At 70.2% G+C, this 54,834-nt stretch carries 57 protein-coding genes, 1 other RNA gene and 2 pseudogenes; 30 read left to right on the top strand and 30 right to left on the bottom strand.

The window, feature by feature from the left end; all coding sequences use genetic code 11:
- Positions 1 to 17: 17 nt before the first annotated feature.
- On the top strand, positions 18 to 665 hold the full coding sequence (locus tag ABZ194_RS23295; protein WP_355599112.1) for an HAD family hydrolase: 648 nt from the start codon (positions 18 to 20) through the stop codon (positions 663 to 665).
- Positions 666 to 874: 209 nt separating this feature from the next.
- On the opposite strand, the gene ABZ194_RS23290 is transcribed toward ABZ194_RS23295, so the two are convergent.
- Both ABZ194_RS23290 and ABZ194_RS23285 read right to left on the bottom strand, forming a co-directional pair.
- Entirely contained in the window at positions 875 to 1,228 is a 354-nt protein-coding gene (locus ABZ194_RS23290) for a helix-turn-helix domain-containing protein (RefSeq protein ID WP_355599111.1), read from the bottom strand.
- A 328-nt stretch (positions 1,229 to 1,556) separates the two neighbouring features.
- Positions 1,557 to 2,120 carry a hypothetical protein gene (locus ABZ194_RS23285; RefSeq protein WP_355599110.1) on the bottom strand — a complete coding sequence of 188 codons (564 nt, stop codon included), beginning with the start codon at positions 2,118 to 2,120 and terminating at the stop codon, positions 1,557 to 1,559.
- 808 nt (positions 2,121 to 2,928) lie between these two features.
- Between ABZ194_RS23285 and ABZ194_RS23280 the strand changes: the two genes are divergently transcribed.
- The gene (locus ABZ194_RS23280) at positions 2,929 to 3,132 is read left to right on the top strand and encodes a hypothetical protein (RefSeq protein ID WP_355599109.1); all 204 of its coding nucleotides are present in this window, start codon (positions 2,929 to 2,931) and stop codon (positions 3,130 to 3,132) included.
- Between the two features lie 35 nt (positions 3,133 to 3,167).
- Here ABZ194_RS23280 and ABZ194_RS23275 read toward each other — a convergent pair whose 3' ends face one another.
- Positions 3,168 to 3,473 (bottom strand): DUF5709 domain-containing protein, encoded by a 306-nt coding sequence (locus ABZ194_RS23275; protein ID WP_355599108.1) that lies wholly within the window; start codon positions 3,471 to 3,473, stop codon positions 3,168 to 3,170.
- 80 nt (positions 3,474 to 3,553) lie between these two features.
- Here ABZ194_RS23275 and ABZ194_RS23270 point away from each other — a divergent pair.
- Positions 3,554 to 3,670 (top strand): annotated as a pseudogene (locus tag ABZ194_RS23270) (IS5/IS1182 family transposase); the annotation flags it as partial.
- Positions 3,671 to 3,728: 58 nt separating this feature from the next.
- Here the strand turns inward: ABZ194_RS23270 and ABZ194_RS23265 are convergent.
- Complete coding sequence (locus ABZ194_RS23265) at positions 3,729 to 4,247, bottom strand: pyridoxamine 5'-phosphate oxidase family protein (protein WP_355599107.1); 519 nt, start codon at positions 4,245 to 4,247, stop codon at positions 3,729 to 3,731.
- Between the two features lie 109 nt (positions 4,248 to 4,356).
- On the opposite strand from ABZ194_RS23265, the gene ABZ194_RS23260 reads away from it, so the two are divergent.
- Positions 4,357 to 5,799 carry a DUF6025 family protein gene (locus ABZ194_RS23260; protein ID WP_355599106.1) on the top strand — a complete coding sequence of 481 codons (1,443 nt, stop codon included), beginning with the start codon at positions 4,357 to 4,359 and terminating at the stop codon, positions 5,797 to 5,799.
- Positions 5,800 to 5,860: 61 nt separating this feature from the next.
- Here the strand turns inward: ABZ194_RS23260 and ABZ194_RS23255 are convergent, their stop codons facing one another.
- Both ABZ194_RS23255 and ABZ194_RS23250 read right to left on the bottom strand, forming a co-directional pair.
- On the bottom strand, positions 5,861 to 6,343 hold the full coding sequence (locus ABZ194_RS23255; protein WP_355599105.1) for an NUDIX hydrolase: 483 nt from the start codon (positions 6,341 to 6,343) through the stop codon (positions 5,861 to 5,863).
- 162 nt (positions 6,344 to 6,505) lie between these two features.
- Entirely contained in the window at positions 6,506 to 6,862 is a 357-nt protein-coding gene (locus ABZ194_RS23250) for a hypothetical protein (RefSeq protein WP_355599104.1), read from the bottom strand.
- A gap of 247 nt (positions 6,863 to 7,109) precedes the next feature.
- On the opposite strand from ABZ194_RS23250, the gene ABZ194_RS23245 reads away from it, so the two are divergent.
- Together ABZ194_RS23245 and ABZ194_RS23240 are read left to right on the top strand one after the other, a co-directional pair.
- Positions 7,110 to 7,964 (top strand): helix-turn-helix transcriptional regulator, encoded by an 855-nt coding sequence (locus ABZ194_RS23245; RefSeq protein ID WP_355599103.1) that lies wholly within the window; start codon positions 7,110 to 7,112, stop codon positions 7,962 to 7,964.
- A 5-nt stretch (positions 7,965 to 7,969) separates the two neighbouring features.
- Positions 7,970 to 8,209: a DUF397 domain-containing protein gene (locus tag ABZ194_RS23240; protein ID WP_355599102.1), complete on the top strand. Its 240-nt coding sequence runs from the start codon at positions 7,970 to 7,972 to the stop codon at positions 8,207 to 8,209.
- Positions 8,210 to 8,302: 93 nt separating this feature from the next.
- On the opposite strand, the gene ABZ194_RS23235 is transcribed toward ABZ194_RS23240, so the two are convergent.
- From ABZ194_RS23235 to ABZ194_RS23225, 3 genes are all read right to left on the bottom strand, one after another.
- Positions 8,303 to 8,656 carry a PRC-barrel domain-containing protein gene (locus tag ABZ194_RS23235; RefSeq protein WP_355599101.1) on the bottom strand — a complete coding sequence of 118 codons (354 nt, stop codon included), beginning with the start codon at positions 8,654 to 8,656 and terminating at the stop codon, positions 8,303 to 8,305.
- A gap of 144 nt (positions 8,657 to 8,800) precedes the next feature.
- Positions 8,801 to 10,159, bottom strand: a complete 1,359-nt coding sequence (locus ABZ194_RS23230; protein ID WP_355599100.1) for a hypothetical protein — start codon at positions 10,157 to 10,159, stop codon at positions 8,801 to 8,803.
- Between the two features lie 713 nt (positions 10,160 to 10,872).
- The gene (locus ABZ194_RS23225) at positions 10,873 to 11,229 is read right to left on the bottom strand and encodes a metalloregulator ArsR/SmtB family transcription factor (RefSeq protein WP_355599099.1); all 357 of its coding nucleotides are present in this window, start codon (positions 11,227 to 11,229) and stop codon (positions 10,873 to 10,875) included.
- A gap of 48 nt (positions 11,230 to 11,277) precedes the next feature.
- On the opposite strand from ABZ194_RS23225, the gene ABZ194_RS23220 reads away from it, so the two are divergent.
- A complete protein-coding gene (locus ABZ194_RS23220; protein WP_355599098.1) occupies positions 11,278 to 12,420 on the top strand; it encodes a cation diffusion facilitator family transporter in 1,143 nt (380 codons plus the stop codon).
- A 23-nt stretch (positions 12,421 to 12,443) separates the two neighbouring features.
- Here ABZ194_RS23220 and ABZ194_RS23215 read toward each other — a convergent pair whose 3' ends face one another.
- Positions 12,444 to 13,526 carry a hypothetical protein gene (locus ABZ194_RS23215; protein WP_355599097.1) on the bottom strand — a complete coding sequence of 361 codons (1,083 nt, stop codon included), beginning with the start codon at positions 13,524 to 13,526 and terminating at the stop codon, positions 12,444 to 12,446.
- 164 nt (positions 13,527 to 13,690) lie between these two features.
- Here ABZ194_RS23215 and ABZ194_RS23210 point away from each other — a divergent pair, with 164 nt between their 5' ends.
- Complete coding sequence (locus ABZ194_RS23210) at positions 13,691 to 15,787, top strand: M6 family metalloprotease domain-containing protein (RefSeq protein WP_355599096.1); 2,097 nt, start codon at positions 13,691 to 13,693, stop codon at positions 15,785 to 15,787.
- A 141-nt stretch (positions 15,788 to 15,928) separates the two neighbouring features.
- Positions 15,929 to 16,726: a tyrosine-protein phosphatase gene (locus ABZ194_RS23205; RefSeq protein WP_355599095.1), complete on the top strand. Its 798-nt coding sequence runs from the start codon at positions 15,929 to 15,931 to the stop codon at positions 16,724 to 16,726.
- 40 nt (positions 16,727 to 16,766) lie between these two features.
- On the opposite strand, the gene ABZ194_RS23200 is transcribed toward ABZ194_RS23205, so the two are convergent.
- The gene (locus ABZ194_RS23200) at positions 16,767 to 17,675 is read right to left on the bottom strand and encodes a PAC2 family protein (protein WP_355599094.1); all 909 of its coding nucleotides are present in this window, start codon (positions 17,673 to 17,675) and stop codon (positions 16,767 to 16,769) included.
- Positions 17,676 to 17,780: 105 nt separating this feature from the next.
- On the opposite strand from ABZ194_RS23200, the gene ABZ194_RS23195 reads away from it, so the two are divergent.
- The gene (locus ABZ194_RS23195; protein WP_355599093.1) at positions 17,781 to 18,173 is read left to right on the top strand and encodes an ankyrin repeat domain-containing protein; all 393 of its coding nucleotides are present in this window, start codon (positions 17,781 to 17,783) and stop codon (positions 18,171 to 18,173) included.
- A 144-nt stretch (positions 18,174 to 18,317) separates the two neighbouring features.
- The gene (locus ABZ194_RS23190; protein ID WP_355599092.1) at positions 18,318 to 19,235 is read left to right on the top strand and encodes a 4-epi-cubebol synthase; all 918 of its coding nucleotides are present in this window, start codon (positions 18,318 to 18,320) and stop codon (positions 19,233 to 19,235) included.
- Here ABZ194_RS23190 and ABZ194_RS23185 read toward each other — a convergent pair whose 3' ends face one another.
- Positions 19,236 to 21,353 (bottom strand): ATPase, encoded by a 2,118-nt coding sequence (locus ABZ194_RS23185; protein ID WP_355599091.1) that lies wholly within the window; start codon positions 21,351 to 21,353, stop codon positions 19,236 to 19,238.
- A 142-nt stretch (positions 21,354 to 21,495) separates the two neighbouring features.
- On the opposite strand from ABZ194_RS23185, the gene ABZ194_RS23180 reads away from it, so the two are divergent.
- On the top strand, positions 21,496 to 21,666 hold the full coding sequence (locus tag ABZ194_RS23180; protein WP_355599090.1) for a hypothetical protein: 171 nt from the start codon (positions 21,496 to 21,498) through the stop codon (positions 21,664 to 21,666).
- A 10-nt stretch (positions 21,667 to 21,676) separates the two neighbouring features.
- On the opposite strand, the gene ABZ194_RS23175 is transcribed toward ABZ194_RS23180, so the two are convergent.
- Positions 21,677 to 22,657, bottom strand: a complete 981-nt coding sequence (locus tag ABZ194_RS23175) for an ABC transporter permease subunit (protein ID WP_355599089.1) — start codon at positions 22,655 to 22,657, stop codon at positions 21,677 to 21,679.
- 49 nt (positions 22,658 to 22,706) lie between these two features.
- Positions 22,707 to 25,343 (bottom strand): CocE/NonD family hydrolase, encoded by a 2,637-nt coding sequence (locus ABZ194_RS23170; RefSeq protein WP_355599088.1) that lies wholly within the window; start codon positions 25,341 to 25,343, stop codon positions 22,707 to 22,709.
- Positions 25,344 to 25,539: 196 nt separating this feature from the next.
- Between ABZ194_RS23170 and ABZ194_RS23165 the strand changes: the two genes are divergently transcribed.
- Complete coding sequence (locus ABZ194_RS23165; RefSeq protein WP_355599087.1) at positions 25,540 to 26,697, top strand: hypothetical protein; 1,158 nt, start codon at positions 25,540 to 25,542, stop codon at positions 26,695 to 26,697.
- Here ABZ194_RS23165 and ABZ194_RS23160 read toward each other — a convergent pair.
- Complete coding sequence (locus ABZ194_RS23160) at positions 26,655 to 27,686, bottom strand: CopD family protein (protein ID WP_355599086.1); 1,032 nt, start codon at positions 27,684 to 27,686, stop codon at positions 26,655 to 26,657. The two genes, ABZ194_RS23165 and ABZ194_RS23160, sit on opposite strands and share 43 nt — an antisense overlap.
- Positions 27,683 to 28,258, bottom strand: a complete 576-nt coding sequence (locus ABZ194_RS23155) for a copper resistance CopC family protein (RefSeq protein ID WP_355599085.1) — start codon at positions 28,256 to 28,258, stop codon at positions 27,683 to 27,685. The genes ABZ194_RS23160 and ABZ194_RS23155 overlap by 4 nt, the downstream gene beginning before the upstream one ends.
- A gap of 242 nt (positions 28,259 to 28,500) precedes the next feature.
- Here ABZ194_RS23155 and ABZ194_RS23150 point away from each other — a divergent pair, with 242 nt between their 5' ends.
- The gene (locus tag ABZ194_RS23150) at positions 28,501 to 29,772 is read left to right on the top strand and encodes an MFS transporter (protein ID WP_355599084.1); all 1,272 of its coding nucleotides are present in this window, start codon (positions 28,501 to 28,503) and stop codon (positions 29,770 to 29,772) included.
- Positions 29,773 to 29,976: 204 nt separating this feature from the next.
- On the top strand, positions 29,977 to 30,861 hold the full coding sequence (locus tag ABZ194_RS23145) for a DMT family transporter (RefSeq protein WP_355599083.1): 885 nt from the start codon (positions 29,977 to 29,979) through the stop codon (positions 30,859 to 30,861).
- On the opposite strand, the gene ABZ194_RS23140 is transcribed toward ABZ194_RS23145, so the two are convergent.
- Entirely contained in the window at positions 30,818 to 31,420 is a 603-nt protein-coding gene (locus ABZ194_RS23140) for a TetR/AcrR family transcriptional regulator (RefSeq protein WP_355599082.1), read from the bottom strand. The genes ABZ194_RS23145 and ABZ194_RS23140 overlap by 44 nt on opposite strands.
- A 9-nt stretch (positions 31,421 to 31,429) precedes the next feature.
- Positions 31,430 to 32,773, bottom strand: coding sequence for a HAMP domain-containing sensor histidine kinase (locus ABZ194_RS23135; protein WP_355599081.1), 1,344 nt, complete (start codon positions 32,771 to 32,773; stop codon positions 31,430 to 31,432).
- A gap of 242 nt (positions 32,774 to 33,015) precedes the next feature.
- Between ABZ194_RS23135 and ABZ194_RS23130 the strand changes: the two genes are divergently transcribed.
- Complete coding sequence (locus tag ABZ194_RS23130) at positions 33,016 to 34,563, top strand: AMP-binding protein (protein ID WP_355599080.1); 1,548 nt, start codon at positions 33,016 to 33,018, stop codon at positions 34,561 to 34,563.
- 23 nt (positions 34,564 to 34,586) lie between these two features.
- Here the strand turns inward: ABZ194_RS23130 and menC are convergent, their stop codons facing one another.
- The 4 genes from menC to ABZ194_RS23110 all read right to left on the bottom strand — a co-directional run bounded on the left by menC (position 34,587) and on the right by ABZ194_RS23110 (position 38,945).
- Positions 34,587 to 35,687 (bottom strand): o-succinylbenzoate synthase, encoded by a 1,101-nt coding sequence (gene menC, locus ABZ194_RS23125; protein ID WP_355599079.1) that lies wholly within the window; start codon positions 35,685 to 35,687, stop codon positions 34,587 to 34,589.
- Positions 35,688 to 35,806: 119 nt separating this feature from the next.
- Complete coding sequence (locus ABZ194_RS23120) at positions 35,807 to 36,712, bottom strand: GNAT family N-acetyltransferase (RefSeq protein ID WP_355599078.1); 906 nt, start codon at positions 36,710 to 36,712, stop codon at positions 35,807 to 35,809.
- Positions 36,709 to 37,911 carry a M20 family metallopeptidase gene (locus tag ABZ194_RS23115; RefSeq protein ID WP_355599077.1) on the bottom strand — a complete coding sequence of 401 codons (1,203 nt, stop codon included), beginning with the start codon at positions 37,909 to 37,911 and terminating at the stop codon, positions 36,709 to 36,711. Before ABZ194_RS23115 ends, ABZ194_RS23120 begins: the two co-directional genes overlap by 4 nt.
- Positions 37,908 to 38,945, bottom strand: coding sequence for a membrane dipeptidase (locus ABZ194_RS23110; protein ID WP_355599076.1), 1,038 nt, complete (start codon positions 38,943 to 38,945; stop codon positions 37,908 to 37,910). The genes ABZ194_RS23115 and ABZ194_RS23110 overlap by 4 nt, the downstream gene beginning before the upstream one ends.
- A 115-nt stretch (positions 38,946 to 39,060) precedes the next feature.
- Between ABZ194_RS23110 and ABZ194_RS23105 the strand changes: the two genes are divergently transcribed.
- From ABZ194_RS23105 to rnpB, 4 genes are all read left to right on the top strand, one after another.
- A complete protein-coding gene (locus ABZ194_RS23105) occupies positions 39,061 to 39,897 on the top strand; it encodes a Nif3-like dinuclear metal center hexameric protein (RefSeq protein WP_355599075.1) in 837 nt (278 codons plus the stop codon).
- Positions 39,894 to 40,634, top strand: coding sequence for a C4-type zinc ribbon domain-containing protein (locus tag ABZ194_RS23100; protein WP_355599074.1), 741 nt, complete (start codon positions 39,894 to 39,896; stop codon positions 40,632 to 40,634). The genes ABZ194_RS23105 and ABZ194_RS23100 overlap by 4 nt, the downstream gene beginning before the upstream one ends.
- A complete protein-coding gene (locus ABZ194_RS23095; protein ID WP_355599073.1) occupies positions 40,631 to 42,049 on the top strand; it encodes a histidine phosphatase family protein in 1,419 nt (472 codons plus the stop codon). The genes ABZ194_RS23100 and ABZ194_RS23095 overlap by 4 nt, the downstream gene beginning before the upstream one ends.
- A 258-nt stretch (positions 42,050 to 42,307) precedes the next feature.
- An RNA gene (rnpB, locus tag ABZ194_RS23090) (RNase P RNA component class A) lies at positions 42,308 to 42,700 on the top strand.
- Positions 42,701 to 42,730: 30 nt separating this feature from the next.
- Here rnpB and ABZ194_RS23085 read toward each other — a convergent pair.
- Positions 42,731 to 43,888, bottom strand: coding sequence for a tyrosine-type recombinase/integrase (locus ABZ194_RS23085; protein WP_355599072.1), 1,158 nt, complete (start codon positions 43,886 to 43,888; stop codon positions 42,731 to 42,733).
- On the bottom strand, positions 43,875 to 44,546 hold the full coding sequence (locus ABZ194_RS23080) for a helix-turn-helix transcriptional regulator (protein ID WP_355599123.1): 672 nt from the start codon (positions 44,544 to 44,546) through the stop codon (positions 43,875 to 43,877). Before ABZ194_RS23080 ends, ABZ194_RS23085 begins: the two co-directional genes overlap by 14 nt.
- Positions 44,547 to 44,694: 148 nt before the next feature.
- On the opposite strand from ABZ194_RS23080, the gene ABZ194_RS23075 reads away from it, so the two are divergent.
- From ABZ194_RS23075 to ABZ194_RS23040, 8 genes are all read left to right on the top strand, one after another.
- Positions 44,695 to 44,886, top strand: coding sequence for a helix-turn-helix domain-containing protein (locus tag ABZ194_RS23075; protein WP_355599071.1), 192 nt, complete (start codon positions 44,695 to 44,697; stop codon positions 44,884 to 44,886).
- The gene (locus ABZ194_RS23070; RefSeq protein ID WP_355599070.1) at positions 44,886 to 45,218 is read left to right on the top strand and encodes a hypothetical protein; all 333 of its coding nucleotides are present in this window, start codon (positions 44,886 to 44,888) and stop codon (positions 45,216 to 45,218) included. Before ABZ194_RS23075 ends, ABZ194_RS23070 begins: the two co-directional genes overlap by 1 nt.
- Entirely contained in the window at positions 45,215 to 46,378 is a 1,164-nt protein-coding gene (locus ABZ194_RS23065) for an AAA family ATPase (RefSeq protein ID WP_355599069.1), read from the top strand. Before ABZ194_RS23070 ends, ABZ194_RS23065 begins: the two co-directional genes overlap by 4 nt.
- A gap of 109 nt (positions 46,379 to 46,487) precedes the next feature.
- Positions 46,488 to 46,886 (top strand): hypothetical protein, encoded by a 399-nt coding sequence (locus tag ABZ194_RS23060; protein ID WP_355599068.1) that lies wholly within the window; start codon positions 46,488 to 46,490, stop codon positions 46,884 to 46,886.
- Between the two features lie 125 nt (positions 46,887 to 47,011).
- A complete protein-coding gene (locus ABZ194_RS23055) occupies positions 47,012 to 47,581 on the top strand; it encodes a hypothetical protein (RefSeq protein ID WP_355599067.1) in 570 nt (189 codons plus the stop codon).
- Positions 47,578 to 47,844: a hypothetical protein gene (locus ABZ194_RS23050; RefSeq protein ID WP_355599066.1), complete on the top strand. Its 267-nt coding sequence runs from the start codon at positions 47,578 to 47,580 to the stop codon at positions 47,842 to 47,844. The genes ABZ194_RS23055 and ABZ194_RS23050 overlap by 4 nt, the downstream gene beginning before the upstream one ends.
- Entirely contained in the window at positions 47,841 to 48,077 is a 237-nt protein-coding gene (locus ABZ194_RS23045; protein WP_355599065.1) for a hypothetical protein, read from the top strand. Before ABZ194_RS23050 ends, ABZ194_RS23045 begins: the two co-directional genes overlap by 4 nt.
- Entirely contained in the window at positions 48,074 to 48,919 is an 846-nt protein-coding gene (locus ABZ194_RS23040; RefSeq protein ID WP_355599064.1) for a hypothetical protein, read from the top strand. Before ABZ194_RS23045 ends, ABZ194_RS23040 begins: the two co-directional genes overlap by 4 nt.
- 435 nt (positions 48,920 to 49,354) lie before the next feature.
- Here the strand turns inward: ABZ194_RS23040 and ABZ194_RS23035 are convergent, their stop codons facing one another.
- Positions 49,355 to 49,552 (bottom strand): hypothetical protein, encoded by a 198-nt coding sequence (locus ABZ194_RS23035; protein ID WP_355599063.1) that lies wholly within the window; start codon positions 49,550 to 49,552, stop codon positions 49,355 to 49,357.
- A 94-nt stretch (positions 49,553 to 49,646) separates the two neighbouring features.
- On the opposite strand from ABZ194_RS23035, the gene ABZ194_RS23030 reads away from it, so the two are divergent.
- Positions 49,647 to 49,898, top strand: a complete 252-nt coding sequence (locus ABZ194_RS23030; protein ID WP_355599062.1) for a GntR family transcriptional regulator — start codon at positions 49,647 to 49,649, stop codon at positions 49,896 to 49,898.
- Between the two features lie 1,560 nt (positions 49,899 to 51,458).
- Here the strand turns inward: ABZ194_RS23030 and ABZ194_RS23025 are convergent.
- From ABZ194_RS23025 to ABZ194_RS23005, 5 genes are all read right to left on the bottom strand, one after another.
- Entirely contained in the window at positions 51,459 to 51,704 is a 246-nt protein-coding gene (locus tag ABZ194_RS23025; RefSeq protein ID WP_355599061.1) for a hypothetical protein, read from the bottom strand.
- A complete protein-coding gene (locus ABZ194_RS23020; protein WP_355599060.1) occupies positions 51,701 to 52,162 on the bottom strand; it encodes a hypothetical protein in 462 nt (153 codons plus the stop codon). Before ABZ194_RS23020 ends, ABZ194_RS23025 begins: the two co-directional genes overlap by 4 nt.
- Positions 52,159 to 53,073, bottom strand: coding sequence for a hypothetical protein (locus tag ABZ194_RS23015; RefSeq protein WP_355599059.1), 915 nt, complete (start codon positions 53,071 to 53,073; stop codon positions 52,159 to 52,161). The genes ABZ194_RS23020 and ABZ194_RS23015 overlap by 4 nt, the downstream gene beginning before the upstream one ends.
- 356 nt (positions 53,074 to 53,429) lie before the next feature.
- Positions 53,430 to 54,572, bottom strand: a complete 1,143-nt coding sequence (locus ABZ194_RS23010) for a site-specific integrase (protein WP_355599058.1) — start codon at positions 54,570 to 54,572, stop codon at positions 53,430 to 53,432.
- Positions 54,569 to 54,718 carry a helix-turn-helix domain-containing protein gene (locus tag ABZ194_RS23005; protein ID WP_355599057.1) on the bottom strand — a complete coding sequence of 50 codons (150 nt, stop codon included), beginning with the start codon at positions 54,716 to 54,718 and terminating at the stop codon, positions 54,569 to 54,571. Before ABZ194_RS23005 ends, ABZ194_RS23010 begins: the two co-directional genes overlap by 4 nt.
- A 22-nt stretch (positions 54,719 to 54,740) precedes the next feature.
- Between ABZ194_RS23005 and ABZ194_RS23000 the strand changes: the two are divergent.
- Positions 54,741 to 54,834 (top strand): annotated as a pseudogene (locus ABZ194_RS23000) (helix-turn-helix domain-containing protein); the annotation flags it as partial.

Below are 54,834 nucleotides of genomic sequence, written 5' to 3'. Positions count from 1 at the left end.
ATCGAAGGGGGAGCATCGTGGTCCGGGCGCTGGTGTTCGATGTCGGGGAGACACTGATCGACGAGACGCGGATCTGGTCCCGCTGGGCCGACCGGCTCGGGGTCACCCGGTTCACCATGCTCGGGGTGCTGGGCGGCATGGCGGCTCTCGGCCAGTCGTTCGAGGAGGCGTTCCAAGTCGTCAGGCCCGGGTTCGACGTCGAGGCCGAGCAGGAGTCGTGGCGCCGGGACGACCCCGGCGGGCTCCGGGTGAACTTCGACGCCGACGACCTCTACCCGGACGTACGGCCCGGCCTGGCCGCGCTGCGCGCCCTCGGATACGAGCTGATCATCGCCGGGAACCAGCCGCCGCAGGCGTACGACGCGCTGGCCACGATGGATCTTCCGGTCGACGCCATCCACACCTCCGACGGCTGGGGGGTGGCCAAGCCCGACCCCGGGTTCTTCGCCAAGGTCGTCGCGGTGTCGGGACGGGAGCCCGGTGAGATCCTCTACGTGGGGGACCGGCTCGACAACGACGTTCTACCGGCCCGTACGGCGGGCATGCGGACCGCCCTGATCCGCCGGGGCCCCTGGGGACACCTGCACGCGATCCGTCCCGAGGCGGGCGAGGCGGACTTCGTCGTCGACGACTTCCCCGCTCTCGTCGCGGCCCTCTCCTACTGAGGTTGAACTCGTGATGTCGTGTGCGGTTATGCCGATGTGAGGGTCAGACCCGTTCCCTCTAGGTAGCCGTCGCTGAGGTCGCTGTGGTATTGGATGGTGCGCAGCCCGTGCTCTGACGGTGTGAATCAGGTGCTCTGGGCCGGTGAAGGCGACGTTGGACAGGAAGCGGCGCCGCCGCAGATTCCGCTGTCCGGAATGATCTCGGCCCCTCAGTAGGTCAGATGGAATCGCCGGCCGATCACGGTCGTGATGCGAGACAGGGGCCAGCGCTGATCGGGCCAGCCGTGCCAGACGGGTCCCTTGAGGAGTTCTTGCTCCAGTTCGGCGAGTTGCCGCTCGCCGAGCCGGGGCAGCGAGGCCGGACCGTGCGAGTGCAACGCCGTGGCCCCGCCTGCCTGCCAGTCCTGCTTCCACCGCTGGATGGACCGGAGGCTGATCCGCAGGTCCCGAGCGATGACCGTGCTGGATTCATCGCGGGCGAACCGCTCGGCCGCCTGCAGCCGCAGCTCTTCGCGGAAGGCTCTTCGCTCGGCGGGCAGTCCTCCGCCTTGTGCATATCGCATGATGCTGATGTACCCGGCAATCAATGCAGGTTAGGCCCAATGACACCACGAGTTCAACCTCGATAAGCAGCAGAGAGATCGATGCGCTGTATCTGGCGGATGAGGAACTCGCAGCCTATGAGTTCTGTTCGATCGAGCAGGCCCGACAGCGCTTGCGGCCGTATATGTTCCGACATTGGCCAGTGCCCTTGAAGCGCTGGCCACTGGCCAACGTCGGTATCTGCAAGATGGCCACCCGCAGCAGGGCAAATGACCTTAACCGCTAGCCTCGATCTTTCGCGCCCATCCTGTGGCTGGGCGCGAAAGATCGAGGTCTAACCGTACAGAATCATTGCCAGGGATACCGAACCCGGCCACGGCCGGACGTGAATGCGTAATGCCCCTGCGAATTGCCGGAGACGTAGTAATAGAACTGGAGGTCTTTGTAGGTGGGAACACCCGACCAGCACCACGACCGGGTGATGCCGTCAGCGGGCACCAAGACTGACGCGCCCCTTAGTGAGACATTGAAACTATGGTATTTTTCGTGGTAGCCGGCGTCCCAGGTGGCATAAACGTCTTTACAGACTGTGCTGCTTTCGGTTATTTGGAATATGCGGCCATACAAGCTCTGGACTCTACTAAATTTGTAGTCGTACGGCACTTTTTCCGCCAGGGCGTTTACTTCGCCCGTAAAGGTTGAGCCGTTTTGAGAGTAATGGTCGGCCGGCCCATTGTATTTGGGGAGCTTCCCGATAACCGTCATGGTCACGTTCGGCGGCAGCGCCGCCCTTGCGGCGGCATTATTCGCCTCGATCTCGGCAGCGCTAGGCTGCGGGGTGTTCGGCTTGACGTCGGCTGCTTCTGCCGTAGGCGCCGCTTGAACCGGAGCAGCCAGTAGCAGCAGCCCCATGCTTGCAGCGCCAGTGGCGGCAGCGAGCTGCCTCATGACCGAGTGTGACATCTGTAACCCTCCCCGTTGCGGCAAGTGGTGACTTGATCCTGTCGGGACAGGGTCGACCTCCACAAGATTGACGTCGGGCTATAGTGTCGGGATATAAGGCGACTTGATTCTGTCGGGAAAGGTGACTTGATTCTGTCGGGAAAGGATTCGACCTCTCCGACCGAAATTTCCCCCGGCCTACAGGGATCCCTCGCCCCTGACCTCAACCCGGTCGAGGACATCTGGTCACTGCGGCGGCGCCGCTTCCTGTCCAACGTCGCCTTCACCGGCCCAGAGCACCTGATTCGCACCGTCAGAGCACGGGCTGCGCACCATCCAATACCGCAGCGACCTCAGCGACGGCTGCCTAGAGGGAACGGGTCTGACCCTCACATCGGCATAACCGCACACGACATCACGAGTTCAACCTCAGTAGTGCCTCGTTTCCCAAAGCAGGTAGGTAAAACGGCGTCGGCGCCGGCTGCTCAAAAAGGAACGGAGCACTAACTCGCGGAACCTCGCACGCCTGGTCAACGGCGAGATCCCCTGATCAGCCACCTGTCGCTCTCTGCTGGGCTTCCTATCCGTTCCGTAGGCGAATTTCGTCATTCGGCCCCCCGTGAATATCCACCGCCGGATACTTAGTGTGTACGACTCCTGGCAATGCGTTGGGTAGGGGGTGAGAAGTGAGTCCTCGGGCGACGCGGGCTTGGGCGGCGGCGGGCACGGTCGCCGTCGCCACCCTTGTGAACATCACGACGGGAGTGCTCACCGAAAAGTGGACGTCGGCTTGGTGCGCGTTCCTCGCCGTCCTGGTGGTCGTCGGCGGCGCTCTCCACGCTGGGACACGAAGACGTACAAGATCCTGGGCTCCCCCTTCACCGGGCACACCGGCGCCGTCACCTCCGTGGCGTTCAGCCTCGACAGTAAGGTGCTCGCGAGCGGGAGCGAGGATCACTCCGTGCGCCTCTGGACGGTCTGACGCGCCCGAGGCGGCCCACAGGGAGCGGGATCCGGTCAGACGTCCGGCTCGATGTGGATCGCGCGTTCCTCGGCTGACAGATCACCCCCGTCGGGGCCGACGTCCCTGGCGTACTCCTCGGAGGTCTCGTCGGGACCCAGCCCCTGGTCCGGTGCCACCAGCCGATCCTCCCGGCGCGGGGTCCGCTCGCGCTCCGGAGCCTCGCGCCAGAGGCGCTCGTCGAGGGTGTCCTGGTGCCCGGGGTCGTCCTCGACGATCTCGTGGGTGAAGCCGAGGTCGTCTGTCCATCCCTCGACTTCGACCGCTTGCTCATCGCTCAGACCTTCGCGGTCTGCCGGCATTTCACTCATACTGCCGCCCTACCCGTTCCATGCCCGAAAACCCTAGAAAACCAGCCCGTACCTGCCCGCGTCAGTTTCCTCGGCTGGGACCGGGCAGGCCGCGCACCCGGCCGACCCGGGTTCGCGCGGACAAGGCGTACGCCTCTCGCACCAACCGCGCCTATCTGCAGCGGCGAGGCATCCGCATCGCCACGATCAACGAGTGGCTGTGATCGCTCATGAAACAGGCCCAGGGGCTGTTTCATGAGCCTGCGGTCACGTGGCGGTGAGCTTCGCGACGTCGGGGGCGTAGACGGTCATCCAGTGCGGGCGCAGCCGGTAGAAGACCACGTCGTTGTCCCAGTCGAAGGCGTCATCGCCGTAGAAGTCCTGGAAGTAGGCGAGCAGGTCCGGCCAGTCCGCGGCCGACTCGCCGTCCTCGGGGTTGAGGATCTCCACCGTGCCATGCGTGAACACGCCCAAATCCTCGCCGCGCATGTGCGCGACGCTGGCGGCGGGGCGGGCGCCGAGGTGGCGGGCCTTGGCGGCGCTGCGCGCCGTGCCGAAGTACCACTTGCCGTGCAGGAAATGCCCATCCACGCCGCTGATCCGCGGCTCGCCCTTCGCCGTCACGGTGGACAGGGCGAGCGTGCACATGCCGGTCAGAATCCGGGTGAGCCGCTCCGCGGTCAGGGTGCGCTCGGCGATGATCGAGCGGAGATGGGTGGTGGAGCGAGATAGAGAGGCGTCGAGCAGGGCCTGGAGTTCGTTGAGTTCTTCGGGCGTTTCACGCATCGGGACATCGTAGCCAGGGCCGGCCATCCCCGGCATCGGGGGCGACGGCGGTTCTTTGCCCCGCCTACTCGACCGTCTGAACCCACTACATCGACACGGAGGTTCCCACGTGACCCCCACTGGCCTCGGCCGCGCGATCGCCGAGGCGATCGGAGACAGAGTCGGCGGTACCGAACTGCGGGCGGCGATCGGCAATCTGGAGTCGGGCAGGCGCGTGCTGGACTGGATCCACCTCGGCAAGTGCGACATCCTGCTTGAGGATCTGATCTCCATCATCCGCTCGACGGCCGGCCACGCCCCGCCGCGTACCGGCCACCTCGGCGACTGGACCGACATCAGCCTCAGCCGCTCCGGGCTACTCGACTACAACGCCACGATCTGCGCCGAGTTCGGCGTCGGCTCCCCGCTGCTGTTCGACACCACCGGCACGGAGACCGGGACCTTGGAGCAGGGCGACACCATCTACCTGCCGGGTTCGACCGTCCAGGACGGTACGGCGAGTCCGCTGCCGCTCCTGGTGCGGGACGCCGCGGGCCTGCGGACGGCGCCGCGCACGCGGAGCTGGTTCAGTCCCTTCGTGCTCACTGACGCCGACGGGCCGGTCGAGTTGCTCAGCGATCTCCATCGACGCCGCAACGCCACGCTGGACATGCCCCTGGACTACGTCTCCCGGCGGCTGTCGGCCGAGGGCGACCGACTTCGGGACCTGATGATGACCGCCTTGGAGGCCGCCCGCCGAGATCCCAGGCGACGCGAGACCCTCACCTCCTCGCTTTTCGCGGGTCTGGTGCGCACCGACGCCGCGCCCTGCGAGGGCGCCGTGCGGTGCACCGATTCCGGGTACTCGGTCGGTGGGATCGAGGTGAGCCTTGACAAGCTTGTGGACCTCGCCTTGCTACCGTTCCACACCCTTAACGACCCGCGGGCGCGGGCAGGCCACCTGTCCGGTGAAGGATTTCGCGAGCAGGTGGTTCCGATGCTTTCCAACATGTTCCTGACCATTCTCATGGTCCAGGCCAGGGTCCACGCGACTCGCGGTACGAGACCGACCGGCTTCGACGAGCATCTGCATTGGGGTGCGATCGGCATGGCCGGCTTTCCGCCGCGGAAGAAGGGCTACTTTGAGGGCAGCGAGTATCCACGGCGCTCCCGGCCCTTCTTCGACCACGCCCACGCCACCGGCCGGGCGTCCAGGGTTTTGTTCCTGGTCGCTCCCGCAGTGCTCTTCGCACTGCTGCCCCGCGTCTCGAACCCGGTCGATGTCGAGCTCATCGATGACCTGTGCCGTACGGTGCGCATCGCGGCCGATGCCGACAGCAATGCGTTCCGCCAAGTAGAGATCATCGAGCGGACGGTAAAGGAGTGGCACGAGACGCACGGTGCGCGGCTGTCCGCGTTCTACCGCGGCCAGTTCAACGGCAGGCGCAGTCTGACCGGCCGATCCGAGGCGCCGGCCGATTCGGGCGTCGTCGTCGGTGACGAGTTCCTGCGGCTCACCTGCCGGCAGGCATCCCTGATCGTCGGCGTCCTCAACCAGGTCAACCACGCCTGAAGGGGCATGGTCGGCCTCCGAAAGACCGGCGACCCGCAGGTGCGGGAGATCAGGGCATGCCCTAACCCGGCAGGTACACGGTCTGCCTCTCCTTCCGGGCGTGGCGGGCGGAGGGAAGCCGCGCCGCGGTGTGGCTCGGCAGCAGCGCGGTGGCCTCGTCCCAGGGCAGGAAGACCAGGTCGTCGAGCTCCTCCGTCTGGAGCCGGATGCCGGAAGGGTCGTCCACGGTGCCGCCGTCGAACAGGAAGTTGACCATCGGTCTGGGGCGCTCCTCCAGTGGAGGCGACCAGTGCACGACAAGAAGCTCACCCGCCGTCACCACCAGGCCGAGCTCCTCGGCGATCTCCCGCGCGGCGCAGTCGTGCGGCGTCTCACCCGCCTCCACCACTCCGCCGGGGATGGACCAGTACGGCCGGTAGTTCGGTTTGACCAGCAGCACTCGGTCTTCGGCGTCGGTGAGCAGCAGGCACGCCGAGGCGAACACACTGGGCAGGCTGGCATACCACTCGGCGGGCTCAAGGTAGGGCTTGCTCACCTTGATCACATTACCTCTCCTGGACACGGCGTCACCGGCCGAATCGGCCGCCGGGACTCTCCCCGGGACGCCACCGGGCGGGTGCCCGTCGCCGGCGCCCGATCTCAGGCTCCGGGGGCGCCGGTATCGCCGTACGGAGATGCCGGCGCCCCCTCATGTCCTCGTGTGCGGTTACGCGCTGTCCTCTTCCCGCTCTCCCAGCCAGACAAGATCGGAGTGGAGCCGCGACGCGGCGCTGTAGGCGCTCCTCCACCGGCCGAACCCCTGGGCCACGCCGACGGTGGCCGCCGCACCGCACGGCATCTCCAGCCCGTAGGCCACAACCTCGGCGGCGCCCTCCTCCTCGAACTCCTGGACGAGCGCGAACAGGCGAGGCAGGCCGCCGGTCAGCACCCTTACCCTCTCCATCTCCACCGCCGCGAACGCGACGTTCCGGAGCGCGTCCTTTTCGCCGTTCTCACTCGTGCTCCCCCGGGGAGCCGGGCCGTGGTAGACAGGCGGGTAGTCGGAACCAGTGAGGTGCTCCATAGCGGGTGCTTCCTTCCGGCGTCTGAGGCCGGGGCGGCCCTGCCCTTCAAGCGAAGCCCGCCCCGGCCTTTCCGATGTTCATGTGATCACGTGACCGTTCCGTGGTCACAGGCTGCCATTTACTGCACTCCTTGTGACCGGGTTGCTACCGTGGGTATAGTGACACGCGGTTACGAAGTTTCACAAGCTGTGAAATCAATGACTGTGAAGTCTTTGGCTGCACAGCGCAGTCTGGGAGGGATGGTGTATGGCTGCTCCGAAGTGGGTGACGCTCCGAGCGCAGTGGCTTGGTCAGCAACTCCGTGACCTACGGGAGGCCAACGGCCTGCTGCTCAGGGACGCGGCCGAGTATCTCCAGCGTGATCCGTCCACCGCGGGCCGTTTCGAGTCCGGGGAGTATCCGATCCGGCGCCCCGATCTGCTGGCACTGCTCGACCTGTACGGCGTCGCCGACAGCAGGCGGCGCGAGGACCTGATGAAGCTCAGCCAGGAGGTCTGGCAGAAGGGCTGGTGGGACGGATACGCCGGAGAGGTCGCCGGAGCGTTTGTCGACTACGTGTGGCTGGAGTCCCGAGCACGCGAGATCCGTGCCTTCGACAACATATTGCTCCTCGGGTTGTTCCAGATCGAGGAGTACGCGCGTGCGGCAATCACCGCAGCGGAGTTCGGAGCCGGGGACGAACAGATCGATCGTTGGGTCGAACTGCGTATGGCCCGTCAGGAAATTCTTCAAGGCGATAATCCGCCTCGACTCTCGGTCATTATCGATGAAGCGGTATTGCGCCGTAAGGTCGGAGGTCCGGCATGCCTGACGGAGCAACTCCGTCACCTGGCCGAACAAGCTGTTCAGCCGAATATCGAGATCCGGGTGTTGCCGTTCAGCGCAGGGGCGCATGCCAGTCCGACGGGTGCCTTCCGCGTCCTGATGATGGAGGCTCGTTTTCCCGAGGTTGCCTATGCGGAAACCGCGAAAGGAGCCATCTACGTGGAATCGCCCGATACAGAGCAGTTCATGCTGACGTACGATAATTTGCAGAAGCTCGCCCTCGGCCCCGAAGAGTCGGCCGAGTTCATCTCCGCAACGGCAGAAGAGGTGCGGTAAACGCGATGGAAGAGTACAGCTCTACCCCCGGAGAACTGGTCGGCGTCGCCTGGCGCATCAGTACGAGGAGTGAGAACGGCGGTGGGAGTTGTGTTGAGGCTGGGCCCTTCGCCGATGGTAGTGGGCGGGTGGCGGTGCGGCACAGTCGTCGGCCTGGTGGTGAGGTGATCGTCTATACCCGTGCCGAGTGGGAGGCGTTCATCGGTGGCGTCAAGGACGGCGAGTTCGACTTTCCCGCCGGGTAGCGGTGGTGTCGCGCGGGGGCGCGTGGAGCGATGAACATGTGAGCAGGGGGCCGTCCCGTGCCGGGACGGCCCCCTGCTCTCTCACTTTCCGGGTCAGATCATCGGAAGCCGGCCGTAGTAGCCGCCGATCTCCTCGCGGTAGCCGGAATCCCGGTAGGTCGTCTCGTCGAACTCCGGGGCCGCCTTGATCTCTTCCTTGGTACGGTTGACGTAGACCTTGCGTTCCTGCGGGTCAATCCGGTTGATGGTGGAGGCCGGCAGCACCACCTTCTTGCCGAAGATCCAGAAGCCGGTGTCGACGACGATGTAACTGTCGCCGACCACGTTGCTCTCCTCGTCCACCGAGCCGATCTTGCCGTCGGTGGCCTCCACGTCGAAGCCGATCACGCTCAGGCTCTCGTCGCCGAAGACGCCGGAGCGGTAGGTCCACACGTTCTCACTCGTCATCTTCACGCTCTCCTCATCGATCATGGGGTCGGGCAGAAGATGAGCTACCCGGGTCGGCCGGGCTAAACGGGTCCGGGGCAAGGTTTCCCTCGATCACCGGCGATGACCGGCTCGGCCGCCCCGGACTCCGTCAAGTGTGGTCGTTCAGTAGGCGATCCGCTCCAGGATCCAGTCGGCGAGCGTCTTGGTCACCTTGCTGTGCTCGGAATTCTCGGTGTCGCAGTGGAAGTCGTCCAGGTCGCTGCTTCCGGCGGGCATGGTCGACAGGTCGGTGTACAGGTCGACCGGCCAGTCGACCGGGTCGTATTTGAGGGCGACCGCGCTCACCGAGGGGACGAAGCACACGCTGCGATGCCGGTCCTCGATCTCGACGCCGAGCTTGTCGGCGATCATGCCGTAGGAGGCGAGGGTGCCCCCGGGGGCGCCGTCGAACGGCGGAACCTCGGTGGTGTAGGTCTTGCTCGCCCACAGGGGTACGGCGCGCATCCCGCCGACGTGCTGCCTTGTCCCGTAGGCGGGCTGGGCGTGGACCGTCGCCCCGACGAGGCCGCCCAGCTCGCTCCACTCGAAGACCGGCTCCCCGGGGGTCACCTCCCGGCCGGTCCCGGTGGCGGTGCCGTTGGCCACTCCGAGCTTGCGCGGCCGGGACGGGAACCAGTTCACCTCCTTCAGGTCGGCGAGGAACTCGCCGCGCAGGGGGCTGGCGGTGGCGACGGGGCCCGAGTAGCCCGTCTTCTCGACCCAGCCCCAGAGGAGCTGCTGTGCCGCCGGGCTCTTGATCAGGTCCGCCTGGCTGGGCCGGCCGGGCTCGGGCGGGGTCAGGTTGTCGGAGAAGTAGGCCAGCTGCTGGAGGATCAGCGGGATCCAGGCCCCGTTGTGCGGCGAGTCGTAGGACAGGTAGGTCTCGGTCTGGTGGTCTTCGCCCTGGCTCTCCATGGCGGCCAGCGCGTAGCGGGTGACCAGGCCGCCCATGCTCACGCCGCCGACGATCAGGGGGGTGTCTCCCTGCCGGCGATCGATGGCCTGGCGGATGCAGCTCACCGCCACACCGGCGTTGGCCTGGATGTGGGTGTGCCGCACGTCGAAGCCGAGCAGGACGATGTCCACCCCCGCGGCGAGCAGCTGGTCGAAGAGCCGCTCCTGGGAGGTCGAGTAGGGCTCGTTGAAGTGGTCCCACAGCCCAGCCAGGTCGCTCGGGCCGTAGTTGAACCCGTCCGCGAAGATCATCGGTCTCGTCAGGTGGCTGTGACCGGCGCCGTAGTAGACCGCGGCCGTCCCGCTCGCCGTCTGCCCCTGGTACGGCCAAGCCGAGGTGAGCGTCCACTCCTCGTCGGGCACCCGGGCCGGTTCGCCGGAACGGCTCGGCTGGGTCGCGAACATGACCCCCTTGGGGAGCAGCGCGGCGATCTCTTCCGCCCGCCCTGCGGGAGAGGTCTCCGCCTGTTGCTGGAGGAGTCGCTCGACGTCGACCCTGGCTTGCTGGTCCATCGGAGAATTAGTCATCTTTTTCCGATTTCCTCTCACTCGACATCTTTGTAAGAGATGTCAGGAATTGGGCGATAACTGCCATGAGGGAGTTCGCAAGACGCGTCCTACCCGGCGCCATTGAGCCGGCAACTCGATCGGGTCGGAAATCTTTCCCCCTGATCATGATTTTTTTCCTCTGGAATTTCACGAAAAGCCTTTAATGGGAGCTAATCGACATTTAGTGCATGTTCTCGGGGTGGGGTCTGTCGGCGCCGGAGCCGCGGCGACACCTGTGGGAAGGCCGCGGAGCTGCGGAAACGGCCAGGCTGGACGCGGTCGATGGCGTGATGGGACTCGCCGGGCCATGTCGGGGAGAAAAGGGGAGGGGGAGAAACTCCGTGCGGCCGGGTGTTTCAACGCCGATTCATATGAAAGCTATTTTGGGGCCTGTGGTCTGGGATAAAGAAGGCTCGACCGGGACGCGGCTCCGTCGATTGTCTGATTCATTCCTTGGCGTCTTGACCGAAACGCCGGGCGGGGAGAGTCATCCGGCGGTGTGCTCGCTGAGGCGCTCTCCACGGTGTCCTGCTAGAGCCGCCATGTCCTGCGAGAACCGCCGTGTTCCGAGGGGCGCCGTGTCCCGAGAGAGGCGCCATGTCCTGAAAGGGGCGCCGTGTTCTGAGAGGGCCGCCGACCCGGCGGGGGCGGACACCGCCGGGGCGGCGGGATCGGCCGGTCCCGGCGGCCGGTCAGTCGTGAGGAGGGATGCCGGAGACCTCGTGGTCGGCGTGGAAGAGGGCTTCGCCGATGAGCGCGCGGACATGGGCGTCGCGCGCCCGGTACAGCACGCGGCGACCCTCCCGGCGAGTGCGCACCAGCCCGGTGAGGCGGAGTTTGGCCAGGTGCTGGGAGACCGAGGGGCGCGCGACCCCGACGGCTTCGGCCAGCGAGCCCACGTCGTACTCGCCGGAGGACAGCAGCCACATCAGGCGGAGCCGCGTGGCGTCGCTGAGCATGCGGAAAGCGTCGACCGCCTTGTCCACCTGGGCGGGAGTCGGTTGTTCCTGCGACAGGCCGGTACTTGAGTCGTTGTCGCGTGCGTACATGAATACATATACTCCGGGATGAAGGCGTCATTCGCAAACGAGGTGGCTATGTCCGAGCAGCAGGACGCGGGTTCTCCGCTCCCCGACGCGCACCACGAACACGAACACGGACACGGGCACGGACACGGCCGTGGGCACGGACACCCCCGCGGGCGTGGAGCGCCGGCCGGAGGCGGCCGGCTCAGAGGGCTGATCTCGCGGGCCGGCCACGCCCTCACCCCGCACGGTCACGACGGCGCCGACAAGACCGACGCGGCGCTGGAGTCCAGCAGCCGGGGCATGCGCGTGCTGGGCGTCTCGTTCGCGGTACTGGTCGTCACCGGGGTGATCCAGGCGGTGATCGTGGTCCTCTCCGGCTCCGTGGCGCTGCTGGGCGACACGCTGCACAACTTCGCCGACGCGCTGACCGCGGTTCCGCTGGCGATCGCCTTCTCCCTCGGGCGGCGGACGGCCACCCGCCGGTTCACCTACGGCTACGGCAGGGCCGAGGACCTGGCCGGGATCGTCATCGTGGTCATCATCGCCGCCTCGGCCGTGTTCGCCGGATACGAGGCCGTGGAGCGCCTGATCAACCCTCAGGACATGCACGCGCTCGGCTGGGTCGCCGTCGCCGGAATGGCCGGCTTCCTGGGCAACGAGGGGGTGGCCCGCTACCGGATCAAGGTCGGCCGTCAGATCGGTTCGGCGGCGCTGGTCGCCGACGGACTGCACGCCCGTACCGACGGGTTCACCTCGCTGGCCGTACTGCTCGGCGCCGGGGGTGCCGCCCTGGGGTGGCCGCTCGCCGACCCGGTCGTCGGCCTGCTGATCACGGTGGTGATCTGCTCCGTGCTGCGTGACGCGGCCAGGGAGATCTACCACCGGCTGATGGACGCCGTCGATCCGGCCCTGATCGACCTGGCCGAGCGGATCCTCACCGCCACCCCCGGTGTGCGGCGGGTCGGATCGCTGCGGCTGCGCTGGATCGGCCACGCGCTCCGCGCCGAGGTGGACATCGTGGTCGACCACGACCTGTCGCTGCTGGAGGCGCACGCCGTGGCCGTGGAGGTCGAGCGTCGGCTGATCCACGGACTGCCCCGGCTGAGCGCCGTCACGGTGCACGCCGACCCCGACGGCCATGACGGCGAGGGTCATCATGTCGTGCCCGCCGCCCGGCGGGCCACGCACCTGCGCGACGTCTCTCCGCGGTAGGGCCGGGGCGGGAGCGTCACCGTTCAGGCCGGGCGTCTCGTCTCGGCCTCTCCGCCGGTGCCGGTGGCGCTCCCGTCAGCCTGGGCGTCGCCGAGGCGCCAGCGGGTACGGCCGCCGACGACCGTGGCCACGCACCGTCCCGGCCCCTCGTGGAGCAGGGTGGTGTAGGCGGTCCGGGCGTCGGACTCCACCGCGAAGACGGCGAAGTCGGCGCGGCTGCCCGGGCCGAGGCACCCCAGCCGGCGCCGTCCCTCGGCCACGCCCAGGGCCCGCGCGCCGCCCAGTGTCACCGCCTCGACCAGCAGCCGGTCGAGGCCGGGGGAGCGGTCGTGGGCGAGCATGCGGGCCGCGGCCAGCGGGTCGCCGCCCGTCCGGGTGCCGAACGCGATCAGGTTCCCGCCGTCCAGCAGTCCCTCGGCGGCGAACGGCGAGGAGATCGCCACCGTGGTGTTCCGGATCCGCAGGAGCTTGCGGTCGGCCTCGTCGAGCGGACCGAAGATCGCCACATGGCAGCCGCGGCCCAGGGCTCCCACCTCGTCGAGGAACCCGGCGGGGTGGCGGCCGAGCTCGGCGTGGAGCCGGAGTCCGAACGTCCGGGACAGGATGGCCAGGTCCTCCATGACCAGGGGGTCGGGGGAGTGCGGGGCGATGCCGACGGCCCCCGGATGGTCCACCTCGTGGATGGCGGTGATCAGCCGGTCGCGCTCCTCGCCCTCCCAGCGGGCCTCGTCCGCACAGCGTGTCTCCAGGTAGGTCACGCCGCCCAGCCCGGTCCCGCCGAAAGCGGAGGCGGACTCCGGGTCACCGGCCACGCCCGCGACCGAGGTGACACCGTGGACGAAGACGGGAGGAGGGTTCCGGTCAAGCCTGAGATGGGCGTCGATCAGTCCCGGTGCGACCGTGCCCGGCCAGCGGACGGGGGCGAGTTCGGGATAGGCGGCCTCGATCTCGTGGCGAGGCCCGACCCGGAGCACCCGGTCGTCCCTGACGGCGAGGGCGCCGTCCTCGACGGGCGGCCCGCAGATCGGAAGGATCAGCGGCGCGCTGTGCACGACGACCGCCGACGGCGTACGCGCGCCGATGGCATGGCGCACGTGCGTGGGCATTAGGCACTCCTGGCTGTTTTGTCCTTTTGGAGAGGTTAAGGGCATTACCCTGCTGATCTCAAATGTCGGACCGAAATGATCTGGAGTGGTCGTTTTCCCGCCGTCGGTGGATCTTCCTGGCAGACGATTGATCGTTGCTAAACCGATCTATAGCGTCATTTATCGTGACTCGTCCCCTCAGGTTCCTGAAAGTGCTGATCACGGCTCTCGTCATGATTCCGATCGGGTTCGGCTCCGTGCCCGCCTCCGCCGACCCTCCGCCCGCCCCCGAGTACCCCTGGCGCCTGGACCAGTGGCCCCGGGCCCAGCCGTGGCAGCGGGACGCGCCCGTGACGGCCACCCGGCGCGGCCGGCCGGGCGACCCGGCCCCCATCGACCCGCAGAACTGGAAGAACCCCGACCACATGACGTGGGCCGACTACACCAGGCCGCCGGGCACGAACTGGGCCGACCCCACGGCCAAGGGCTCCAGGCGGACCTTCAGCGGCGCGCTCGTCCTGCTCGACTATCCCGGCCAGCCGTTCGTGGTCACCCGGCCCCAGGGCTCCACGGTTTTCCGGAACCCCAGCGCCGAGGCCCACGACATCCCGCGCGAGCGGGTCGCCCGGTTCTACCGGGACTTCCTCAACACCCCGAACGAACTCAACCGGGGGCACACCATCCACGAATACTGGATGGAGGACTCGGGCGGTCGCTACGGCGTCGAACTGACCGCCTTCGGCCCCTACCGGATGCCGGGCAGGTCCCACGAGTACGGCATGGAGTTCCAGGGGGGCACCGGCTGCCCGGCAGGGGACCGCTGTGACAGGAACATCAGGACCGACGGGCGGGCGGCGTGGACCGCCGCCGCCGGTCAGAACGTTCCGGCGGGGTTCGACTTCGTCTTCTACCTGAGCGCGGGCCAGGACGAGTCGGCCACCTGGCAGGAGTTCGGGCCGATCAAGTTTCCCGTCAAGGAGGCGGTGACCGACGACTTCGGCCCGCCGGACCCGGCCCTGCCCAACTGGGCCGGGACCCGCTACGTGGAGTGGACCTCCTGGGCCTCGGCCGCCTCCGTCTGGCCCAACGCCGGGGGTGGCTCGTCCACCCAGGCGGAGAGTTCGGGGCAGGGCGTCTACGCCCACGAGTTCAGCCACATCCTCGGCGTCGGCGACAACTACAACAACCCGTTCGGGGTGCCGCCGCGCCGCGCGTACACCGGCATCTGGGAGATGCTCAGCCGGGGCAGCTTCAACGGTCCCGGCGGGCCGCACAGCCGGTGGCTGATCCCGCCCACCTCGGGCGGTTCGATGGGCGCCCAGCACATGCTCCGCAACAAGATCAAACTTGAGATGGTGGACGAGCGGAACGTGCTCCGCCTGTCTCGCGGGGCGCTGGCCGAGTCCGGGCTCGTCGTGGCCAGGGTGACCGCGCGGGCCGTACGGCCGGGCCCTGACGACCTTTCCGGGATCACCGTCGCCCTCGGCGGCGGAGACCGGAGCCCCGCCTGCGACATCGCCGCCGACCCGCTCTGCGACGGCGGTGGTTACGACGGCTACACCGTCGAGGTCGTCGACCGGATGGGAGCCGACTCCTTCACCCCGGACTCCGGCGTGCTGCTGGCCAAGACCAAGAACGCCGACCGCGCGCCCTTCGAGTGGGTCGTCGACGCCAACCCGCGGGACATCGGCATGACCGACTACGTCCTGCCCGACGGCACCGCCGTGCCCGTCACGATCGGCGACTACCGTCAGCTGTCGGACGCGCTGTTCCACGCGGGCACCGGCTCCGGCTCCGAGTACGAGTACGCCGACAGGGCCAACGGGCTCCACTTCTACGTGCTCGACGTACGGCGGGACCGCCGGGGCGTGCTGTCCTACACGGTGGCGGTCCGCTCCCTGGACGGCGCGGGGGCGCGGCGGCGCGGCCTGAGGCTGCTCCCGGCCGCCGGGATCCCCTCGGGCGGGGACCTGTCCACCTGCCGTTTCCCGCTCCTCAACACCGGCGGGCCGGCACCCGCCGGGGGACGGCACCCCGAGGATGTGAGCGCCTATCTCGGCGGTGACGTCTACCGGCTGTCGGCCACCGTGGAGGGGCGGGGCTGGACGGTCTCGCTGCCCAACGGTCTGGCCGCCGCGGACTCCGGCGGGTGGGTGTCCGTGACCGCCGGCGCCCGGCGGGCCTCCGGCGGCGGCCGCCTGGCCAAGGTCACGCTGACCGCCGTCTCCGAGAGCGATCCGTCCAGAATCGCCCGCGCCACCTGCCACGTGGTCGGCCCGTAACGCCCGTGCCCTCCAAAGGAGGGCACGCCGGACGGAGCGGTGAGCCGCAAACCAGGAGGTCATGGAAGGGAGTCGCCGTTTGCGGTAATGAGCCCGGACGTTAACTACATGGTCATTCCATGACGTATAAGCTCATTGGTGATGAATGATCTGACGCGATGGATTGATCTTGAAGGTGCCGTCAACGTGCGCGACCTCGGCGGGCTCGCGACGGTGGACGGCGGGACCACACGCTTCGGCCGGGTGTACCGGTCGGACAACCTGCAGGGCCTGACAGGGCGTGACATAGAGCTGCTCGTCGGAGGGCTCCAGCTCCGCCACGTCGTCGATCTGCGCTCCGGAGCCGAGGTGTCCCTGGAGGGCCCCGGCCCGCTCACCGCCGTTCCCGAGGTGAACATCCACCATCTCACCCTCTTCGCCGAGGGCGGCAGGAACACCGACGTCGGCGCCGACAGGATCGACGCCGACAGGGTGCTGCCCTGGCAGACACAGCTGGAGGAGGACCTCGCCGAGCTGCGGGTGACCGGCTACTACTACGGCTACCTCCGCGACCGCCCCGACTCGGTGCTGGCCGCCCTGCGCGCCATGGCCCACGACGACGGCGCCGCCATCGTCCACTGCGCGGCGGGCAAGGACCGCACCGGCGTGGTCAGCGCCCTGGCCCTGGAGGTCGCCGGGGTCACCAGGGAGGCGATCGTCGCCGACTACGTCGCCACCGGCGACCGCCTGGAGGGCATCATGGCGCGGCTGCGGTCCAGCGCCACCTACCGCGACGACCTCGACTCACGCCCGACCGACGACCATCTGCCCCGCGCGGAGTACATCGAGCAGTTCCTGAGCGTCCTCGACGACCGCTTCGGCGGTCCGCTGCCCTGGCTCGCCTCCCAGGGCTGGACCGGATCCGACCTGCGGGCACTGCGCTCCCGGCTACGGGACTGACCGTCCAGGCCGTGCCTACCCGACGAGGCCGGGGCGGCGGTCAGTCACCGTGCCGCTCGTCGCGTTCGGCGAGGAACGCCTCGAACTGGGCGGCGAGCTCCTCGCCCGTGGGCATCTCGCCGGACTCGGCCATCAGGTTCTCCTGCTGGGAGCCGGCGGCGAACGCGTCGTACTGCTGCTCCAGGCCGGTGATGGCGGTGGACAGCTCCTCGGAGGACTCGATCTGCTCGGCGATCTCGGCGTCGGTCCGGCCGGCGGCCTCACGCAGGCCCTCCAGCGGGAACACCAGCCCGGTGCTTCCGGCGACCGCCTCCAGAGCCGTCAGGGCGGCCGCGGGATACTCCGCCTGGGCGAGGTAGTGCGGGACGTGCACCGCGTAGCCGAGCGCGTCGTGCCCCTTGGCCCCGAGCCGGAACTCGACCAGCGCGGCCACGCTCCCCGGCACCTGGACCCTGCCGAAGGCGCTGGTCTGGCCGCTGACGAGCTCGGAGCGGCTCGCGTGCCCGGTGACGCCCAGCGGGCGGGTGTGCGGGACGGCCATCGGGATGCCGTGGGCGGTCACCAGCCTGCCGACGCCCAGCCGGGTGGCCAGCGCTTCCAGGGCCGAGGCGAACAGCTCCCACTGACTGTCCGGCTCGGGCCCGCTGAGCAGCAGGAACGGCGTGCCCGCGGTGTCGTGGACCAGGCGCAGGGCGAGCTCTGGGCTCTCCACCTCCACCCACCGGTCGGTGTCGAAGGTCATGATCGGCCGTCGTGACCGGTAGTCGAGCAGGCGGTCCACGTCGAACGTCGCGACGACCCGGTGCTCCAGCTCGTCCAGCAGGTGGCCGACGGCGAGCCGCCCGGCGCCACCCGCGTCCACGAACCCGTCGAAATGGTAGAGCAGCACCGGATCGGTCAGCTCAGGGACATCTCCGCTGAGCCGGTAGAGATCCGTCGGGTCGAACACGTGTTCCAGCCTTTCGTCGGGCGTCTCTTCACATCATGAACCCGTGGGCCGCCCGGTGAATTCCGTCCGCCCCCAGGCGATCACTGGGCACCCTATCGGGGCACAATGAACGCCATGCAGCCTGACCCTGAGCTTGAGGAGTTCGCGACCCGTCTGTTCGACCTGGCCAGGACCGGGGAGACCGACCGGCTCCGCGCCTACGTCGAGGCCGGGGTGCCGGCCGACCTGAGCAACGACAGGGGCGACACCCTGCTCATGCTCGCCGCCTATCACGGCCACGCCGGAACGGTCCGGGTGCTGGCCGCCCTCGGAGCCGACCCCGGCCGGGCGAACGACCGGGGGCAGACGCCGCTGTCCGGCGCGGTCTTCAAGAAGGAGTCCGAGGTGATCCGGGCGCTCCTGGAGGCCGGCGCCGACCCGGACGAGGGGACCCCCTCGGCGAGGGATACCGCACAGACGTTCGGCCACAACGAATATCTGAGCTGGTTCGCGCGGTAACTACGATTTACGACGTTCCGTTATTTGAGATGTATAGGAAACCTTCTAATTTTCGGTCATTCTTAACAGGTGGGAATTACTACTACGCACGATTTTGACCAATCCCTCCGCCTCCCGCCGCTTCCCTGCCCCTTCCCGAGCGAGGTGAATCCCCACGTCGAACGGGTCAACGTGGAGACCCTGGAGTGGCTCGTCGCCTCGGGAATGCTGGGCGACGGGAAGATGATGGAGAGCTACAGGGAGGCGAAATACGGCTGGCTCGGCGCGCGCACCTACCCCTACGCCGAACATCACACGCTCCGCCTGGTGACCGACTGGTGCGTGTGGCTGTTCGCCTTCGACGACGCCTTCTGTGAGTCGGACCGCCGTGCCGCGGAGATCGCCCGCGCGCTGCCCCAGTTCTACGCCGTCCTGGAGGACCTGGACACGGGGGACGAGGTGGACGACGTGTTCGCGAAGTCGCTGCTGGAGATCAAGGGCAGGATCGCCGCCTACGGAGACGGCGACCAGCTCGACCGCTGGCGAGCCGTCACCAAGGACTACCTGTTCGCCCAGGTCTGGGAGGCCGCCAACCGCGAGGACAAGGTGGTGCCCCCGGTGGAGGACTACATCTTCATGCGGCGCAGGACCGGGGCCATGCTCACCGTCTTCGCCCTGATCGACGTCGCCACCGGCCGTCCCCTCACCCCCGGCGAATGGCGCCACCCCGGGATCCGCGCGATCACCGAGAGCGCCAACGACGTCGTCGTCTGGGACAACGACCTCATCTCCTACGCCAAGGAGAGTGACGGCGGCAACTCCCGCAACAACCTGGTGAACGTGCTGGCCAGGCACCGGGGCTACTCCAGGCAGGGCGCGATGGAGGTGATCGGCCGGATGCGCAACCGGGCCATCGCCCACATGGTCGAGCTGCGCCCGTCACTGGAGGCGCTCGGCTCGGAGGCGGTGCTCGCCTATGTGCGCGGCCTGGAGTTCTGGATCAGCGGCAGCGTCGACTACTCGCTGACCAGCTCTCGCTACACGCTCGCCTGGCAGCAGGCCCGGCGGCCGGCCGGGACGTGATCACACCTGGGGGAGCGGGGCGCCGGGCTCCTGGTCGCCGAGCGCCAGCTCGATGAGCTCCTCCAGGTTAAGTCTCTTGCCGTCGGCGAACGCCTCCTCGTGTGCCCTGTCGCCCATGACGCGCCTGCACTCCTTGACACATCGGTCGTGCTCGGCGTTGAAGAACGGCGAGTTCATCCGGGGCATCCCGAAGGTCCGCCAGTTCGCCTGACCGGCCCCCATCAGCTGCGACGCGAGCACCGGCTGCCCGTCCTCCATCGCCTGTTTGGCGACCACCTCGATCGCCAGGCCGATGCCGAGCACATCGTGGAAGTGGCGCTTGAGCCGGAGCGACTCGCGCGCGTTGGCCATGGCCTCGGAGCCGCGGCCCATCGCCTGGTAGACGCAGGCCAGCGCGTAGATGGCGTACGAGCGCAGCCACAGCTCGCCGCGCTGGGTGCAGACCATGACGCAGTCGCGCAGCAGCACCTCGGCCTCGTCGGGGTCGTTCTGCATGAGCAGCACCATCGACAGCTCGACGATCGAGGGGAGCAGTCCCGGGTTGAGCTCCCGGCCGCTCTTGTGGAACTCGATCGCGACACCGAGCAGCGCGCTGGCCTTCTGCAGGTCGCCCTGGAGGAACGCGGCGGTGCCGAGCATCTTGGTGGACAGGATGACCGCGCCGGAGTCACCCACCCGCACGGCGTCCGAACTGCACCTCTCGGCGGCCTCGACCGCCCCGGAGATGTTGCCCTGGGCGCTGTTGATGTAGGAGAGCACCCACAGCGCCTTGCACCGTTCCGGGCTCGGCTGAGGCGTCAGCTCCAGGGTCCGCTCCAGGTACAGCCTGCCCTCGCGGCCCAGCCCGCAGGCCACCCACATGAACCAGAGCGACGACAGCAGCCTGAGCCCGGCCTGCACCTCGCCGGGGGTGCTCAGGCAGTACTCCAGGGCCACCCGGACGTTGTCGTGCTCGTGGCGCATCCGGACGTACCAGTAGACCTGGCGGGCGCCCGACCAGGCGTCCTCGCTCCTCTTGGCCAGCCGCAGGTAGTAGTCGCGGTGCCGCTCCCGGATGCGGCCGGTCTCGCCCAGCTTCTCCAGCCACTCCTCGCCGTACTGGCGCAGCGTGTCGATCAGCCGGTAGCGGTGCCCGGAGGGCGTGTCGACGCTCAGCAGGATCGACTTCTCCACCAGGCTGGAGACGAGATCCATGATGCGCTCGCCGGGCAGGCTCTCCCCCGAGCACACCTGACGGGCCGCGTCCAGCTCGAAGTCGCCGGCGAAGACCGACAGCCGGGCCCAGAGCAGCCGCTCCGCCGGCTCGCACAGCTCGTGGCTCCAGCCGATCGCGGCGCGCAACGTCTGGTGCCGGGGCAGCGCCGTACGGCTGGCGCCCGCGAGCAGGCTGAACCGGTCGGCCAGCAGGCCGAGGATCTGCTCCACCGACAGCGCCCGCATCCGCACCGCGGCCAGCTCGATGGCGAGCGGGATGCCGTCCAGGCGGCGGCAGAGCTCCGCCACCGGGCCGATGTTCTGCTCGTCGAGCACGAAGCTGGGCACCACCGCGCCGGCCCGCGCCGCGAAGAGCTGCACGGCCTCGTTGGTGAAGGGGCTCTCGCCGGGGAAGTCGCCGGGGATGGTCAGTGGCGGGATGGTGACGGTGTGCTCGCCCCGGGCGTTGAGCGACTGGCGGCTGGTCGCCAGGATGGTCAGGCCCCCGGCGCTGCTCAGCAGCTCCTCGAAGAGCATGGCGCACGCGTCGACCAGGTGCTCGCACGTGTCGATGATCAGAAGGACCTCACGGTCGCCCAGCCACTCGACCAGCGTCTCGTCCGCCGTGCGGGACGACTGGTCGGCGATCCCGAGAGCGGAGGTGATCGTGTGCCGGACCATGCCGGAGTCCTGCAACCTGGCCAGGTCGGCGAACCAGATGCCGTCCCTGAACCGGCCCCTCATCAGATGCGCGATGCGCAGCGCCGTGCGGGACTTGCCCACCCCGCCGATGCCGGTCACGGTGACCAGCCGATGCTCGCCGAGGCGCTGCCGGAGAACGGTCAGGAGCCTGGTGCGCCCCACGAAGCTGGTTAGCTCGTTGGGGAGATTGCCGTCTCGCCGCCATCCTGATGGCGTTGCCATGGCCGCCTCACGGGGGTAGCTGACACCTGCCCTCGCATCGTACTCGGCTGCGCCGCCGCTGTCCCCGGGGCCGAGGGCGCCGGGAGGCGGCCTTTCCCCCGGGGCGGAAACGGCGCGCCGTGACGCTGGCTAGCATGGACGGGTGACTCCGCTTGAGCCCGACGACCTGCGCCCCGTCGACATCTCCGACGACGGCCCGCCGATCCTTCCCGACTCCACCCGTGACGACACCGATCTCGGGTGGGGCGGGTGGCACGAGCCCGACGACAACGACGCACGGCTGCTGGAGGACCGCCCGCCCCACTGGGGCTGAGCCCCGCCGGTCATGACACCACGTCCCTGCTCCGGAACCGGCGGAAGGCGAAGGCGGTCAGAATCGCCGAGTAGGCGATCGACACGGCCACGCCCCTGACCATGCCGCCATACTCCGGTTGGGGCGCGAGGGCGTCCAGCCAGGCCGTGTTCCAGAACGTCGGGAGAAACTCCCGGAGCGGGCCGAGCGCCTCCACGGCCTGCAGGATGTTGCTCACGATCACCAGGCCGACCGCGCCGCCGACCGCGCCGAGCGGGGAGTCGGTGCCCGTCGAGAGCAGAAAGGCCAGTGCGGCGGCCGTGAACTGGCTGACCAGCACGTAGCCGACCACGACGCCGAAGCGCGGCAGCACCTCAAGCGCGGCGACGGTCTCGCCGGTGCCGGGCACCCGTACGTCGTTCCAGCCGAACGCCAGCGTCCCGGCCAGCAGCGCCGTCAGCGGCAGGCAGACCACCGCGGCGGCCGAGTAGGCCAGCGCGACGATCAGCTTCTGCCGGAGCAGCCGGTCGCGGGGGATCGGGGCGGCCAGCAGATAGCGCAGCGAGGACCAGCCGGCCTCGCCGGCCACGGTGTCGCCGCAGAACACCGCCACCGCGACGACCAGCAGGAAGCTCGCCGACACCGACAGCGCGAACGCGGCGAAGTTCAGCCCGCCCTCGGTCGCCAGATCCGAGACGCGCAGTGTGGTTCCCGGCTGGCCCGACCCGGCGCCGACCTTGAACGCGATCACCAGGATCCACGGCAGCGCGAGCAGCAGGCCGAACATCACCAGCGTGCGGCGCCGCCTGAGCTGGCGGACGAACTCCACCGAGAGCGGCAGCGTGCGCCCGGCCAGGTAGCCGGCGGCCGAGCCGTCCTGCCGGAACCGCCCGCTCCCGGCCGCCGGGCCCGCCTTCCGGGAGCCGGATCCGGCGGCCGGTCCGGCCTCCGGCGGGCCGTCTTTGGCCGGGTCGCCGGTGAGGATCCCGCCGGAACCGTTGACGTCGCTCATCGAAACTCCTTAAGCGTGGAGACTCCGGGCTTCAGCCGTGGGGAGGAGGTCAACCTTTCTGTCCGATCAGGTCCAGGAACACGTCCTCCAGGCGGGTGGACGAGCCGTTGGCGGAGGTACGGCCGCGCAGCAGCTCGCTCACCGGGCCGGCCGCGACGAGGCGCCCGCGGTGCATGACGACCACGTGGCCGCAGGTCTGCTCCACCTCGGCGAGCAGGTGGCTGGAGACGATGACCGTACGGCCCCGGGCGGCGTAGGAGATCAGGACCTCGCGCATCTCCCGGATCTGGGGCGGGTCGAGGCCGTTGGCGGGCTCGTCGAGGACCAGCAGGTCGGGCAGGCCGAGCATGGCCTGGGCGATGGCCAGGCGCTGGCGCATGCCCTGGGAGTAGGTCCGCACGGCACGGTCCAGCGCGCCGCCGAGCCCGGCGATCTCCAGGGCCTCGGCGAGATGGGCGTCCTCGGCGGGGCGGCCCGTCGCCCGCCAGTAGAGCTCAAGGTTGGCCCGGCCGGTCAGGTGCGGCAGGAATCCGGGCCCCTCGACGAACGAGCCCAGCCGGGACAGGACCGGCGCGCCGGGGACGACCCGGTGGCCGAAGATCCGGATCTCGCCCGCGTCGGGGCGGATCAGTCCCATCAGCATCCGCAGGGAGGTTGTCTTGCCCGCGCCGTTGGGGCCGAGCAGGCCGAGCACCTGGCCGTGCTCCACCGTGAAGGAGAGCCCGTCCACCGCGGGCTCGCCGTCGCGGTACGCCTTGGTCAGGCCGTCGATCCGCAGCGGGACCCCGGCCAGGGCCGGGTCGTACTCGCCTCCGTCGCGCCGGCGCCCGGTGAGTAGCAGGACCGCCGCGACGGCCAGGGCCGATGCCGGGAGCGCCCAGGTCCACCAGGCGGGACCGCCGGAGGGGGTGCGCAGCGAGGCGTCGACGGGAACGGTCAGGACCGGCGAGGCCAGCCCGATCTCGTAGACGGCGGGGGTGGAGGGCGAGCTGTAGCCCAGGTCGGTGGTGGTGAACGCGACACGCAGCCGGTGCCCGGCCTCGAAGCGGTGGTCGACGGCGGGCAGGGTGACCGTGGCCTCGCCGCCGCCTCCCGCGGGGATGCCGATCCTGACCGGGGCGACCAGGCCTTTGGGCAGCAGCGGCGCCTGCGCGCCGCCCGCCACGTCGTAGAGCTTGGCGAACAGCGTCGCCTCCGTCGGGGCCGCCCGGCCCGGCCTGGGCGAGCCCCCCGGGTCCGCGGGAGGTCCCTCCTCGACGGCCCTCACCCGTACCGTCACCGTGGAGCCGCCGGTGACCTGGAGCGGGGCGGTGAGCGGGGCGGAGTCGAAGAAGGCGCTCTGGCCGGCCACGTCCATCGACACGCTCAGGTTGCCGGCGCCGCCGGTGAGGCCGGCGAACCCGGGGACGGAGGAGATCGAGGCGGGCGAGCCGCCCGGCGGGCTCGCCACCAGCTGGCCGGGGCCGCTCACCGGCACCGTGACCCTGGCGGCGCCGGACAGCCCCGGATAGCGGTCCGCGGTGGCGTGCAGCTGGACGGGGCGGCGGGTGCCGGGGTCGCGCCCGCCGTCGCGGGTGACGGTGAACGGGCTGTTCACCCGGTCGGCGCCGGCGGTCTCGCGCAGGTGGTGGTCGAACCAGCCGAGGGTCTGCTCGTGGATCCAGTCGGCCTCGCCGCTGCCGCCGTCGTGGCCGCCGTCGAACCAGGCGACGCCGACCGGGGCGCCGGTCGCCGCGATCGCCCTGGCGTTGGCGTCCGCCTGGCCCAGCGTGAACAGCGAGTCGCGCAGCCCCTGGAGCAGCAGCGTGGGGATCTTGATCCTGCCGGGTACGGAGATCGGGCTGGATCTGCGCAGTGTCTCGACCGCGTCCGGTGTCGCCCGGCCGGTCTCGGCCACCCGCTGGTAGACGTCGCAGATCTCCGGCAGGAACCGGCCGCACCGGGCCTCCTGAGCGGTCGGGGGTCCGCCGGGCTGGGCGGCGTCCGGCGGGCCGGGCCCGGCGGGCCGGGCCGCCCCGCCGCCGGCCGACGGCGCCGGACCCGTGGCCGGGCCGCCCCGGCTGAAGAACAGCCCGGCCCACATGCGCTTGAACACCCCGTTCTCCGGCCCCCGGCCGCCCGCGTCGGGGAAGAGCGCGTCGGCCAGGTCGTACCAGGTGATCTGGGGGACGATCGCGTCGATCCTGTCGTCGTAGGCGGCGGCCATCAACGCGATGGCCCCGCCGTAGGAGCCGCCCGCGACGCCCACCCGGGGGTCGCCGCCCGCGTCGAGCCGGACCTCGGGCCGACGGGCCAGCCAGTCCACCAGCCCGCGGACGTCCTTGACCTCGTAGTCGGGGGAGTTGAGCGCGATCTGCCCGGTGGAGCGGCCGAAACCCCGTGCCGACCAGGTCAGTACGGCGTAGCCCTCTCCCGCCAGCCGTGCCGCCGCGTCCCGGACGCTCTCCTTGCTGCCGCCGAAGCCGTGCGCCAGCAGCACCGCGGGGGCCCTGCCGCCTCCGGCGGGCGGGAAGAAGCTCGCGTCGAGTGTGACCCGCTGGTCGTCGCCCGGACCGTCGATCACGGTGATCCTGTGGTCCTGAGCCTCCACCGCGGGCGCCGACGGCCAGAGCCACCAGGCCGAGGCGCCGACGATCAGCACGGTGACCACGGCGACCCAGATGACGGGCCTTCCCCCAAGCTTCATGTGGCGAGCCTACTGACGGCGGCTGAGAGGTGGCTGAGACCGTTCCGCGATGGCCGGAGCGCCTTCCAAAGGGGTGAAATTTTCCGACATATCACTTATAAAGGGCAACTAGTTGGACAGAGAGGTCAACCCCTACCGATCTCTCAGGGATGTTCCCGATTGCGGACCAAGGTAAAGGGCGGGCATCATTTCGCGCGTGAAGTCAGTCCTGAGCTTGAGAAGAAGAGCCACCCTGGTCATCCAGTGGGCCCTGCCGTACTGGAGCAGGGGGAAGGCGGGCCGTGAGACACCGGAGGCCCTGTTCCGGGTCCTCTACCTCGGCTGGCTGGTGGCCTTCTCCTTCAAGGTACTCGGCGCGTCCTGGGACGTCTCGTGGCACTTCAAGTGGCTCCGCGACGACCTGGCGCCACCCCACCTGCTCAACAGCGTCGGCACGGCCATCGCCCTCGCGCTCACCGTCGCCCACCTCTACACCGGCTACGGCGTGGACAGAACGGCCCAGCGACTGATCGGCTGGGGCACCGGGATCTTCCTGGTCGCGGTCCCGCTCGACCTGATCAACCACCGTGTCAACGGGCTCGACATCACCTCGTGGAGCCCGTCTCACATGATGCTCTACTTTGGCACGTTCCTGATGATCGCCGGGGTGATCCGAGGCTGGTTCATGGGCGCCCCCGCCGGGCGGACACGGACGATGGTGCTCGGCGGTCTCTTCGTGTTCCTGTTCGAGAACGTCTGGTTCCCGGCCCAGCACCAGGAGTACGGCGTGTTCGGCATCGCCGCCTGGGACCGGGGGCAGCCGGAGGCCGAGCCCATCCTGCTGCAGTTCGCCGCCGACCAGATGGGCCGCGCGGTGGACCGGGAGATGGTCGTCAACTTCGCGCTGCCGGTCCCCGACCAGGTGTATCCGCTCTACGCCGCGGCCGTCGCGGTGATCGTCCTGGTCTTCGCCCGCGCGATGATCGGCCGGACGTTCGCCGCCACCGCGGTGGCCGCCTCCTACATCGCCTACCGCACGCTCATCTGGCCGCTCCTCGCCCTCGCGGACTTCCCGCACTCGGCGGTGCCGATCTTCCTGATCGCCGGGGCGCTCGCCGTCGACCTCGCGTTCCTGATCCGCATCCCGGCGCTCCGGGCACTGGTCGGCTCGCTCGCCGCCACCGTCCTGGTGGACCAGGCGCTCCGCGTGCAGAGCATGGCGTTCCTCACCCCGCCGCTGGTGCCGCCGCTGACCATGCTGATCGGCGGGGCGCTGCTCACCGCCCTGTGGCTCGGCGGCGAGTGGGCGCTGACCCGTCACCGGCTCCGGGCTCAGGATATGGAGGCCGTGGTCAGCGCCACCGCGACCCCGTAGGCCAGGCCCATCACGGTGAGCTCCGCCGCGGCCCAGGTGACGACGGCGGTCCGCCGCCCCGCCGCGACGTGCGGCAGCAGACGGAACCGGATGTGGGCGGCGAACGGGATCAGCAGCGCCACGCAGACGGTCTTCGCCACCACGAGCGGTCCGTACTCTCCGGCGAACAGCGCCCCGGGCAGCTCGACCCCCTGGGTGAGGGCGATCGTGGCCAGGCCGTTCACCAGACCCGAGAGGCTCACCACGACCAGCGCCAGGGTCGCCAGCCGGGAGAACCTCGGCAGGACCCGCGCCGGCAGCTCACGGTCTCCGGCGACCAGCAGGACGATCGTGAGCAGCCCGCCGGTCCAGGCGGCGGCGCCCATCACGTGCAGTTCCATCGAGATCATGATGGGGTCGTGCCAGATGGAGTTCACCGCGTGACCGGTGACGGGGATCGGCAGCAGGCCGAAGAAGGCGATCACGATCCTCAGCTCCGCCGGGACCTTCTCGCCGAACCGCACGGCCAGCAGCCCGATCCCGGCGTAGCCGAGCGCGCAGGCGGCGCTGAAGAGCATCCCCTGGCCCGCGCCGACGTTGTCGACGTACTCGGCGATCATCCCCGGTGTCGGGACCAGCCCCGGGTTGAGCTCGGCGGTCTGGAAGACGATGACGACCAGCGCCAGCACCGCCCACGCCCACGCGAACGTCACCGCGGCCGGCCGGGCCCGGCGCATCACCGGCTCGGTCCGGTCCGGGTCGTCGAACCCGAGCAGCTTCGGCAGCAGGCTCAGCCCGACCACGGCCACCGCCGCCAGGTCCAGCAGCACCCGCAGCACCGGCAGGCCGTACTCCACGAGCGGGCCGGGGATCGCGATCCCCGGCACCGCCTCCTGCGCGGTGAACGCGGTCGCGGCCAGCACGGCGATCAGGGCTCCCGAGACGAACCCGCCGGCCACCAGCCGCCGGACCGTTCCCGCCTCCGAGGGCCGCTCCAGGGTCGCCGTCATCGCTGTGCCCCCGGCCCCCCGGTACGGCGCAGCGCCACGACGGTGGCCCCGCCCAGCACGACGAGCGCGCCGACGATCCAGAGCACCGCCATCCCGGCCCCGCCGTTCTGCGCGGCCTCGGCCGCCTGGGCGCTCAGGCCGGGCGCCTGCGACGCGGTCGCCGGGGTGGCGCCCGCGGTGGCGGCCGGCTGCGCGGCGGTGCCGGTGCCCGCGGCGGTCAGGGTGAAGGTCACCTTGCCGGCCACCGGGTGACCGTCGGAGGACAGGATCCGGTATCCCGCCACATACTGTCCGGCCGGGCCCAGGGGCCTGACACCGACGCTGACCCGCGCCCCGTCCACGGCCGTTCCGCCGTCCTCCCAGCGCGTCCCGCCGGGACCGGTCACACTGATCTGCGCGAAGCCCCGCCGTACCGACTGGTCGAAGGTGAGGGTGATCCTCTCCGGTCCGGCGGCGAGCCGGGCGCCGTCCTCGGGGTCGCTGCCGATCAGCACGTTGTGGGCCTGCGCCGGGGTGACCACGCCCAGGAGCGCGGCGCCCGCGAACAGCAGGACGGTCAGTAGCCGCCTCACCGATTGTGGCCTTCCTTTGGGTCTGTCATGACCTGGCCATGCTCCCATCCCCGCCCTCCGCCGTGGGAACCGAGTGAGGTCCATACTCACCCACTCGGCGGGACGCCGCGCGGACCGTGGCGCCCGCCCGTCCGCCAAGGCGGTCCGGGGGTGCCGCCGGAGGGGCGTACCGCGTACTATTCCGAGCATGCCTCGCGTTTTTGGGCGCCTGGGCGACGCTGCGAGCACGGAGTACGAGGCACATGAGCACTGTCCAGCCGGTTTCCGACCCTCCGGCGGCGCTCGCCGAACCGACCCGCAGGGTGGGCCCGCGCTGGGTGGCGTTCATCTCGCTGGCCAACCTGGCGCTGTGGATGGGCTACTTCGGCCCGCTCCAGGTGCTCCTTCCCTCACAGGTGGCGCAGATCGCGCCCGGTGGCAAGGAGGCGGCTCTGGCCCTGGTCACCGGGGCGGGGGCCGCGGTGGCGATGCTCTGGAACCCGATCGCCGGAGCCCTGTCCGACCGGACCGCGAGCCGGTTCGGGCGCCGGCACCCCTGGTCGCTGGCGGGGGCGCTGGCCGGTGCCGGGGCCATGGTCCTCCTGGCCGGGCAGACCACGATCCTCGGCATGGCGGTCGGCTGGTGCCTGGTGCAGGCCGGGCTCAACGCGATGCAGGCCTCGCTCACAGCGGGGGTGCCCGACCACGTGCCGGTGAGCCAGCGGGGTGAGGTGTCGGGCTGGGTGGGGATTCCGCAGTCGCTGGGGGTGGTGATCGCCGTGGTGCTGGTCACCGTGGTCACCACCACCACCGAGTCCGGATATTTTCTGATAGCGGCGCTGATCCCGCTCTGCGTGCTCCCCTTCGTCCTCACCACCCCGGACCCCAGGCTGACGGCCAGGCCGCGCTTCGAGCTCGGCGCCTTCCTCAGGGGTTTCTGGATCAGCCCCCGCGCCCACCCTGACTTCTTCTGGGCCTGGCTGACCCGGTTCCTGATGCAGCTCGGCAACGCCGTCGCCACGCTCTACCTGCTGTACTTCCTCACCGACGCGGTCGGCTACGAGCGGCTCTTCCCCGGCGAGAAGGCGGAGAACGGCCTGCTGACACTGATCCTGATCTACACCGCGGCCGTGGTCCTGACCGCCGTCGTCGCGGGCGTGGTCTCCGACCGGCTCGGCCGCCGCAGGCTCCTGGTCACGGTCTCCGGCCTGATCAGCGCGGTGCCCGCGGTCATGCTCGCGTTCTGGCCGCAGTGGCCGGTGGCCATGGTCGCGGCCGCGATCCTGGGCGCCGGCTTCGGGATCTACCTCTCGGTCGACAACGCCCTGGTCACCGAGGTTCTGCCGACCGCCGAGGGGCGCGCCAAGGACCTGGGTGTCATCAACATCGCCAACTCCGGACCGCAGGTCCTCGGCCCCGTCATCGCCGGTCCCATCGTGGCGAGCTTCGGCGGCTACCCCGCCCTCTACCTGGTCTCCGCAGTGCTGGTCCTGGTCGGCGCCGTCCTGGTGACGAGGATCCGCTCCGTCCGCTGACCTCGCCCGCGGTCCCCCGACACGGAAAGTCCTAATGCGGAAAGTCCTCGGCGGGTATGAGGTCCACCGTGTCGGTATGGCGTCCTTCACTCCGCGTGTTAGTCGGACCACCCTACATCCGTTTAGTGATCTTAAGGTAGCCGAACGTAGTGGAATCCTTCTTCCGTGGCAGTGGTATCCGCTCCCCGACCCCTCTTGGGAGCCGTGCTTCTGTTGTTCGTCAGCGTCGCCTGGGGGTCGGCTTTCCCGCTGATGAAGGATCTCATCACCCGCATGCCGGTGGCGGACCTGCTCACCGAGCGGTACGCGCTCTCGGCGTTCGCCCTGCTCGCGCTGCGCCCGCGCTGCCTGCGCGGACTCTCCGAGAGCACCTGGCCGACCGGCGTCTGCCTTGGCCTGCTGTTCGGCGTGGGCCAGACGGCCCAGGCGGTCGCGCTGCGCGATCTGCCGTCGTCGATCTCGGGCTTCACCGTCGGCTCCTACGTGGTGATCACCCCGATCCTCGGGCTGATACTGCTCGGCGCCGGCGTCTCGGCGCGCACCTGGGCCGCGGTGGCGCTGGCCGCGGCGGCGATGACGCTCTTCACCCTGCTCAGGGGGGCCGAGGACGGCGCGGTCTCGCTGCCGGCCCTGGCCGTCACCCTGCTGTCGGCCGTACTCTACGCCGGGCACACGCTGATGCTCGGCAACCTCGCCGGGGCGCGGCGCGACGCCTACGCGATCACGGTGATCCAGCTCGGCACCATCGCGCTGCTGGCGGGTGTCCTCGCCCTGCCGGACGGCCTCACCCTGCCCCGCTCGCCGGGCGACTGGGGGATACTCGCCCACCTGTCACTGGTGGCCTGCGCCCTGGGGTTCCTGGCCCGCTCCTTCGGTCAGCTCCACGTGCCGCCGGCGCCCGCCGCGGTGATCCTGTCGGCTCAGCCGCTCTGGGTGACCGCCCTGGCCGTCGCGATGTACGGCGAGCGGCTCACCTGGACCGTCTTCCTCGGGGGAGGGCTGATCGCCCTGGCCATGCTCCTGGTCGTGCCGCCCCGGGAGCTGCTCAGCGCAGTGTGTCGGGGGAGAGGCCCAGTTCCTTCGCGGTAGCCGTACGGACGAACTCGGCCAGGCGGCCCCGGGGCAGCAGGCGCTTGTGCACGGTCACCTGGGTGGACAGGCCGTCGATGAGCGAGACGATCCGCCAGGTCGCGCCGTCGGGGTCGGAGCAGGTGAAATCGCCCGCCTCGGCGCCCTCGTCGATGATCGCGCGCAGGGTCTGCTTCCAGCGCAGGTCGGTCCTGCGTGACATCTCCTCCAGCTCGGCGTTGCGCATCGACTCCGCCCAGGCGTCGATCCACAGTGCCCACGACTTGGACCTGCCGGTCGGGGAGTAGAGCCTGAGCAGGGTGCGCAGCCGCTCCACCGGAGGGCCGCCCGCCCTCTCCAGCTTGATGAGACCCTCCAGGTCGCGCTGGGCCGCGTAGTCCAGGGCCAGCGCGAACAGTTTCTCCTTGGTCTGGAAATGGTAGAACAGCAGCGCCTGGCTGACCCCGGCGGCCTGAGCGATGTCCGCCGTCCGCGTGTGCCCGAAACCTCGGACCGCTATGACGTCGCAGGCGGTCCGGAGTAGATCTTCGCGACGTAGTCGCCCAAATCCCCGTGCCACATGGGAACCCTAGCGGTTTAGGGGGAGACGCAACACGAAACGTGCGCCTTGGGGGCTGTCTTCCAGCGTCAGGGTTCCGCCGTGCGCCTCGGCGATCTCCCTGGCGATGGGCAGTCCCAGGCCGGTGCCCCCGGCGTCCCTGTTGCGTGAGGCGTCGAGCCGGGTGAACCGGCGGAAGACCACGTCCCGCTGGTCGCGGGCGATCCCGGCGCCGTCGTCGAGCACCTCCAGAACGGCCGTGTCCCCGTGCGCGGCCACGCTCACCGTGATCCGCGAGGCCGCGTGCCGCTGGGCGTTGTCCATCAGATTGGTCAGCAATCGTGCCAGCCGCAGCCGGTCGCCGGTCACCGTGACCCCGGACCGCAGCTCGCGGACCACCTTGACGCCGCGTTTGCGGCGCCCCAGCTCCTCCTCGCACAGCCTGCTCAGGTCGACCGGCTCCGCGAAGGCGGATGCGCCGGAGTCGAGCCTGGCCAGCATCAGCAGATCGGAGACGATCGCCTGAAGCCGGTCCAGGCTGGTCAGCATCTCGTGCGCCTTCGCCTTCCAGTCGGTGTCCTCGGGGTAGTGCAGCGCCTCCTCCACCTGGGCGCGCATGGCGGTGAGCGGGCTGCGCAGATCGTGGGAGGCGTCGGAGGTGAACCTGCGCTGCTGCTCCGCCGCGGCCTCCAGCCGGTCCAGGGTCTGGTTGATCGTCATGGCCAGCTGCCTGATCTCGTCCCAGGCGGGGGGCACCGGCACCCGGCGGCCGAGGTCGGTCGCGGTGATCTCGGCCAGTTCGCTCCTGATCGCGTTCACCGGGACCAGCACCCGTGTCACCGCGTGATGGACCCCGAACCCGGTCAGCGTCACCAGCAGCAGATAGGTGCCGACGATGATGGTGAACAGGCCGGGATGGACGTACCAGGGGACGACGTCGTCGGCGGAGTAGACGATCCAGTCGCCGTCCGGCTGGTGGATCCGGAAGGTCGCCACGACCATGCAGCGGCCGGGGAACCGGGGGAGGTCGCAGCTCTCCCGGAACGTCCTGATGCTTCCCGGCGGGGGGAGGAACTCCGCGATTCGCGGGGCGCCGTACAGGTTCGGGGTCGACGAGACGACCCGGCCTCTCGGGTCCAGGACCTGGATGCCGCCGGACGTCCGCGGGGGCAGTACGGCGGGCAACCGCCCCCGCAGGGTCAGGTTCAGGGTCTCCAGGGTGGCGTCGCCGATCTCCCGGGCCTGGAAACCGCCTGCCAGGTTGTACAGCGAGAGTGTGGCGACCACGGTGAGGATGAGGCCCGACAGGGCGGCGACGGTGATGGCGATCAACGTCAGCCGGGTCCGCACGGACCACGTGTGCCGCGTGACCATGCCAACCTCCCCCGAGGTCAGACGAGCGCATTAGACGGAATAATTGCCGTTTCCTGGCCATTCATGGCTAAGCAAGGGCAAAGATCCTCCCTGCTTCCGCTGTGGAGCATTGCCCGGCGTGGCCGTTCCGTGGCGGGTTAGAGTAAGCGGGCACTGACGAGAGCCCGGACGGATCCTCAGGAGCACCGAGGGATCCCCGAGCCCGTCTCGCCGGCCCGCTGGAGCTCCGGGGGAGGAGTCCCATGCCCGACATCAGCGCGCTCCCCGGCTTCTACCGGATCGCCGGGGCGGATCCGGACCGCCGGGCGATGATCGACACCGGCGGCACGGTGATCACCTTCGGTGAGCTGCTCGCCAGGGTCAACCAGGTCTCACACGGGCTGCGGGCCAGAGGGCTCACCGAGGGGGCCGTGGTCGCCGGGGTGCTGCCGGCTGGTGTCGACGCGCTGGTGATGCTGCTGGCCACCGGGCAGACGGGGCTGTACTACGTGCCCGTCGACCGGCACCTGACCGACGCCGAGATCGCCTACGTCCTGGCCGACTGCGGTGCCGAGGTCGTGGTCACCGAGCCGGGCCGCCCGGTGAACGGCACCCTCGACGCCGGTGACGGCGATGTTGCCGGCAGCTCCCTCGGCAGATCCCTCGACGGGCCCGCCGGCAGGGCCGGCGGCGTCGCAGACCTGGCCGAGGGACAGCCGGTGACCGCCCCCGGCGGCAGGTCGGCGGGGAGCGTCATGTGGTACACCTCGGGCACCACCGGCCTCCCCAAAGGGGTGCGGCGGCCACTGCCCGGCACCGAGCCCGAGGCGACGATCCCGCTCGCCACCTGGTTCCTCGGCGAGATCTGCGACCTGCGGCCGGGCGACGGCGTCCACCTGGTGACCGCGCCGACGCACCACTCCTCGCCGTGCGCCCACAGCGTGTTCGCGCTCCACCTGGGTCACACCCTGGTCATCGCCCCCCGCTTCGATCCGGTCACCGTCCTGGAACTGATCGACAGGCACCGGGTGACCAACTCCATGATGGTCCCGACGATGTTCCACCGGATGCTGCGGCTGCCACCTGAGGTCCGGGACGGGTACGACCTCTCGTCGCTCCAGCAGGTGATCCACACCGGCGCGGCCTGCCCGGTGGCCGTCAAGAGGGCGATGATGGACTGGTGGGGCCCGGTGCTGTACGAGTACTACGGCTCCACCGAGTCGGCCGTCGCCTTCTCCGTCAAGCCACGCGACTGGCTTGCACGCCCCGGCACGGTCGGCCGCCCGGCCCCGGGCTCCGAGGCGAGGATCCTCGGCCAGGACGGGCGCGAGCTCCCGGCGGGCGAGCCCGGCATGATCTACATCAAGTCGGGTATCGGCGGTTTCCAGTATCACGGGGACCCTGAGAAGACCGCCCTGAGCATGCGCGGCGAGTGGTACGCCCCCGGCGACATCGGCTTCCTGGACGAGGACGGATTCCTGTTCGTGCGCGACCGCCGTACCGACCTCATCGTCTCCGGCGGGGTGAACATCTATCCCGCGGAGATCGAGGCGGCGCTGCTTGAGCACTCGGCGGTCGCCGACGTCGCGGTCATCGGCGTGCCCGACGAGGAGTGGGGGCACCGGGTGGTCGCGCTGGTCCAGCCGATGCCCGGCCCCCGGCCGTCCGCGCGGGAACTGCTGGACCACCTCGGTCCGCGCCTCGCCCGCTTCAAGCACCCCAAGGTCGTCGAGTTCCGCGACGAACTGCCCCGCACTCCCGGTGGAAAGCTCTCCCGCTCCCGGCTCCGGGAGGAGTACCTGGCCGGATAGCGCCTCGTGCGGGGACGGCGCCCCTACAGGGTGATCCATTCGGTGGAGACGGTGACCTCGTCAAGGATGTCGGGAACGGGGTCGACGCCGATGCCGGGGCCGGTGGGCACGGGCAGGTGGCCGTCTCGCGGGACGAACGGCTCGGTGATGTCGGTGGCGTAGTAGCGGTGGGAGCCGGAGGTGTCGCCGGGCAGGGTGAAACCGGGCAGGGCGGCCAGTGCGAGGTTGGCGGCACGGCCGATGCCGGTCTCCAGCATGCCGCCGCACCACACGGCCAGGCCGTGGGCGCGGGCCAGGTCGTGGATACGGCGGGCCTCCAGATAGCCGCCGACGCGGCCGGGCTTGATGTTGATGATCGAGCAGGCGCCCAGGCTGATCGCGGCGGCGGCGTGCTCGGCGGACTCGATGGACTCGTCCAGGCAGAGCGGGGTGGTGAGCCGGGGGGCGAGCCGGGCGTGCTGGACCAGGTCGTCGTTGGCGAGGGGTTGTTCGATCAGCAGCAGGTCATAGGGGTCGAGTCTGGCCAGGTGGGGCGCGTCGGCGAGGGTGTAGGCGGCGTTGGCGTCGACCTGCAGGGGCAGGTCGGGGCCGAACCGCTCGCGCACGGCGCGGACCGGGGCCAGGTCCCAGCCGGGCTCGATCTTCAGTTTGATCCGCCGGTAGCCCTCGGTGAGGTAGCCCTGGACGGTGTCCAGCAGCTCGGGGATGGAGTTCATGATGCCGATCGACACTCCGCAGGGCACCTGGTCGGCGGAGGCGCCCAGGAACGCGGCCAGGGACTGGCCGCTGACGCGCAGTTGCGCGTCCAGTACGGCGGTCTCCAAGGCGGCCTTGGCCATGCGGTGGCCCTTGAAGGGGTGCAGGGCGCGGCCGACGGTGTGGGCGTCGGGGTGGGCGGGCAGGGCGGGGATGAGGAAGCGGCGCAGGACCTCGGCGGCTCCGTCGACGTATTCCGGGGAGTAGAGCGGATCGGTCATGGCCACGCATTCGGCCCAGCCCTCGGCGTCGGGGGTGACGACTCGCAGCAGCAGGACGTCGCGTTCGGTCTCGGTGCCGAAGGAGGTGCGGAAGGGCGCGACCAGTGGCATCGCGATCCGCCGTAGTTCGATTCCGGTGATCTTCATGGTGGTGTGCGGCGTGGGCCGCGTCTCCGTTCCGTTGTTCTGTTCCGTTGTTCGCCGACCCTCTTGGGCGGGCCCCTGGGCGGGCCTGGCCGTACGGGCGGCCGGGTGGGGCGACGGGGTCAGCCGGTCCGCTCCACGATGTAGCCCGATTCGGGGTGGAAACCGGTGACGGCCGCCCCCTGCCCCAACAGGCCGCCCAGGACCTCGCGGACGGCGCGCCGCCAGGCGCGGGCCGCTCGCGGGTCGGCGCGGCGCAGGGTCTCGACGTCGCGGGGGACGGCCACCAGGATCACGGCGGCGTCGACGGCGCCGACGACGGGCCGGTCGTACTGGTCACGCAGCCCGGCCGCGGCGCCGGCCGGGACCACGGGGGGGTACGGGTCACCGGCGGCGGCGGCGATCACGTGGGGGGCGTTCAGCCGCCAGCGGACCAGGATCCGGTCCGACTCGTCGCCGACGTTGATCGCGTCGTCCATGGTGCCGTAGAAGGACGGCAGGTAACTTTCGGGGCGGGCGCCGAGCTTGACCAGGTTGAAGTGGGCGTTGCGGCGGACCAGCGGGTCGTAGGTCCAGGTGACGTGCTCCAGGCCGCGTTCCAGCGCCCAGGCGCGCTGGTGCTGCTTGAGGGCGAACCCGACGCCCCTTCCAGAGGGGGCGCCGGTGACGTGGGAGTGCAGGACGTGCCCGGCCGGGGCGGCCAGGAAGCCGACCGAGGCGCCGACCAGCAGATCGTCCCGGTAGGCGCCGGCCACGTAGTTGCCCGCGTGCGACAGCGCGCGCATCAGCTCCACACTGATCGGCGTGTCGCCCGATTCGGAGCGCCAGATCTCGTCGAACAGCCGGCGGACCCGCTCGAACTCACCGAGGTCGAACAACTCGGCGATCCGCACCCCGGCGGCCTCGGCCGCCACCTCCGCGGTCTTCCCGGCCTCGGCCGCGACCTCCGCAGCGGCCTCCGCAGCGCTCTCGGCCGCGTTCTTCACGGTGGCCTCGGCGCGTACGTCCTCGGAGGAGGGGCCGGTCATCCGCCGTCCTCCGCCGGCGCGGTCTCCCTCGGCCGGGCCCGGAACCCCCCCGACGGAGCCGCGGTCCCTCCCGCCGAGGCGGCGACCTGGACGGCCGCCTCCGCGGCCGTCCCGGTGTCCCCCGCGAGCACCGCGCCGATCAGCCCGGCCAGCAGCCTCGTCCTGCCGGGCATCTCCGCGACGACCACGTGCTCGTGGACGGCGTGCGCGCCGTCCCCCACCGCGCCCAGCCCGTCGAGCGTCGGACAGCCGGCCCCCGCGGTGAAGTTCCCGTCCGAGGCGCCGCCCACCGCCACCCTCCGCAGCGGCTCCATACCCAGATCCTTCGCGATCCGGCAGGCCAGCTCGAACAGGCGCGCCGAGGAGGACTCCTCCAGCGGAGGACGGTTCGGCCCCCCGCTCACCTCCAGACGGGTCCCCGGAAGGCGAGGAACGAGCGCCCGCACCAACCCGTCCACGCGGCCCTGCTCGGCGACGCTGGAAGCCCTGACGTCCACGGCCACACGCGCCAGCGCGGGCACCGTGTTGGCCGTGGTCCCCCCGGACAGCACGGTCGGCGTCACCGTGGTCCCGCCGGAGCCCATCGCGCCGAGCGCGAGAATCTGGTGGGCCAGCTCGATCCCGGCGTTGGCCCCCCTCTCGGGCTCCAGACCGGCGTGGGCGGCCTTGCCGTGCACGGTGACCCGGTAGTCGGAGGTGCCCTTGCGCGCGGTCTTGAGCGCCCCGCCGCCGGCGCTCGCCTCCAGCACGAACGTGGCCGCGCACCCGCGGGCCGACTCCTCGATCAGGGCGCGCGACGACGTCGAACCGACCTCCTCGTCACCGGTGATCAGCAGGCGGACCCCCTCCGGCGACGGCAGGGCGGCCAGCGCGTGGAACATCTGCACCAGCCCCGCCTTCATGTCGAACACGCCCGGTCCGCGGGCGATCCCGTCCACGAGCGACCAGGGAAGCTCGCGCAGCGTCCCGACCGGCCAGACGGTGTCGTGGTGGCCGACCAGCAGAACCCGGGGAGTGCCGAAGGTCCACCGCAGATGGGTGACCCCGTCGATCACGATCGTCTCCGGCGGCGCGCCGAGCCTGCCGCGCCCCTGGTCGCCCACCACCCCGGCGCTACGCGCCACCGCGGTGTGGTCGGCGGAGAAGGACTCGCAGGTGACGAGCTCCTCCAGGTCGTCGAGCATCACGTCGAGGTTCAAGCGTGTCTCCCCAGTTCGGCACGGAACAGGCGTAGAACATTGTCGCCGAGGATCTTGACGATCTCCTCGTCCGCGAAGCCGTGTTTGAGTAACGCGTCGGTGACCGAGGACAGTCCGGAGGGACCGGCGAGCCCCGGGATCGCCGCCATGATGTCCAGGCCGTCGAAGCCGGACACCTCGCGGCACGGCGGGGTGACGTCGTGCACGACCTCGCGGACGAAGTCGGGGCCGAGACCCACGTGGTCGATCCCGGCGACGCCCACGACGTGCTCGATGTGGTCCACCAGGCGGTCCACGGTGTAGTCGGCGGGATCCTCGGCGAGGAGGGCCGGCAGGAAGTTCACGCAGACCACCCCGCCGGTCGCGGCGACCGCGCGGATCTGGTGATCGGTGAGGTTGCGGTGGTGATCGCGCAGGGCCCGGGCCGAGGAGTGGGTGGCCATCACCGGCCGGGTCGCCAGTTCCAGCACGTGGGCGACGCCGGAGGCGCTCAGGTGCGAGACATCGAAGATCATGCCGAGGCGCTCCATCTCCCGGAACGCCGCCACACCCGCCGAGGTGAGCCGGCTGCCGGTGGCCTCCTCGCCGCTGCCGTCCGCCAGAGCCGTACGGCCCCAGTGCGCGATCGAGGCGATCCGCACGCCCAGCCGGTACAGCGTGGGCAGCAGTTCGACGCTCGTGTCCAGGCCGGGGGCGCTCTCCAGCGCCAGCACCAGGGCCATCCTCCCCTCGCCGAGGGTCTCGTCGATCTGGGCGCCGTCCAGGCAGAGCCGTACCGTGTCCGGGTTGCCCTCGGCCAGCGTGTGCGCGCACTCGATCATGCGCAGGGTCTGCCTGAGCGCTCCCTCCGGCCGATACCGGTCGTCCACGAAGACCGGGAGCACCTGGAGGTTCACCCCGCCCTCGTGGAGCTGGGGCAGCCAGCGTTCCCTGAAGAACGACGCCCACCGCTGCGGGGGCCTGGCCGCGACCGCCATCAGCAGGTCGTTGTGGGTGTCGGCGACCACGGCGTCGCGGTGCAGTTCGGTGAACACGGGCGGTCCTTCGTCGCGGGTGGCTCTCGTCTGTCACGACGCTACCCACAGGCCGGCCCCGGCGTCCGTGAGGGACCGCTCCCTCCGGTGCCGGGCAGGCCGGTAGTCTGCGCGGGTGTCTACCCTTGCCGACATCGTCGGAGAGCTCGAATCGATCTACGACCCCGCGTGGGCGGAGGCGTGGGACGCTGTCGGACTCGTCTGCGGAGATCCCGCCGTGAAGGTGGGTAAGGTGCTGTTCGCGGTCGATCCGACGGCGGTCGTCGCCGCCGAGGCGGTCGAATGGGGCGCCGGCCTGATCGTCACGCACCATCCTCTCTACCTGCGGGGCACCACGAGCGTCGCCGCCACCACCTTCAAGGGCCGCCTGATCCACACGCTGATCAGGAACGACGTCGCCCTGTTCACCGCCCACACCAACGCCGACGTCGCCGACCCCGGCGTCTCCGACGCCCTCGCCCGCGCCGTTGGGCTGACCGGCCCGCTCACGCCCCTGCTGCCCGCCGCCGATGATCAACGGCGCGGCCTCGGCCGGATCGGCTCGCTGCCCGCGCCGCTCTCCCTGCGCGAGTTCGCCCGGCAGGCCGCACGCGGCCTCCCCGGTACGGCGGGCGGCCTGCGAGTCGCCGGAGACCTCAGCCGTGAGATCCGGCGAGTCGCGGTGAGCGGGGGATCGGGCGACTCCCTGCTGGGAACGGCGCGGGCCGCGGGAGTGGACGCGTTCCTCACCGCCGACCTGCGTCACCACCCGGCGAGCGAGTTCGTCGAGGAACCAGGCGGTCCCGCGCTGATCGACGCCGCTCACTGGGCCACCGAATGGCCCTGGCTGGCCGATGCGGCACACCGTCTGACGTCCGCTCTGGCCCTGCGGGGGATTACTGTTGAGACGCGCGTATCCGAGACGGTCACGGACGCCTGGAAGACAACAGCAGAGTGCGAGGAATTGAAGTGAAAGCAGCACCGGCCGCCCAGAAGCGTCTGCTCGACCTGGCCGAACTTGACTCAGTCATCGACCGCCTGGCCCATCGCCGCCGCACGCTGCCGGAACTGGCCGAGATCGACGGCCTCTCCACCCGTGTGGCCCGGCTCGCCACCCAGGTGATCACCGCTGAGACCGAGGCGACCGACCTCGCCCGTGAGCAGGTCAAGGCCGAGGCCGACGTCGACTCGGTCCGCATCCGGGCCGAGCGTGACCAGAAACGCCTCGACTCCGGCCAGGTCTCCTCCCCCAAGGACCTGGCCAGCCTCCAGTCGGAGATCGTCTCCCTGAACCGTCGCCAGAGCGACCTGGAGGAGGTCGTGCTGGAGATCATGGAGCGCCGTGAGGCGGCCGACGCGCAGGTCACCAAGGTCGCCGCCGAGCGGGACGAGCTCTCCGCGATCCGCGGGAGGGCCGAGGACCGCAGGGACGCAGCCTTCGCCGAGATCGACAAGGAGAGCGCCGAGGTCAAGAGCCGGCGCGCGAAGGCCGGCGCCGACATCCCGGCCGACCTGCTCGCCCTCTACGAGAAGCTCCGCGAGCAGTTCGGGGTGGGTGCCGCCATGCTCCAGGGCACCCGCTGCCTGGGCTGCCGCACCAGCCTGTCCATCGCCGAGATCAACCGCATCAAGGCGGCCTCCCACGACGAGGTCATCCGCTGCGACGAGTGCCGCCGGATCCTCGTCCGGACCCCGGAGTCGGGCCTGTGAGTTCCTTCGTCGTCGAGGCCGACGGCGGATCGCGGGGCAACCCCGGCCCCGCGGGCTACGGTGCCGTCGTCAAAGACGCCGCCGACGGTCAGGCGCTGGCCGAGGTCGCCGAGGCGATCGGCGTCCAGACCAACAACGTCGCCGAGTACCGGGGGCTGATCGCGGGTCTGCGATCGCTGCTCGACCTCGCGGGCGACGGCGCGGCCGTCGAGGTCCGGATGGACTCCAAACTGGTCATCGAGCAGATGGCCGGCCGGTGGAAGATCAAGAACGAGGGGCTGCGGCCGCTCGCGCTGGAGGCCGCCGCCCTGGCCCGCCGGCTCAGGGTCACCTGGCGGTGGATCCCGAGGGAGCGGAACAAGGACGCCGACCGCCTGGCCAACGAGGCCATGGACGCCGCGGCCAAGGGCCACCCCTGGCGGCACGGCACCTCGCCGGGCACCGAGTCACGGCCCCTTGACCTCCCCGGTACCGACTCCCGCCCTCCCGGCCTCTCCGGCACCGGCTCCGGTGACGTCGGTCCTTCGGGCACCGGGTCCCGTAACATCGGTCTTTCGGGTTCCGACTCCCGTGGCGTCGGTCTTTCGGATGCCGAACCCCCCGGCGGCGGTCGTCCCGGCGCCGGAGCCCCCGGCGTCGGCCTCTCCCACGCCGCGACCTCGCGTCACCGGGCCGAGACACCGGTTCCGGCCTCCGGCGCGGCTCCCGCGCAGGACTCCCTCTTCGACACGGTCGGTGTCCCGGTCGCGGAGACAACGGCCCCCACAGCCACCGGTACCGGCTGGCGCGCCCCCACGACCGTGGCGACCTCGCTGCTCCTGCTCCGGCACGGAGAGACCCCGCTCTCGGTCGAGCGCAGGTTCTCCGGGCTCGGCGACCCCGAGCTCACCCCCAACGGCATCGCGCAGGCGGAGGCCGCCGCGGCCAGGCTGTCGCGCGAGCCGTACGACGTCCAGGTGGTCGTCAGCTCGCCGCTCAAGCGCGCCCGCGTCACCGCCGAGATCGTGGCAGCCAGGCTCGGGCTGGAGGTGGTCGTCGAGGAGGGGCTCAGGGAGACCGACTTCGGCGACTGGGAGGGCCACACGTTCACCGAGATCCAGCGCCGCTGGCCGGACGAGCTCGCCGCGTGGCTGGCGGACCCGTCCGCCGCGCCGCCGGGTGGGGAGAGTTTCGGGGAGGCGGCGCGGCGGGTCCAGGCGACCGGGGACCGGCTGGTGGAGCGTTACGAGGGCAGGACGGTCCTCGCCGTCTCCCACGTCACGCCGATCAAGATGCTGCTCCGGTTCGCGCTGCTGGCTCCCCCCGCCGCGCTGTACCGCATGCATCTCGACCTGGCGGCTCTGTCCCTGGTCGAGTACTACGCCGATGGGCCGGCGGTCGTGAAGGCGTTCAACGACACCTCGCACCTGCGCTGAACCCGCACTCCCGCCTCGGCGACCGGACGGGATCCCGGTGACCGTCCGGAGCCCGGCATCCCGCCCGGCCCCATCCGGCCCGTCCGGTCACCCGGACGTGTGGCCCCGTCCGGACCGGCCCGCTGGTCGGTCGTGCTCTCATCGGTGGCTCCTCCGGTGCTCGTGCCCCCGGGGGCGCCTGATCCCCATTCCAGCTGAGACGACTTGCCGCTCGGTTGGAGACCACTTGGGAGCCGTTAGGCTTGGAAGTACGGCGGACGAGCCGGCCGGGCGGCCGCGTCGGGTCTCTTCGGAGACCCGCCGAGGAAGGTCCGGGCTCCACAGGGCAGGGCGGTCGGTAACGCCGACCCGGGGTGACCCGCGGGACAGTGCCACAGAGAACAGACCGCCTCTCGTGAGAGAGGTAAGGGTGAAACGGCGGTGTAAGAGACCACCAGCGCCCACGGCGACGTGGGCGGCTAGGTAAACCCCACCCGGAGCAAGGTCAAGAAGGGATGCCCCCAGGGGCGTCCCGCGCGCGACGTCTGAGGGCTGCCCGCCCGAGCCGCGCGGGTAGACCGCTTGAGGCCGTCGGCAACGTCGGCCCTAGATGGATGGTCGCCCCTTCACTTCGGTGAAGGACAGAACCCGGCCTACAGACCGACTCGTCCGCCCTCGACCCTCTGAGCAGCACCGGAGGAGTCACGTCGCCTCCCTGTTCCGCTGCTGTTCCGGCAGAGCAGGAATGATCATGCTCTCGATGGCTCCGCGACCGAGGTCTTCATCATCGGGGAACAGGTGCCCGTAGGTGTCCATCGTCTCGGAGATCGTGGCATGTCCAAGACGAGATTGGATCACCTTCGGGTTCAGGTTCGCCCTGATCAGACTTGATGCGTAGAAGTGGCGGAGGTCGTGAAAGCGGGTGCCCTTCGGGAGGCCGGCCCCCTCGACGGCGTCGGCCCAACATGACCAGAACGACGACCGCTTGACGGGCCGTCGGCACCGGTTGGTGATCAGCACCTCATGGGACCCGGGCGTGAACTTCTGCATGTGTGCGGTGATCTCAGTGAGCACCAGGTCGTCAGCGGGGACGGTCCGCTTCGACGCCTTGGTCTTCAGCGGAGACAAGATGCCCTTCTGCATCTGCCGGTGAATGTGGACCCGGCGCCGGAGGAAGTCCACCTTGCTCACGGTGAGGCCGAGGGCTTCCCCTTCCCGCAGGCCGAGACCAGCGGCGAGCCATACCGCGAGCTTGTACCGGGGGGTGATCGTCTCGACCAGGGCCAGGACCGCCGACACGGGGAGGGGCTCGACTACGCGCGGTTCGATTCGGGGGAGGGGCACCCGTGAGCACGGGTTCGCAGGGATCACGCCGTCGTCCACCGCGGACTGCATCAGCGAGCGGATCACTGCGAACACAGTGTGTACGGTGCTGGGCTTCAGGTCCGAGGCCAGACCGGAGACGAACGCCTTCATGTCCGACCGGGTGATCCCGTTCATCCGGCGGTCGCCGAGCGCTGGGTAGATTCGCGACCTCAGGTGCGTGTCGTAGGTGTCGGTGGAGCCCTCGCGTAGGTGGACCTGTGCTGGTAGCCACTTGGTCTTGCCGTACTCCTGGAGCTTGACGCGGCCCTCGCGTGCGTCGACGTAGACACCTCGTAGCCGGTCAGCCTCCATGGCGTTGCTGTGGTCGGCTGCCTCCTGCTTCCTGGCGAAAGCCTTGGTGGTCTCCCTGCCGGTCGGCCCGGTCCAGCATGCGAGCCAGCGCTTCCCATGGCCATGGCGGACGGTCGGCACTCGCGTGGGGTTGCCGTCGGGGCCCTTCACAGTCTTGAACCACAGGTCCTTAACCCTCGCCATGGTCTTCACCCTCATCGAGGACGGGCACCGCGTCCGGGTACTGGAGTAGGCCGAGCAAGCGCATCCGGTCCACCCAGTCAGCGGGTACGCGCGGGGGTGTCGCGCCGCTCGTCATCATGTGGTTGATGACGTTGGCGACGTTCCTCAGTGCCTCCTCGAACCTCTCGGCTTGTGCCGGATCTCGACGCACGAGCGACTCAAGCATGAAGGCCTGGCTCATCTCTTGGGACAGCTGGCGGTAGCTATGCAAGGGGCCAGCTACTTCAGCCCACCGTTGTGCGCGGGCGCTGACCTCCTCCAGTACCGGCCGGAGTGCTACAGCGGCCTTCTCACCAGGGTGCCGTGTCGGCATGCGCGGGTCGCTCGGTGGCTGTTCCCCGCTGACCCACAGCAACAACCGCATCGCGTCCATTTCGATGTCCGGGGTGATCGCCAGAGACTCCCCCCCCATGGGGAGGAACAGCGAGACGGGCGGCACGTCGAGCGCGTACGCCAGCATGAGCACCTCGCCCAACGTGACCATGTCCCGTCGGCCGTTCTCAAGGTTCGAGATCACCTGCCGTCCAAGATCCGGCATGCCAGCGTCAGCGCAAAGGTCTGCGAGCGCCTGCGCGCTCATCCCCCGTCGCCTTCGGAACTCGCGGATGCGATGCCCCACGGCCTGGGTTGGGGTCAGTGAGTTTTGCTTCACAGTCGCGCAGCTTATGCCAATGATTGCCAACTCTCAAGAGCGGATGCCATGATGTGCCGAGTCACTTGATTCACTGCCGCACAATTTGCGTGCTGATCAAGCAAGGAGATGTCTCGTGCAGGAAACGCACCTGACCGTTGAGGATCTGGCCGCTCGTCTGAGAGTGCCGCCGGACACCGTCTACCGGTGGAACAGCAGAGGCGGGGGCCCGGCTTACATCAAGGTCGGTCGGCATGCGCGTTACCGCTTGGCCGATGTGATCGCCTGGGAAGACACGCGGCGTGTCGGCCAGGGCGGGGGTCGTTGATGTCCTCGTTGGTCGATCGCCGTCACCTCCTGGTCGCCGCTCAGCTGCTCGACGACCTCGACGGACAGCGCCGGCGCGAACGGGCGACGTTCGAGGAGGGCTATCAGGCCGGGTTCGAGGCCGGGCGCCGGGCCGGGGCGGAGGCGGCCGAAGAGGAGATGCGCGCGGCCTGGGCGAAGGTCGCCGAACAGGTACGCCGGACCGCGAACACGCTGACCTACGACGAGCTCGCCCGGCGCCGAGCCGCGACCGGTCCGTGGGAAGACGAGTACCGGGGCGGGCCGGTCGAGTGGGAAGGCCCCCGCACGGCCAGAGCAGAGGCGACCGGGTGAGCGAGGTCGAACGCGTGCGCCGGATCCTCGACGGCGAGGAGAACGCGCCCGAGCTTGAGGAGCCGTTCCGGCGGCACCTTCGGCTTACCCGGGCATCGGAGATCGAGCCTGAGCCCGTGGTGTGGATGTGGGAGGACAACGGCGCCGGGCGTATCCCGTCCGGGGCGCTCGTCGTGGCCGCCGGGCGGGAGGGCACCGGCAAGAGCTCGTTCGGCATCTGGATGGCCGCGCAGGTCACCACCGGCACCCTGCCCGGTCCGCTGTTCGGTCACCCGTACGACGTGATCTATGTGGCCGTCGAGGACTCGTGGAAGCACACCTTGGTGCCCCGGCTCATGGCGGCCGGGGCTGACCTGGACCGGGTGTGGCGCGTCGAGGCGGCCGTGAGCGAAGACGAGACGGGCGTGATCAGCCTGCCGCATGACCTGTTGCTGCTGGAGAGGTCAATCGGTGAGCTCGGCGTGCGCCTGGTGGTGCTCGACCCGCTGATGTCGACGATCTCGGCGAAGATCGACACGCACAAGGAGCGCGACACCCGGACCGCGCTCGACCCGCTCGCCCGGCTGGCCGACCGGACCGGCGCCGCGATTCTCGGCGTGGCGCACTTCAACAAGGGCATTGGCACCGACCCCTCGTCACTGATCACCGGATCGGGAGCGTTCAAGAACGTTCCCCGGGCCGTGTTCGGCTTCGCTGTCGACCCCGACAGCGAGAACGGTGCGCGGGTGATGACGCAGACGAAGAACTCGCTCGGCTTGAGCGATCTGCCGTCACTGGCCTACCGGATCCAGTCCACGAAGGTCGACACGCCGAAGGGCGTGGCAGACGTCGGCCGGTTCGTCTTTGAGGGCGTGGCCAAGCGGACGGTCGAGGAGGTGTTGGCGGGCGGCGACCCGGACGAGACCAAGGCCAAGGTCGCCGCCGCAGACTTCCTACGCGCGACCTTGGACGGGCAGTGGTGCCGATCGAAGGACATCGCAGAGGAGGCCAAGGAAGCTCACGATATCTCGCCGCGGACTCTCGCCCGCGCCCGTAAGGGCTTGGCAGTCGTGGCGAAGAAGTTTCCCACAGGTCCGGACGGGGCGCCGGAATGGTGGCAGACGCTCCCCGAGCAGAGTGCCACTCTCCCGCCACCGGAGAGCAAGAGTGCCAACCCGTAACGCTGTGACCTGCGAAGAGTGCCAGAGTGCCAAAACAGGTGTGACACACAAAAGTTGGCACTCTGGCACTCTTGGCCCCCTTCGTTGGGTGATCAAGAGGAGAAGAGGGATGACCGAAACGCAGACCGAAACCCGGGTTCCGCCGGGTCTGCGCACCGCCGACGACGTCGTCGGCTGGTGCGGCACGGACGCCGAGCGGCTGCATCTGGCCTACATGGAAGAGGTGACCCGGCCCGCTCCCCAGCGAAGGCCCGGCGTCGCCCAGGTCCTCACAGACGTGCTCGGCTGGCCGCTGCCGGACACCCCGCCGACGGAGGTCCTGGCCTTCGCGGGCACCCCCGGGCTTCCCCTCGCCCGGGTGCTGGGAGTCGAGCGGGCCCGGCCGGTGCGATGGCGCCGGGCCGAGCTCGTCGACGAGTTGGAGCGCCGTACCGCCGCGGCGGGAGAGCACGCCTTCGCGGTGATGCCCGCCACGGCCCAGAGTTCGGGCGGCGGGTGGTGGAAGTGATCGGCCCCCGGCGACGTCGCCGAGCCCGGCGCCTCGACCCCGCCACCGAAGAACCCGCGGCAGGCCGGGCCCGGCCCGCCGACCACGCACCCCCGACCATGAACGACGCACAAGGAAGGACATCCATGCCGAACACCACCAGGCCCCCGCGGCCGATCCACGTCGAGAACACGGTGTTGACCGAGGTCGCCCGATCCCTGGGCATGAAGACGCGAGAGATCGTCAACGTCGAGGAGACGCCCGAGGGACGCCGGGTGACCACGCACGACGGATCGGTGGTCATCATCGCCGAGACGCCGGACGCGATCGGGCAGACCGGCGTGCTGGCCGTCGCCGTGGCCGGCGGGCCGCCCGTCCCGCGTGGCATGCGCGCCTACGTCGCGCCCGGCCGGGCGCCGGTCGAGCTCGGCGAGGCGTGGACGGTCGCCGACCTCGACTTGGAGGCCGGGCGCCTGGTGGTGCCGGGCCCGACCAGTAGCCAAGAGCTCGGACGGCCGTCGCTGCTGCCGTGGGTGCACAAGGACGGTGACCCGTGGGCCCAGGCCATCCGGGCCCGCGCGGCGTGGCTGCACCACGCCGCGGAGATGGAGGTGACGCCGCAGGCGTGCGTCCGTCAGTGCGAGGAGTGCGGGCGCTTCCGCGACATCGTGATCGGCTCGCGGCTGCTGTCGGGCAGTCAGGTCAACGCGCTGTGACCGCGCCCGACGAGCACGGCCCCACGCTGGAGATGGCGCGTGCGGTGCGCGCGGCCTGCGACGCCGCACGGGAAGCGCTGGCCGTCATCGACACCGCGCTGTCGACCGGCAACCGGCTCGGCGTGGCCGTCTTCGGGTTCGCCGCGCTGATGAACACCCGCGGCCCGCTGCGGGCCCTGGCCGACGAGCACGGCCCGGCGCGCGTGCTGGCCGACAACGAGATCAAGGCACTGAGCACCGACACCACCGGGAGGACCGCATGAAGTTCACGAGGGAAGAGATCGCCATGATCTCCGAGATAGCGCAGACGGGCAGCACGGCGAACGGACTTCAGCGGCTGTCGGAGGTGTTCGGCGACAGCCGGACCCGGCTCGCCGAGGTCTGCGCCATGGCCGACCGGGTCCGGCGCGGTGAGGCGATCGACGTCGGTGACGGCCAGGTGCTCATGCGCGACGCCCCCGACGCCGCGACCGGCGCCGTGGTCGAGGCCCGGTGAGCGTGCTCGACTCCGTCGACTGGGGAGCGGCGTACGAGCGCCTGTTTCGCGCCGCTCCCCGGCCGGTCCTGGGCGTGGCCGGCTGGTACGTCCGACACTCCGAGTGGCTCGGTCCGGCGCCCATGAGCTTCGCCGTGTTCGTCGTGCGCAGCGCGCCGCACCTGGTGCGTGAGGCGGTCGGCGCCGGGCCGGTGGCCGCGTGGCTGACGGCGACCTGTCGCGCCGCGCTGGCCACCGTCCAGACGCTCCCGACGCGCACCTTCCCCGCGGCCGGGCCGCTGTACGTCGACCCGCGCTTGCCCGTGCTGCCGTTGCTCGGCGCCGCCGTCGAGCACGCCGCGGCCACGGCCGGACGTCTGGGCGTCTACCTCGCCGAGGACCTGCCGCCGGGCATCGGCGGCAGGTGCCGAACCGGGCCGGTGCCGGTGGTGCTGCCGGACGGTCGGGAGGAGGGCGCGATCGTCATCGAGATCAGCGAACGCGAGAACGTGGTGTTCGCGTGGGCTGTCGAGGTCTGGCTTCACGAGCTGGCTCACGCGCTGGATCCGGAGCGGGATCAGCGCACCAGCGAGGAGCGTGAGGACTACGCCGACCGGCTCGGCCCGCGGCTCGCGCTGCTGGCCGAGGACGCGCCGCTTGCGGTGGTGCGTCCGCTGGCCGAGCGCACCTATGCCGAGGTACGGCAGACCTACCGGGCCGCCGGGCCCGCCTTGACCTCGCGGGCATCGGCGTCGGGCGTGACGCTCAGACATCCGCTCGGCGCGGGTCTTCCCGCGCCCGGTGTGGAGAGTCTGGCCGCGCTGGCGGTGCTGCCGCTGCTGGCCGGCGACTCCCGGCCCTGAGGAGGTGGACGTCTCCGCAGGTCACAGCGTTGCGGATGCGTTCACCCCCCGGGTGTGTTTTCCCAGGTCAGAGGGGGTGCCCCTAGACCGCCGTCCTCCCGATTTTCTGTCGTCTCAGAATGCAACATTTTTTCTGGGGCGCAGAGATCCGATGGCTGTGATCTCGCCGGGGCGGTAGCGGCCCCTGATCGAGGTAGCGGTGCCGCTACCTGTGCCGCTACTGGTGCGACCTGCGGGGACGGTCGAAGGTAGCGGGTAGCGGCACCCCGGGGAACGGGCTCCAGAGGCCCGGAATCGGCCCCGCCGGGGGCGCCTCCCTGAGCCCTCCCTGGTCGCTTCGGCCCCCCGCATGGCGGGAGGCCGGCCCCCCGCGGCCTCCCCACGGGCCGGGCCGTGGCCGTACGCGGTAACACGGACGGCGCGCGCAGCCGGGGGCTACCCGCGGAGTTCGTTGATGTACTGGCGGAGCACTTCGGCGAGGAAGAACCTGCGGATCTTCTCTAGGGAGGCGTCCTGTTCCCGGGCGATGCGGAGCGCCTCACCGGTGATCTCGAACTCGGCGGTGCGCCCCTCGTCGAAGGCCCGCCGGGCCGCGGACAGCAGACGGTCATATTCGCTGGGGAGAGGCGACATGAGGTGACTGTACGTTCTACCCGTCCAACACGTACAGCATATGTAATACGGACCGTCCGACCAGGTCATATGGCCTATCCGTAACGTCTCACTCATGACGGTGGACCAACTCAACCCCGAACCGCTCTGGGAGCAACTCGCCTCGATCATCGCCGCCCGCATCAAGGCCGGCGACTACCAGCCGCGGCAAGTCCTGCCGTCCGAAGCGCACCTACAGCAAGAGCACGGCGTGAGCCGGGGCACTGTTCGGCGGGCGGTGCAGGCCCTCGGCGAACGCGGGTGGACGGTCACTATTCAGGGGCGGGGAACGTTCGTCGCCGACCGGGAGAACTGGCCGGAGAGCTGAGCGCGGCCCCCTCCGCGAGGGGCTGGGGGTGCAACGGGCGAGGGGGTTACAGGTCAGAGCGGGTGTGGCACCCGAGTTGCATTCCCTGGTTGCACCCGGCGTTGCAGGGGTGTTGCACCCCCGGTTGCACCTCGACGCCGTGGCCGGTTGCATCCTTCGGTGATCGTCTGGCACCCCTTCGGGTGCCGGGGGCGGGGGCTGGGGGAGGGAGTTACAGGTCAGACGGGGTGCCAGGGGCGTGGCAGGAAGATCGTGGCACCCCCTGGCACCCCCCGTGGCACCCGGTGTGGCACCCCGTGGCCCCCCTCGTGGCAGGGGTCTGGCACCCCGTGGCACCCCCACGGGCCGGGCCGTGGCACCCCTCACACAACGCGATGCGCATCTTCATGTTCATGTGCCGCGTCCGGGTTCCCCGGGGGCCAACGCGCGACGCGCGGACGCGCGACGCGCGAGTGTCCCCGAACCGGTCGCCGAGTGTCAACCTCCAGGAAGGGGCCCCGGGGCCCCTTCTAGGGCGGGTCTAGGGCGGGTCTAGGGCTCGACGGGGAGGGTCAGGACCTAGAGGCGGGTCGAGGAACCTAGAGGCTCACAGGCTGGGAGAAGCCGTTCCTAGACGGCCTAGACGGTGCTCGCCGTCGCCGCTCTGGGGTTGACGCTCCGACCGGATCGGGATATTCGCGCGCGCTCGCGTCCGCGCTCGTCCGCGTCCGCGCGTCCGCGTTGGCCCCCCGAAAACACGGACGCGGCACATGAACATGAAGATGAAGATGCGCGCCATGCCCCCTCTACCCCCTCTACCGCCCAGGTCGAGACCCACTACCGGCCCCGCTACCCGGGTAGAGGCCCCCCGCTAACCCGAGTTAGGTCGTCTGAGGCGGCGATCTAACTCCCGCCGAACCCCCGTACTCAAGATCAAAAGGCTTGAGCGAGTGGAACCCACGCGCAGCCGTACGGCCTCGATGCCGACCCGTCGAGTCGGGGGGCGACTGGCCGATCGTGCAGGGCGAACGCGGCCGGGCAGTCGCCCTTCCGGTACCCCCCGGGTACACCCTCGGTACAGGGCAAACGCGGATGGCCGGTACACCCCCGGTACCCCCTCGGTACCCCTCTCACGAGATGGCGCCGGATACCTCCGTTCCCCCGTCCGGACCGCCCGCGGGAACCGGTCCGGAACCGGCCGGGGAACGAGCGGGGAACGAGCGGGGAACGGCACCCCACCGCCACCAGGACGAAGGCCGGGCCGCGCTCGATCAGGTCTCGATCGGGTACGGCCGGACACCGGCACAGGGCGAACGGACCACCCCCGGCACGGCGGTCCACCAGGGCGCCGTCTCGGTCGCCCGGTGTGCCACCTCGACCCGGGCGCCCGGACGACGGCACGGCGCCGGAACACCCCGACCGGCCGGACCACCCCGGACCAGCGTCGCCACCGGGCGAACGGTGGCACACCGGCCGCCCGGCAACGCCCGGCACAACGCAGAACCGCCCTCCCCCGGATCACCAGGGAAGGGCGGTTCAGTCCGTCCGGCCGGTACGGCTACCGCACCGGTTCAGCCAAGGTCACGCCACCCTCCCCGCGCGCGCCTTGGCCACCTGGGCGCGGATCGCGTCGGCGAGCCTTCCGGCCTCCTCCAGGGTGAACTGTTCGCCGTCCAGGTGGATGAGAAGGCCGTCGTCGGGACACCAGGTCAGCCCGACCGGCCCGTTGTCCGCGGCGTTGCACACGTTCTCGTCGTGGTCGACGCACCACGGGCGGCACCCCTGACCGGTCGCGGGGATGCTTTCGAGGACCTCCAGGCGGTTCATGCCGCCCTCCCCGCCCGCTCGACGGCGATCCGCCGGCGCATCTCCACGTCCCGCGCGGGCACCTCGACCGAGTAGAGGTCGCCGAGCTCGTCGACCGGCAGGAACACCCGCACCGTGGGGAAGTGGCGCCGCACACCGGCCTTCTCCAGGTCGAGGCACAGCCCGTAGGCCGCGCCCCGGGCCCGGTCGTGGCGGCGGGGCTTGGGGAACAGCCGACGCCGCTCCGCCTCGTACCGAGCGTTGTCGCGGATGTCGAGGACCTTCAAGAAGTCCTGCGATCGCTGCCAGGTGGCCACCTCGCCGCCCAGGCGCTCGACGCCCTGAACGATCCACGCGGCGATCTGGTCGGGGGAGTGCTCGCCGCGGCGGGTCGGCATGTCGGAGGCGTACAGGGCCGTGGCCCACTCGTCGCTCCGCATGCCCAGCACGAGGGCCGGGAGGGTCGTCGAGGCGTTCACAGGGCCTCACCGCCCTTGTGGCCGGCGAGGACGGCCAGGATCACGCGGGCCAGGGCCTCCGCGTTGGGGAACGTCAGCTCCTCCTCGGTGCGGTAGAGGTTGACCATCGGGCCGTCGTCGAGGGAGTAGGACAGCAGGATCTCGCCGAACGCCGTCGAGGTGATCGTGTGAACGCAGAGCTGATCCTCGGGGGTCGGCCCGCTGTCGCGGTGCTCGCTGCACCAAGGGGCACAGCCGGGCCGCCGGACGGTGGAGCCGCGGCGGGCCTTCGCGGTGAGAGAGCGCAGCCGGTCGGCGACCTGGTCGGCCTCCTCCAGGGTGAGGGTCCACCCGTGCCGTCCGGTGGTGTCGCCGAGCTCGACGACCGGGCCGCACTCGTCGCCCTCGTTGAGCGCGAGGTCGACCATCAGCGCGACCGTGTCGCCGCCGTTAAGGACCTCCCCGGGGTCCTCCAGGGTCACGGGGAGGTCGGCGCTGACACTCCAGTGCGTACGCTCCCCGGCGGCGACGCCGCCGTGGTCGCCCGCCGCACACCAAGCCGGGCACGCCGGGGCGACGTCGAACCGGTCGGAGGGAAGCGCCGCGGCGGACGTCCGGCGCCGAGCGAGGATGCCGCGCAGCGCCTCGCCGAGCTCCCCGGCCTCACCAGGGGTGAGGACCTCCAGGAGCTCCCGCACCGGAACCGGGTCGGCGGTCTCGACCTTGCCCCGCAACGCGGAGATGCGGCCCGCGAGGTAGGCGGCACGGAAGAAGGCGCCGACGTCGTCGAGGGACGGCCGCCGGGCCGGGGTCGAGGTGCCATGGTCGCTGCACTCGAAGAGCTGGCCGTGCTGGGCGTCGGTGAGGCCGATGATGTCGGCCCCGGCGGAGGTGTTCGGCGCGGACATGGCGCCGGTAGGGTTCGTGTTCAAGGTCGGACTCTCTTCCGATCCAGGCCCCGGCCGGTGTTCTGATCACCGCGTCCGGGGCTGCCTTATGTTCTGGGCGGCTTCTCCTGCTCGGAGGGCAGGAGGACCCCTTGACCGCTGTTCCGTCTCCGTTCCGTCCGACAGTGATCGGAGACGCGAAATGATGCCAACCGTTGCCAGGTAAAATGCCTGGTCAGAAGGGGTGAGAGGGGAGATGTCGCAGGTCACAAACCCGCAGGTGGCAGAACCCGGCCTACAGGCCGACTCGTCCGCCCTCCCCGCCCCTGACCTGCGGCGGGATGCTTGCTCAGGGAGCCTGAAGCGCCGAGAGGGCACATCGGGGGCACATTCAGATTGGGTCAGAGTGCGGCGGCGAAGGCGTTGCCCAGTGCCGTCCGCGCCCGCTCGGACGTCTCCGGGACGAGATGTCCGTACAGGTCCACGGTCGTGGTGATGGACTCGTGGCCCAGCCACCGGGACACCTCGGAGATCGGCACCCCCTCGGCGAGCGCCGTGCTGGCGAAGGTGTGCCGCAGATCGTGGAACGTCATGTCCACCGGCACCCCGGCCGCGAGGATCGCGGGCTTGAGGATGTCGGCGTTGAAGTAGTCGCGCCGGATCAGGTTGCCGCGCGTCGTCCGGAACAGCGCGTCCTCGGGCTTGTGCCGGTCGATGTGCCCGGCCAGCGCGTCGGCGAGGACGGCCGGGATGGGGACGTCACGGATGGACGCCCGCGTCTTGGGCGGCGCCAGTGTCGGACGCCGGTCGATCACCACAACCTGCTGGTCCACCGTCAGCATGCCCTCGGTGAAGTCGATCCGGTCGACGGCCAGCCCGAGCGCCTCCCCTTGCCGGAGACCGGCCGTGGCGCCCAGGAGCACCAGCGGCGCGTACTCGGGCCGCATGGCCCGGTAGAGCGCGATCACCTCGGTGGGGGAGAGGAGCCGGATCGTGGTCTTGTCCGGCTCCGGCAGGCGGATGTCGACGCAGGGGGAGCGGCGGATCATGCCATCCCGTACGGCCCCGCGCATGACGCTGGAGAAGATCACGTAGACGGTCTCGACCGTGCGTGGTGACAATCCCTTTCCGTGTAGCTCCTTGACCCACCTCTGCACGGAGGTGGGCCGTATGGAGACCAGGGGCACCACACCGAAGACCGGGTTGATGTGGTTCTTCAGGTGCCCCTCGTAGGTCGTCGCGGTCCCGGGCTTGTGCAGCCGCGACGCCATCCAGGTCTGCGCGTACACCTGGAACCTGGTCTGCCCGAGCTTGGGGTCGATCCACTCGCCACGCGGTTCGTCGGCCCGGCGCGTCACGTCGAAGCGGTCGGCGTCGGCCTTCCCCTCGAAGTTGCGCTTGAGCTGCTGCCCCTTCTCGTTCCGGTACCGGACCTGCCAGCGCGCCCCTTGACCGTGCTTGGCGGTCGGCACGCGCTTGTGCTCGGAACACTTTGCCTCTCCGGGATCGGGGTGGGACTTGTGCCACCGGTCGTAGACGGTCATGCCTGTTCCCGCACCCAGGCACGCACGTCCTCGGGGAGGTAGCGCAGATGCTTGCCGACCCGATGGGCGGGCGGACCGATCCTCCTGCATCGCCACTGGTAGAGGGTCCCGGCCGGTACTCCGAGATAGACGGCGACCTCGTCCACCGTCCAGAGGCGTTCGAGCGTCTACCTATCGTTCGCCGAGCGCGAGGAGATCGCCGTGCTGCGCGCCCAGCAGTACGGCGTGCGGGACATCGCGCGCCACTTGGGACGGGCTCCGT

The organism is Streptosporangium sp. NPDC006007 (assembly GCF_040614315.1).
Classification (GTDB): domain Bacteria; phylum Actinomycetota; class Actinomycetes; order Streptosporangiales; family Streptosporangiaceae; genus Streptosporangium.
This window is presented reverse-complemented; position numbering and strand designations above follow the sequence as displayed.

Bases quoted from the DNA above. Each gene is read 5' to 3' on its own strand.
- ABZ194_RS23230 (WP_355599100.1), bottom strand. From the start codon at position 10,159: ATGACTAATTCTCCGATGGACCAGCAAGCCAGGGTCGACGTCGAGCGA.
- ABZ194_RS23290 (WP_355599111.1), bottom strand. From the start codon at position 1,228: ATGCGATATGCACAAGGCGGAGGACTGCCCGCCGAGCGAAGAGCCTTC.
- ABZ194_RS23035 (WP_355599063.1), bottom strand. From the start codon at position 49,552: ATGTCGCCTCTCCCCAGCGAATATGACCGTCTGCTGTCCGCGGCCCGG.
- ABZ194_RS23055 (WP_355599067.1), top strand. From the start codon at position 47,012: ATGCCGAACACCACCAGGCCCCCGCGGCCGATCCACGTCGAGAACACG.
- ABZ194_RS23025 (WP_355599061.1), bottom strand. From the start codon at position 51,704: ATGAACCGCCTGGAGGTCCTCGAAAGCATCCCCGCGACCGGTCAGGGG.
- ABZ194_RS23130 (WP_355599080.1), top strand. From the start codon at position 33,016: ATGCCCGACATCAGCGCGCTCCCCGGCTTCTACCGGATCGCCGGGGCG.
- ABZ194_RS23010 (WP_355599058.1), bottom strand. From the start codon at position 54,572: ATGACCGTCTACGACCGGTGGCACAAGTCCCACCCCGATCCCGGAGAG.
- ABZ194_RS23160 (WP_355599086.1), bottom strand. From the start codon at position 27,686: ATGACGGCGACCCTGGAGCGGCCCTCGGAGGCGGGAACGGTCCGGCGG.
- ABZ194_RS23030 (WP_355599062.1), top strand. From the start codon at position 49,647: ATGACGGTGGACCAACTCAACCCCGAACCGCTCTGGGAGCAACTCGCC.
- ABZ194_RS23185 (WP_355599091.1), bottom strand. From the start codon at position 21,353: ATGGCAACGCCATCAGGATGGCGGCGAGACGGCAATCTCCCCAACGAG.
- ABZ194_RS23060 (WP_355599068.1), top strand. From the start codon at position 46,488: ATGACCGAAACGCAGACCGAAACCCGGGTTCCGCCGGGTCTGCGCACC.
- ABZ194_RS23220 (WP_355599098.1), top strand. From the start codon at position 11,278: ATGTCCGAGCAGCAGGACGCGGGTTCTCCGCTCCCCGACGCGCACCAC.
- menC (WP_355599079.1), bottom strand. From the start codon at position 35,687: ATGAAGATCACCGGAATCGAACTACGGCGGATCGCGATGCCACTGGTC.
- ABZ194_RS23045 (WP_355599065.1), top strand. From the start codon at position 47,841: ATGAAGTTCACGAGGGAAGAGATCGCCATGATCTCCGAGATAGCGCAG.
- ABZ194_RS23195 (WP_355599093.1), top strand. From the start codon at position 17,781: ATGAACGCCATGCAGCCTGACCCTGAGCTTGAGGAGTTCGCGACCCGT.
- ABZ194_RS23070 (WP_355599070.1), top strand. From the start codon at position 44,886: ATGTCCTCGTTGGTCGATCGCCGTCACCTCCTGGTCGCCGCTCAGCTG.
- ABZ194_RS23215 (WP_355599097.1), bottom strand. From the start codon at position 13,526: ATGCCCACGCACGTGCGCCATGCCATCGGCGCGCGTACGCCGTCGGCG.
- ABZ194_RS23240 (WP_355599102.1), top strand. From the start codon at position 7,970: ATGGAAGAGTACAGCTCTACCCCCGGAGAACTGGTCGGCGTCGCCTGG.
- ABZ194_RS23120 (WP_355599078.1), bottom strand. From the start codon at position 36,712: ATGACCGGCCCCTCCTCCGAGGACGTACGCGCCGAGGCCACCGTGAAG.
- ABZ194_RS23275 (WP_355599108.1), bottom strand. From the start codon at position 3,473: ATGCCGGCAGACCGCGAAGGTCTGAGCGATGAGCAAGCGGTCGAAGTC.
- ABZ194_RS23265 (WP_355599107.1), bottom strand. From the start codon at position 4,247: ATGCGTGAAACGCCCGAAGAACTCAACGAACTCCAGGCCCTGCTCGAC.
- ABZ194_RS23175 (WP_355599089.1), bottom strand. From the start codon at position 22,657: ATGAGCGACGTCAACGGTTCCGGCGGGATCCTCACCGGCGACCCGGCC.
- ABZ194_RS23170 (WP_355599088.1), bottom strand. From the start codon at position 25,343: ATGAAGCTTGGGGGAAGGCCCGTCATCTGGGTCGCCGTGGTCACCGTG.
- ABZ194_RS23150 (WP_355599084.1), top strand. From the start codon at position 28,501: ATGAGCACTGTCCAGCCGGTTTCCGACCCTCCGGCGGCGCTCGCCGAA.
- ABZ194_RS23085 (WP_355599072.1), bottom strand. From the start codon at position 43,888: ATGGCGAGGGTTAAGGACCTGTGGTTCAAGACTGTGAAGGGCCCCGAC.
- ABZ194_RS23205 (WP_355599095.1), top strand. From the start codon at position 15,929: ATGAATGATCTGACGCGATGGATTGATCTTGAAGGTGCCGTCAACGTG.
- ABZ194_RS23245 (WP_355599103.1), top strand. From the start codon at position 7,110: ATGGCTGCTCCGAAGTGGGTGACGCTCCGAGCGCAGTGGCTTGGTCAG.
- ABZ194_RS23250 (WP_355599104.1), bottom strand. From the start codon at position 6,862: ATGGAGCACCTCACTGGTTCCGACTACCCGCCTGTCTACCACGGCCCG.
- ABZ194_RS23135 (WP_355599081.1), bottom strand. From the start codon at position 32,773: ATGGTCACGCGGCACACGTGGTCCGTGCGGACCCGGCTGACGTTGATC.
- ABZ194_RS23235 (WP_355599101.1), bottom strand. From the start codon at position 8,656: ATGACGAGTGAGAACGTGTGGACCTACCGCTCCGGCGTCTTCGGCGAC.
- ABZ194_RS23285 (WP_355599110.1), bottom strand. From the start codon at position 2,120: ATGGGGCTGCTGCTACTGGCTGCTCCGGTTCAAGCGGCGCCTACGGCA.
- ABZ194_RS23225 (WP_355599099.1), bottom strand. From the start codon at position 11,229: ATGTACGCACGCGACAACGACTCAAGTACCGGCCTGTCGCAGGAACAA.